Genomic DNA, 57,264 nt, shown 5'->3' with positions numbered 1-57,264 from the left:
GTCCTGAACAACATGGTGCTGAACTCCTGGGAAGCGCTGGATGGTAAGAGCTTCAGCTTCAAGATGCGCGACGAAGTGAATGGCGATGTCGAACAGGAACTGAAGGGCGACGGCAAACTCGGCAGCAGGGGCGGCAGCGTACATTTCACCCAGCCCGAGGATATCGATCTCGACCTGCCGCCGATGGCCATGTTCCCGACCGAACATACCCTACGGCTGCTGGCATTGGCGCGTAGCGGCGGCAACTGGCTGCAGGCCAGCGTCTACGACGGCGCTTCGCCCGATGCCTATAGTGAAGTCGGCGGCTTCGTCGGTGCCGAATTGCCGCCTGAAACCGGTGACAATCCGATCCTGTCTGAGCTGAAGGGGCAGCGGTCCTGGCGGATCCGGCTGGCCTATTTCACATCGGACAAGGGCCAGGACACGCCCGACTACGAGATCGCCTATCGGCTTTATGAAAACGGCATTGCCGACGACATCGTATTCGATTACGGCGATTACGCGATCCGCGCCACGCTGAAGCTGCTCGAACTCAAACCGCGCGAAGCCTGCTGATCCGGTTATTCGGCCGGCCAGAGCCAGGCCGCACCGCGCACGCCGGAACTGTCGCCATGGCGGTTCTTCACCAGCGGCGTGACGACCGTATCCGAGAAGACAAAGGCGCCCCAGAGTTTCGGCACATTGCGGTAGAGCCTGCCCTGGTTCGACATACCGCCGCCCAGCACGACGACATCGGGATCGATGACATTGAGAATCGCCGCCAGGCCGCGAGCGAGGCGGTGTTCGTAACGCTGCAAAGCGGCTTCGGCCTGCATGTCGCCGGCTTCAGCTGCCGCAACTATATCAGCGCCCTTGAGATCGCGGCTGGTCTGTTCGCGGAAATCACGCTCCAGCCCGGTGCCAGCCATATATGTTTCCTGGCAGCCGAATTTGCCACAGTAACATTTCGGGCCGGGCAGTTCGTCGGCCTGTGGCCAGGGCAGCGGATTGTGGCCCCATTCACCGGCAATCGAATTGGGGCCGCTCACGATGCGGCCATCCACCACGATGCCNNCCGTCGCTCGCCTCGGAGAGCGCAAAACAGTTTGCATCATTGGCCAGCCGCACGGATCTTCCGGTGGCCTCGGCAAGGTCGCGATCCAACGGGTGGCCGATCAGCCAGACGGAATTGGCATTCTTGATCAGGCCGGTCGCAGGCGAGATCGTGCCCGGAATGCCGACGCCGATGGGGCCTATTGTCCCGGCTTCGCTTTCCACCGCCTGCGTCAGATCACGCAAGGCGGTCAGTGTTGCACGGTAGTCGCCCCGCGGTGCCGGCACGCGCCGGCGCACCCGGATCGTGCCATCGCCCTCAAGTGCGATAGCCTCGATCTTGGTGCCGCCGAGGTCTATGCCGATCCGGATTCCCGTCATCTTGCTGCCTGCGTGAGCAGGGCCTGGATATGCGTCAGCATGTCGGGCCAGGTATCGGCGCGGTGATGGCAGTCCGGTGCCGGCCCGAGCAGGGCTGCCAGCCGTGTATCGGCGATGTAATGCAGGCGGTGCACCGCAGGCGCGATTTCCGCTACGGATTTGTGATTATGCGGAATGTCGTCGATGAAAACGGCAGACGCCATGGTCTGCTTCAGCATGAACGCGACGGCCGGACCTTTGGGGCCGGTATTGGCAATCAGGGGGAAGGCCATGCCGTGTCGCGCAAGAGCACGGATGCGAGCGCCGCGCGCCGGCATCGGCACATTGCTCAGGACAACCACCTGCGCCGTCCGGCTCAATTCAGCCAGGGCCTGTGCGGCGCCGTCTACCGGCTCCAGATCCTCGGTAGCGTCGGCGAAGAAGCGTTGTAGCAGGGGGTGCAGGATTTCCGCAGCGACAGGGGCATCGTCCCGCCGCTGACGGATGTTTCCGTGCAGTGCGTAGGAGGCCCAGTCGAAATAGAGGTCGCGGCTTTCCAGGAAGCGTTCCAGGCCGCGCATGAAGTAGAACAGGACCTCGTCGGCATCCACGATAATCAGCGGCTTCCCGCGCGTCAGGGCGAGGGTGGCGAGTTGCTCGGCTACCGGGACGGGAAGCTCAGTCGGATCAGGGAATTTTGTGCTCATCAGCTGCTGGAATGTCATGGTAAACGGCTTGGCCCGGCCGGTGGGGGGTGCTACAAAATACTGGATACGCAGGGAAAACGGCGCGTGCGACAGCAGATACTATCCGGGGACCGGGGCTGATGAGCAAGACTGTACTGATCGTCGAGGACAACGAGCTCAATATGAAGTTGTTCCACGACCTGCTGGATGCCCATGGCTACCAGACCCTGCAGACCAAGGACGGCATGGAAGCGCTGGCCATGGTGCGCAAGCACCGGCCCGACCTGATCCTGATGGATATCCAGCTTCCCGAGGTGTCCGGCCTGGAAGTGATCAAGTGGATCAAGGAAGACGACAATCTACGCAGTATCCCGGTGGTCGCCGTGACCGCCTTCGCCATGAAGGGCGACGAGGAGAAGATGCGCGAAGGCGGTTGCGACGCCTATATCGCCAAGCCCATCTCGGTCGGCAAATTCATCGAGACTGTGAAGCAGTTCCTCGAGCCGAAGGCCTGAGATTTAGCGCCCGAGTGATCCGATGACCGCACGCATTCTGGTCGTCGATGACATCCGCACCAACGTCAAGGTGCTGGAAGCTAAGCTGACCAGCGAATACTACGAGGTGATTGCGGCGAGCAATGGCCCGGAAGCGCTCGACGCCGCCGTGAACCAGAAGCCCGATCTGATCCTGCTCGATGTGATGATGCCGGGCATGGACGGATTTGAAGTCTGTCGCCGGCTTAAGGCCAATCCAGATACCGCGCATGTCCCCGTCATCATGGTGACCGCGCTGGGCGATCCCGAAGATCGCGTGCAGGGCCTAAGTGCCGGCGCCGACGATTTCCTCACCAAGCCGGTCGACGACACATCGATGTTTGCGCGCGTCCGGTCACTGCTGCGCGTCAAGCTGATGCTGGACGAGCTGCGTATGCGCGAGCGTACCTCGGCATCGCTGGGCGTGATTTCGCCGCCGGTGCCGAGCCTGAATGAGGATTATGCCGCGGCGCAGATTCTGCTGGTGGAGGACAATCCACGTGATCAGCTGCGCCTGCAGCGCATGATCGAAGGGCAGTTCCGCACCGAGATGACGGCAGACGGCATGGATGCGCTGAGCCGTGCCCGCCAGGTCGAATATGATTCTGTTGTGGTCAGCCTCAGCCTGCAGAATCCCGATGGGTTACGGCTCTGCTCGCAGTTCCGCACCACCGAGGAAACCCGCAACGTACCGATCCTGCTGCTGGTGGGGCCGGACGATCAAAAGCAGTTGGTAAAAGGGCTGGAGATCGGCGTCACCGACTATGTGGTGCGGCCGATCGACCGCAACGAATTCATCGCTCGCCTGCGCGCCCAGGTGCGCCGCAAGCGCTACCAGGACCGCCTGCGCCTGCATTACCAGCAGAGCATGGAAATGGCGGTCACCGACGCGCTGACTGGCCTGTACAACCGCCGCTACATGGCCTCGCACCTTGCCACCCTGCTGGCGCAGAGTGCGAGCCAGCATGGGACATCGGTGGCGATCCTCGACCTGGATCACTTCAAGCAGGTGAACGACACGCATGGTCATCCGGCCGGCGACGACGTGCTGCGCGAAGTAGGCAACCGGATCGTGCGCAACATCCGCGGCATTGACATGGCCTGCCGTTACGGCGGCGAGGAATTCGTCGTGCTGATGCCTGATACCGATCTGGAATCGTCCGAGGTGGTCGCCAACCGTTTGCTGAATGCGATCGGCGGCAAGTCGATCCAGACGCGCAGTGCAGGGGAGTTGACCGTGACCTGCTCGATCGGCTGTACGTCTTCGCTGGAGGGCGATACGGCCGACAGCCTGCTAAAGCGCGCCGACGATGCGCTCTACGAGGCCAAGAATGGCGGCCGCAATCGTATTATCTATCGCCAGTCCTGACGGCGATTTCACCGGCCCAAAATGAAAAGCCCCGCCGATGGCGGGGCTTTTTGTCTTTCGCAGCCAGGTTGAAACAGCCGGCGCGGGAACCTTACTTGATCTTGGTTTCCTTGAATTCGACATGCTTGCGGGCGACCGGGTCGTACTTCTTCAGCGACATCTTCTCGGTCTTCGTACGCGGGTTCTTCTTGGTCACGTAGAAGTAGCCGGTGTCGGCGGTGCTCAGCAGCTTGATCTTGAGGGTAGTCGGCTTGGCCATGACTCGGTTCCAAAAATGCGGTGCGGCTAGGATTGGCGGCGCAGCATAGGGATTCGCGCCCCGATGTCAACGCCTATGGATTATCCCAGCGGATCATGGGTTTACCTCGGCGGTAACGCCAGAAAGCGGCCCGTGGCGGCATCAAGTCAGGCCCAAGCCCGCCGACCATGGTCAGGACGAATTCCGTAATGTCGGCCAAGGGCAGCCGCAGGGCGGTTTCCAGCGGCCGGAAGGCCAGATCGAGCAGTTCACCCGAGCCACCCAGAGTGAGCGGCATCCCGGTCACATCCTGCAGGAAGAAACGGGCATGAAAGCGGATCGGACTCTCGACCGGGGTGATCGCCCGGCAGAGGTAGCGCAGGCCGGACAGGTTGGGCTGCAGCCGGTCGGCAACGACCGAACCAAGCAGGATGCCGGTTTCCTCCCAGGTTTCGCGGACGGCTGCGACGGCCATTGGATGCAATAGGGAGTCAATATTATTCAGAGCTTTAAGTGATATTTCTAACTTATCGCATGAATCAACCCTCCCGCCCGGAAAGGCATAGACATTGGGCAGGAAGCGGTGTCTGCCGGCCCGTCGGCCGAGCAGCACTTCCGGTCCGCTGGGACTCTGCCGGACCAGCACCAGGCTGCCGGCGTCATGCGGGACGACAGGCCGGCTCATTCCCAATCCAGCTGGCGTTGGCCGCGCAGCATGTGGTGGAAGGGTACCGGCAGGGCCGGGTCTGTAGCCGCAGGAGGCGCCAGCCAGTGCTCCAGATTGGCGATCACATACTGGGTGATTCCCGGCAGGGGCAGGCCCTCGGTATCGGCCTGGGTGACCCAGCTCAGCTTATCGAGTTCGGCCGAGGGCGTGAGGTCGCCCATCGCCAGTTCGGCCGGGGCGGCAAAGAATCGGGCATCGAAGCGGCGGGGCCGACCGGGCGGGGTGATGGCCCGGCAGATGTAGAGGAGGGCCGAGGGATCCGGCGCCTGGTTGCCGGCACAGAAGGCTGACCAGTTCGGTGGCATCGTCTTGGCAGCCTTCGCCGGTCCGGCGATGCGCAGGCCGCTTTCCTCGAAGGTTTCCCGGATCGCCGCCAGCGCCAGCGCAATGCCCTTGCGTGGGCCGGTGCCGCGGCACCGTGCCAGCCGTACCGTACTGACGGGGTTGAGCGGTGTGGCCGGGCGGATACGGTAGTCGCCCAGATCGAGGCGACCGCCGGGAAACACATAGCGGTTGGGCATGAAGGCGCTGGCGCCATGCCGTTCGCCCATCAGCACTTCCAGTTTCCCACCGCGCCGGCGCCACAGGATCAGAGTGGCGGCATCGCGAATAGGCTGCGGCCCGATTAATTGCGGCGGCGTCCTGGCCGAGTCGGCGTTTCCCATTGGCTCAGTATAGCGGCTAATGCGGTTCGCTGCCGAACCCGTGCATGCGCCGCGCCCATTGCAGGCCGATCAGCGTGCCTTTGATGCGAGGCAGCAGCCACAGGCAAAGCAACACGGTCAGCGGCGGCCATAGCACCATATGCTGCCATTCCGGTGGCTGCAGGCGCTGCTCGAACATCAGCATCAGCGGCACGACGATATGCGCGACGATCAGGATGGTGAAATAGGGTGGTGCATCGTCGGCGCGATGACCGGCGAGTTCGAGTCCGCAATTGGTGCAGGCCTCATTGACCTTCAGGTAGCGGCCATACATTCGCCCCTGTCCGCACTGCGGGCAATGCTGTTTCCAGCCGCGCCACATGGCTTCGCCGGTCGGCCGCTCGATGAAGTCGTCGAGCGGGTCGCGACTCACAGCCAGCCTTTCCGTCTGAACCACCAGTACGGCAGGATGGCGGACGCGATCATCAGCAAAATGGCGACCGGATAACCGATCGGCCAGCTCAGCTCGGGCATATGCTGGAAGTTCATGCCGTAGATGCTGGCGATCAGCGTCGGCGGCAGGAACACCGTGGCGGCAACCGAGAAGATCTTGATGATCTTGGTTTGCTGGATGTTAATCAGACCGAGCGTGGCGTCGAGCAGGAAGTTGCCCTTATGCGCGAGGAAAGCAGCCTGCTCGTTCAGTGACTGCACGTCGCGTGCCAGAGTCTTGAGCCAAGTGCGGCTTTCCTTGGTGCCGCGTTGCTCGGCCATGGTCAGCGTCAGGAAGGCAATCAGACGGGTCAGCGATAGCAGGCTGTCGCGAATGCGCGAATTCAGATCCTCGATATGACCGAGCTTGCGCACGACTTCTTCCAGATCTGATTCGTCGTCAGGGATTTCATCCGGCTTGCGGTCGTAACGGAAGATATCTCGCGAGATATTGTCGAGATCGCGGCTGCCAACTTCCAGCACGTCGGCGGCGCGATCGATGATGGCATCGAGGATGCCGCACAGCGCGGCATCGGGCGAGGCAAGCAGGGCCGGCTGGCGCTGGGCGCGCGCCACGAACTGACGGAAGCTCTGCGGATCGGCGTAACGCAGCGTCACCGTGGCGCGCGGCGTACGCATGAAGGTGACGGCTGTGGTCTGCGGCCGCGGCGTTTCCGAATGATAGAGGATATTCGCCGTCATGAAGCTGGCATCGCCTTCGCGATACAGACGGCTGGAGATTTCGATCTCCTGCATCTCTTCACGGGTCGGAACTTCGATGCCGAGCAGGGTTTCGATGGCCTTCTCTTCGACCTGGCTGGGTTCGACAAGGTCAATCCACACGACGCCTTCGGGAAGCGTCGAGGTCGGTGTAAGCTCGATACGTTGCAGCTGGCCGCCATGCGGCAGGTAGGCAGTGATCATGCTGGCCGTCCCTGGTGTTCCGGCGCTGCCCCGGCGGTACAGCGCGGCGCCCTTTTAGCCCTGTAAGTCGGGCCTGGGAAGCCCTGAAAAGCGGCCTGCGGCGATTTTGCCACAAGATGCGAGTCCGGGCAGCATGACTGCCGGATGCGACGATTTTATGGCGTGCCGTTTACGGTGAAACCGGGCTGGGGCTTGGAAGGGCCATACCGCGGGCCTGCATCACGGCGCGCAGGCGGTCGGCATAGTCGGTGGTGATGCCGTCGACACCGAGGTCGAGCATCTGCGCCATGGTCGACTGGTCATTGACCGTCCAGACATTGACCTTGAGGCCAAGCTGATGGGCTTCCTTCACCAGCGCAGGCGTGACGTTGCGCCAGAAGGAGACCCAGACATGGGCACCGGAGGCCTTCACCATCTGCGGCACCGACTGGTAGTTGTCGACATCGTAACCGTTCAGCCAGGGACCGGGGCCGGGCTGGCCGCGCAGGATATTGGCTGACGGCGAATTCGCCTCGAAGGTGATCTGGCCGATCCTGAGTTCGGGCGCGATCTTCGCCACGGCAGCGGTCGTTGCCCAATTGAAGGAGATCACCGTAGTGCGGTCGGCGATGCCGGCATCGCGAATGGCCTTCACTGCCATGGCTGCATGCTGTTCCACCGGCGCCGTCAGCGGGGCATCGCGCGGGTCCAGCTTGATCTCGATATTAAACCGGACTTTGTCGTTGCCGGATTTGCGCACCAGCGCGATGAATTCATCGAAAGTCGCGATATGCGTGCCGTCGATGCCGGCCTGTTCGGGGTAGGTCTGCCCATATTTGGTGGTCTTGTTGACGCGGCCGACGTCGAACTGACGCAGCTCGTCCAGGGTCATCTGCCAGATGACGTGCTGGTTGTCGGCCACCCAGCTGCCGTCAGCATTGCGTGCCAGATACGACTTCAGCACCGGATCGTGCCAGATCACCAGCTTGTTATCCTTGGTGATCTGCAGATCGAGTTCGAGATTGTCGACTCCGAGCGAAAGCGCCTTGGCGAAAGCGGGCAGGGTGTTTTCCGGCATCAGGCCGCGCGTGCCGCGATGGCCCTGGATTTCCTGTCCGGACGCAGTGGCGCTCAGTATGAGAGTGGTCGCAGCGGCGAGAATGGCGAGAGTTTTCATCGGCGCTTCTTGCTCCTGTGCTTGGCCCAGCTCGGGCGATTGGTCGGTTTCTTCAGTGCAGGCTTTTCAGCGCCGCCACGACGCGTATTGGTGCTTTGCCCGCCGCTGCCCATGATCTCGAAACGCAGGCCGCCGGTGACCGGCGTGGCCTCGGCCAGCCGTACGGTGACGCCGTCGCCGAGCCGGAAGCGCTTCTTGCTGCGCTTGCCGACCAGCGCGCGAGATGCCTCGTCATGTTCGTAGAAATCGTCGCCCAGCGTGGAGATCGGCACGAAGCCGTCGGCGCCTGTCTCATCCAGTTCAACGAACAGCCCGAAGCGGGTGACGCCGGTGATGCGGCCATCGAACTGCGCGCCGACATGCTCCGACATGAAGGCGGCCACGAAGCGGTCCATCGCATCGCGCTCGGCCTGCATCGAACGGCGTTCGGTCAGCGAGATATGTTCGGCGATATTCTCGAAATCGGCGTCGTCCTCGGGCGGCAGGCCGTCATCGCCCAGATCCAGGCCGCGGATCAGGGCGCGATGCACCAGCACGTCGGCATAACGGCGGATCGGCGAGGTGAAATGCGCGTATTTGTGCAGGTTGAGACCGAAATGCCCCCGGTTGTCCGGTGAATAGGTCGCCTGCATCTGGCTGCGCAGCACAACCGTGTTGATAAGCTGTTCATGCTCGCTGCCGATGGCTGCCTTGAGGATGGCGTTGAAATGCATCGGCCGCAGGCCCTGGCCTTTGGCCAGCTTGTAATCCAGCGTGTTGAGGAATTTGCGTAAGCTGTCGATCTTCTCGTCTGACGGCTGCTCATGCACGCGGTACATGCAGGGCTGCCGGCGCTTTTCCAGTTCCTCTGCCGCCGCCACATTGGCCGCGATCATGAAATCCTCGATCACCTGATGGCTCAGCATATGATCGCGCGGCTTGATGGCAGCGATATGACCATCCTTGCCCATGACCACCCGGCGCTCCGGCGCATGGATCGCCAGCGGCTGCCGCGCCTCGCGCGCCTTGTTCACGGCGGCGTGGCAGGCGTAGAGCGGCTTCAGCACCGGCTCCAGGAAGGGCTGCGCCATCGCGTCGGCCATGCCGTCGATGGCGTTCTGCACCTGGCGATAGTTTAGTCCGGCAGCGCAGCGCATCAGGCCGCGCACGAATTTATGGCGCTTCTTGTTGCCATCGGCATCGAACCACAGATGCACGGCCATGCAGGCGCGGTCCTTGTGTTCGACCAGGGAGCAGAGATCGGCTGACAGCGCCTCAGGCAGCATCGGTACGACGCGGTCCGGGAAATATGTTGAGTTGCCACGGGCGCGTGCATCATGGTCCAGCGCACTGCCCGACCGCACGTAATGCGCCACGTCGGCAATCGCCACGATGGCATGCCAGCCGCCGGGATTATCCGGATCGGTGTCAGGCTCGGCAAACACGGCGTCGTCGTGGTCACGCGCATCTTCCGGGTCGATAGTGATCAGCGGAATGGCCCGCAAATCTTCGCGCTGGCCCAGCGTCACCGGCTTGGCCTTTTCGGCGTCACGGATGGCGGCCTCAGAGAACTTGGTCGGGATGCCCAGAGTGAAGATCGGGATCAGGCTGAGCGCCTTCGGATCCAGGCTGCTGCCGATCACTTCGGTGATCTTCGCTGTCTTGAGGCCGTAACGGCGCCCCTGCTGCGGCTGCGCGACGACGATCTCGCCCGATTTCGCGTTGTTACGATGCTCCGGCGCGATCACATACTCGTGGCGCACCTTCTTGTCGGTGGGCTGCAGGCGGCCTTCGCCGTCTTCGGTGAGCGTGAAGACGCCCAGCACCGGCTGCTCGTCTTTTTCCAGTCGCTTGATGACGCGGGCGGCATAGCGGTTGCGACCGGCGCGGGTGAGGCGGGCCAGCACGCGGTCGCCGACGCCGACATCGGCCATCTCACGCCGGCGTACCTTGCCGCCAACCTCGAAGATGATTCGCGGCGGATCGCCTTCGCCGGACCATTCGACCGGGCGGCCCATCATGTCGCCGTCGCGATCCAGCTTGACGATATCGACCAGCGTCACCTCAGGCAGTTCCCCCTTTGGCGCCATGCGTTTGCCATGGCCCTGGTTGATATCGCCCTCTGTCTTCAGTTCACGCAACAGGCCCTTGAGCTGCACACGCAGCTCGGGGCCAACGCCGAACGCCTTGGCGATCTCGCGCTTGCCGACCATGCCGGGGTTGTCGGCAATGTATTGCAGGATGTCCTGTTTGGACGGAAGCCCGGCTGCGATCTTTTTCTTCGCCACGCGGCTTACGCTGCTGCGGCTTTCTTGGCCGCGGCCTTCTTCTTCGGTGCCGCTTTCTTCGCTGCCTTTTTAGCTGCTGGCTTTTCTGTTTTGGGCTTGTCGGCCTTGGGAGCGGCAGCCTTCTTGGCCTTCGGGGCAGCCTTTTTCTTGCCCTTGCCGCCCTTCTTGGCGCGGGACGCAATCGCCTCGATGGCCTGATCAATGCTTAGCGCGTCCACTTCGGTGCCGCGCGGGATCGGCGCATTGGTGGCGCCGTGCTTGATATACGGACCATAGCGGCCGTCGATCACCTGGATCGGCGCCTCGTCGTCGGGATGCTTGCCTACTTCGCGCAGCACCTTCAGTTCGGCGCGCTGGCGCGGGCCTTTGCGGCGGGCATCGGCTTCGGCGATCTTCTCGACCGCGTGGTTGATGCCGATCTCCAGCGCCTCCATGGCGTCCTTCAGCTTGGTATAGGCGCCATCATGCAGCAGATACGGCCCGAAGCGGCCGAGGCCGGCAAGGATTTCCTTGGCCGTCGTCGGATGCAGGCCGACCACGCGGGGCAGGGCCAGCAGCTTCAGCGCCATTTCCAGCGTTACGTCTTCCAGCGTCACGCCCTTGGGCAGCGAGGCGCGTTTCGGCTTGGTCTTCGCTTTGCCTTCGCCTTCCACCTCGCCAAGTTGGACATAAGGGCCGAACGGGCCCTGGCGCAAAGTAATCATCAGGCCGGTGGCTGGGTCGGCCCCTACTTCCTGCGGACCCGAGATGGCGATGTCGCCATGACCGTTGCCGCCGGCGCTGAGCGGGCGGGTGTAGCTGCATTCAGGATAGTCCGAGCAACCGATGAAGGCGCCGGTGCGGCCGGCCTTGATGCCGAGCGAGCCTTTATTACAAGCAGGGCAGAGACGGGCCGGTTTGCCATCTTCGCGCGGTGGGAAGAAGTGATTCTCCAGCAGCGCGTTGATGGCATCCAGCACTTCACCGCGGCGGCCCATCTTCTCGTCGATGCGGGTGACCGCATCCTTCACCGAGGAGAAAACAGGGTCCTTCGGATCATGCTGGCTGAAATCCTGCCAGAAGTCGGTCAGTACCTTCTTCCAGTCGAGATTATGCTCGGCGATCTCGTCGAGCTTCTCTTCCAGACCGGCGGTAAAGCTGTAGGCGAAATACTGTTCGAAGAAGCAGACCAGGAAGGCATAGGCGAGCCAGCCGGCATCCTCCGGCTGGAAACGCTTGTTCTCCAGCTTCACATATGAACGCGCCTTCAGGACCTCCAGAATGGCCGCATATGTCGAAGGCCGGCCGATGCCGAGCTCTTCCAGCCTGCGCACCAGGCTGGCTTCCGAGAAACGCGGCGGCGGTTCGGTGAAATGCTGCTCCGGCTTGACGCCTTCTTCCTTCATCGCCTCGCCGACACTCATCTTCGGCAGGCGCGCGCCCTCCTCATCGTCGCTCGACTTGTCGTCGATGCCTTCCTCGTAAAGCTTGAGGAAGCCCGGTGAGAGAATGACGGTGCCGGTGATGCGGAAGGTACCGGCCTTGTTGGATGCTGCGATATCGACGGTGGTGCGTTCCAGCTCGGCCGATTCCATCTGGCTGGCGAGGGCGCGCACCCAGATCAGTTCGTAAAGCTTGAGTTGTACCTCATCGAGGTAGCGGGCGACGGATTTCGGGCGCCGGCGGAAATCGGTCGGGCGGATCGCCTCGTGCGCTTCCTGCGCATTCTTCTGCTTGGTCTTGTAAACGCGCCAGTTTTCCGGCACGGCATCGCGGCCGAAATCCTCGGCGATCACGTCGCGGGCGGCACGGATGGCTTCATTCGCCATGCTCACGCCGTCGGTACGCATATAGGAGATGAGGCCGGTGGTCTCGCCGCCGATCGTCACGCCTTCATACAGGCGCTGGGCGATCTGCATGGTCATCTGCGCCGAGAAGCCGAGCTTGCGCGCCGCTTCCTGCTGCAGGGTCGAGGTGGTGAAGGGCGGCGAGGGGTGGCGCTTGGCCGGCTTGATCGAGACGTCACTGACAGCATAGCTCTGCCCGGCCAGCTTTGCCATGGCGGCCTTGGCGGCGGCTTCGTTGTTGATGTCGAACTTGTCGAGCTTCTTGCCGGCCAGTTCGACCAGGCGCGCCGTCACGATCTGGTTCTGCGGTGTGCGGAAATCGGCGCCGATGGTCCAGTATTCGCGGGCTTTGAAGGCTTCGATCTCGGTCTCGCGCTCGCAGATCAGGCGCAAAGCCACCGACTGCACGCGACCGGCCGATTTGGCCGAGGGCAGCTTGCGCCACAGCACCGGCGACAGGGTGAAACCGACCAGATAGTCCAGCGCCCGGCGCGCCTGCTGGGCGTTGACCAGATCCATGTCGATGTCGCGCGGATTGGCCATGGCGTCCAGCACGGCCGACTTGGTGATCTCGTTAAATACCACCCGGCGCACGGTCTTGCTCTTCACGACCTTGCGGTTGTTCAGGGCTTCCAGCACATGCCAGGAAATCGCCTCGCCCTCGCGATCCGGGTCAGTCGCCAGGATCAGGGTGTCGGCATCCTTCAGGGCACCGGCGATGGCGCGGATCGATTCCGAGCCGCGGCCAGACATCTCGTAATGCATCTCAAAGTCTTTGTCGGGCTCGACAGACCCATCCTTGGCGGGCAGGTCGCGGACATGGCCGAACGAGGCCAGTACCGTGTGACCGGGGCCGAGATACTTCTCGATGGTTTTTGCCTTCGCCGGGCTCTCGACGACAACCACTTTCATAATGCGCAGTTTTCCAACAAAAATGAGGCGTACGCTCTTACCAAGTCTGGACGGAGTCCCGACCGGCGCGGCAGCGGGAACATGGGCGATGGAATCCGCCTTGTCAAACCCGACCGTCGGAGCGGTGTTATAAGTATATGATTTATTTGTATTTTAGGACAGACGGTCTTCCGGCGCCGGCTCCAGCGGGAAAGCGGCGACCAGCAGCATCTTCACGTCCGGCCCCCCGGCGGTCAGCGGCAGGGCCAGCCGCTCCCAGCTGCGTTCGACCTGCCAGGTCGAGCGCTTGTCGCGCGAGGTGTAATCGAAGGTGGCGGTGTAGCGGCGCGACATCGGGATGCCGCTATGCACGACGGCGTCGTATTCGCTGCGCAGCAGTTCGGCCTGCTTTTCCGGCAGTCCGTTCACCCGCTTGCCGGTCATGTCGACCTTGAACTGATTGACGAAAGTCGAGCCGTAGAGGCGATAGAGGTAGTCGTTGCCGTCGATGCGCTCGACCAGCATCAGGTTGCCGAGCCAAGCCTTCATCTCGATGGGATCGATATCGGCGCGGTCGGGCAGGGCACGGCCATTACGCTTACCGGCCCAATAGTTATAGAGGGCCCGAAGCGTATCCAGCGTCAGTTGCGGTGCGCCTTCCAGCATCAGGCCCATGCAGTTGTTTCACTACCCCCGGTCGGAAACACCCGGCTGTCGACCCAACATCCGGTATGTTTCGCCTGAGGATACCGCAAATGGATGATTCTGTCAGCCTACCCGAAGGGTAAAGACAGGGATTTTCCACCCTGCTGCCACTGGTCGGTATACCGCTTATCGGGCTAGTTTTTTTGCGCAGCATAAAGATGGGGGAAGTGCAGCATGTCCGTCGTCACCAACAAGGTTGCCTTTGTCACCGGTGCGGCGCGCGGTCTGGGTCTGGCGGCCGCGACGAAATTCCTCGACGAGGGTTGGCGCGTCGTGATGCTCGATATCCTCGGCGATGTGCTGGAGGAGGCGGCAAAGGGCCTCGGCAATCCCGAGATGATCCTGACCATCCGCGCCGATGTGTCCGACCCTTCCGATGTTCAGGAGGCCGTGCAGAAGGCCAGGGACAAGTTCGGTCGCATCGACGCATTGGTGAACAATGCCGGCATCGCCATCTTCAAGCCGATCCTGGAGGTGACCCTGGATGACTGGCAGAAGGTCATGGCCGTCAACCTGACCGGCCCCTTCCTGATGACGCAGGCCACAGCAGGGCTGATGCGCGACCAGGGCGGTGGTGCCATTGTCAACATCACATCGATCTCGGGCCTGCGCGCTTCGACCTTGCGCGTCGCTTACGGCACCAGCAAGGCCGGCCTTGCGCATCTGACCAAGCAGCAGGCGGCCGAACTCGGCGAATACGGCATCCGCGTGAACGCAGTGGCGCCCGGCCCGGTGAACACGGCGATGGCGGTGGCGGTGCACACGCCGGAAATCCGCGCCGACTATCACGACCACATGCCGCTGAATCGCTACGGTCTGGAAAGCGAACTCGCCAATGCGATCTATTTCCTGTGCAGCGACCAGGCCAGCTTCGTCACCGGGCAGGTGCTGTGCGTCGATGGCGGGTTTGACAGCACTGGTATCGGTCTGCCGACGATGCGGGCGCAGAAGAAGAACAGCTGACGATGACGTTGGAATCCGTATTCCGGCCTCTGATCGGGCAATTGGTCTGGTCAGTCCGGAAGGGGCACGGCACTTTTCTGACGATGGAATTCGGTGCACCACATCTCGATGTCGTGGGCCGGCGGAAACCCATGCAGATGCTCCGGAGGAAACCCGGCGTCATCTTGCACGGCGCAAGGTGCATTTATGCGGCGACTGGCATTTCTGGGTACAGCATTGTGACTGGGAGGTCACGACTGTCACTGCAAGGCCATAAGCCGTGATGCCAGTGAGCAAACGCTGGCTGCGACTCTTCTGGAGTTTGATGGTCAGAGGCTCGTACACGCGGGACAGGGGGCAATTTTGCACTCCACTATCCTGAAGTTCGACATGGGCGGAGAACTTCTGATTAGACCCGCAGGTTATGCAGAACCAGATGATGACCCATGGAGCCTGCACGCATGGCAGGGCCAGATCATCTCTTTTACATGCGACGGTGAATTGATCATGGAAAAGCCGGAGACTTTCTAGTTCTCCGCGATCCAGCATATAGCGGCGTATCTACGTCCGCCCGCAGCATTGCTTGAACTTCTTGCCTGAGCCGCAGGGGCAGGGGTCGTTGCGGCCGGGTTTCTTCACCGGCTGCAAAGCCGTCTCACCATCGACATAGACCCAGCTGCCGTCCGTGTCGCGGCGGAAGCGCGAGCGTTCGTGCAGGGCGCGGGTTTGACCTTGCGCCTGAAACCGCGCGACGAATTCAACAATGCCGCTGCTGTCCTCTGCGCCGCCAGCTTCCGTGTCGAGAATCTCCAGCCCGAGCCACTGCGTCTCGCGCATGCCGACACTGACATCGGCCGTGTCGAAGCCGGCGCGATGTTCCGGCGCCAAGGTGCGCGCCAGATGTGCCACATCGCCATGTGCATAGGCAGTGTAGCGCGAGCGCATCAGCGCCAGCGCAGTTGGCGCCGGCGTACCGGCCAGGATCGGACCGCAGCAGGCCTCGAAAGACTGGCCGGACTGACAGGGGCAGGGGTGCAAATTTACGCCGCCGGCTTCTCGTGCGTCTCGGCGGGGCGGGCGAACTGCGGGAAGTTGGGATGCAGCGCCAGCGGGATGACGTCCACCTTGGTGAAGCAGGGATACAGCGGCATGCCGCGCAGCGTCGTCGCCACCGCATCGGCATCGGGCAGGTTCCACAGCACAAAGGTGCCGAGTGCATTGGCACGACGCCAGATGCCGACCAGCTGGTACTTGGCCAGCATCGTCTCGGACTCGCGCCATTCGGCCTGCACCAGTTCCTTGAACCGGTCGCCGGCGCGCGCGTATTCGATCCGCACATCGCAGAGGAACAGGTTGCTATCCGGCTTCGGCTTGCTGTCCGGCTTTTCATGCGCCTGTGGCGCGCGGGCAAACTGCGGGAAGTTCGGATGGCTGATCAGCGGCGTGACCTTCACATCCGTGAAATACGGATAGAGTGGCATGGCGCGCACCTGGTTGCCGACTGCCTCGTTGTTCGGCATGTCGATAATGAACATCGTGCCCATGCCATTCGCCTTGCGCCAGATGCCGACGAACTGGCCTTTCGCGAGTAGACGTTCTTCCTCGTCCCATTCGGCGCGCACAAGCTGCTGCGCCTTGTCGCCCAGCGTGGTGAAATTGAAGGTGACGTCGATGAGCGCGAGCATGGTGGGGTGTTCCTTCTTTCCAAATTGTCATGGCCGGGCTTGGCACTGGAGGGCAGTGGGTGCGCGTCAGTCCACGATCCGCTTTTTCACATAACTGCCCGGCGCGGGCTCGATCACCTTCAGCTTGCCATCGCCCGGTTTGCGCGCCGGCACCTTCTCGCCGGATTTCGGTGCCAGCCATTTGTCCCAGTCATCCCACCAGGAACCGGGATATTCCTTCGCGCCCTTGATCCAGTCCTCGACATTCGGCGGATTGGTTTTCGTGTCGTTGAGCCAGTGCTGGTATTTCTTCGCATCCGGGTGGTTGATCACGCCGGCGATATGCCCCGAACCTGCCATCATGAAACGCACTGGCCCGCCATAGAGCTGCGTCGCCTTGTAAACCGAGCGATAGGGCGCAATGTGATCGTCCTTGCTGGCCTGCAGATAGACCGGAATCCTGATCTGGCGCAGGTCGAGCTTCTCGCCGGCCAGTTCCAGCTGGCCCGGCTGCGACAGCAGATTCTTCTGATACATATTGCGCAGGTAGAAACTGTGCATCTTGGCCGGCATGCGCGTGCAGTCGGAATTCCAGTACAGCAGGTCGAAGGGGAAGGGTTCCTTGCCCAGCAGGTAGTTGTTCACCACGAAAGACCAGATCAGGTCGTTGGCGCGCAGCATGTTGAAGGTGGTCGCCATCTCGCTGCCATCGAGATAGCCCTTTTCCGACATCAGGTTTTCCAGATGCTTCACCGTATCTTCGTCGGTGAAGACGCTAAGTTCGCCGGCTTCGGTGAAATCCACCTGGGCGGCAAAGAAGGTGACCGCCTTGATGCGGTCGATCTTCTTCTGCGCCATCCAGGCCAGCGTGGCGGCCATCAGCGTGCCGCCGATGCAGTAGCCGATGGCGGTGACCTCGTCCTCGCCGGTCGCCTTCTTCACGGCATCCAGCCCTTCGAGGATGCCTTCGCGCATGTAGCTCTCGAAGGTTTTGTCGGCCGTGTTTTCGTCCGGCTGGTTCCAGGAGACGACGAAGACGGTATAGCCCTTGTCGACCATCCAGCGGATGAAGGAATTCTGCGGCTTCAGGTCGAGGATGTAATATTTGTTTATCCAGGGCGGCACGATGAACAGCGGCCGTTTGTAGACCTGTTTGGTGGTCGGCTCGAACTGCAGCAACTGCATCAGGTCGTTCTGGTAGACCACCTGGCCCGGCGCGGTGGCGATGGTCTCGCCGACGGTGAAGGCCTTGGCATCTACCATCTTGACGGCGAGTTTGCCGTGGCCGCGCTCGATATCCTCGACCAGATTCTCCCAGCCCTTCACCAGGTTCTCGCCGCTGCTCTCAATGGTGGCGCGCATCACCTCCGGATTGGTGAGTACGAAGTTCGACGGTGACAGCGCATCGAGGAACTGTTTGGCGTAGAACTCGGCCTTGCGCGCAACCTTGGGGTCGACGCCCTCGGCCTGACTCATGGTGGATTGCACCCAGCGCGAGGTCAGCAGGTAGGATTGTTTCAGGAAGTCGAAGACCGGGCCGTCCTGCCACCCGGCATCCTTGAAGCGCTTGTCGCCCTTGTCGGGCTCCACGACGGGGGCAGCCGGGCGGCCGAGGAAACGGTCGGTGGTGTTGGCCCAGAGCTTGGCGTAGTCCTGCCACAGCTTCATCTGGGCATCCGCCAGCTTGGCCGGGTCGGCCATCAGGTGATGGGCGACCTCCAGGAAGGCGCCGCCGACATTCAGCGGATCGGGGTTGACCGGGCCGGTCAGGGAGCCTGCGGCCGGGGCAGGGCCGGGCTCGGCCTGCTGCCGGACAGCCATATCTGCCATCAGCTTCTGACTTTGCTCAGTAATCCGGGCCCAATTCCGGGCCCAGACGGCCGGATCGGGCAATTTGACGTCGGTGTCCGGTTTGCCACTGTCCGGTTGCTTCGCCATCCGACAGTCCTTATTCTCGGGGCCGTTTCCTCGTCGCGCGATTCCGGTTTTCGGCCGGATTTCTACGCTACGGATTGAGGTTACGGGATAGGGAATCGCCCCGCAAGGCCGAAGGGCCGGCTGCAGGCGAGAGGCTGATTTTTAGTGTTTCAGGGGGGTTCGGATGGTTCTGATCGGCAAGACCTCCGCCAGCGCAGCGGCGCCGGGCGGTTTGATGCTGCGCAGCATGACTGCCGCAGCATTGCTGGTCGCCATGCTCGGCCTGGCGGGCTGCGGCAGCTGGGCGGACCCAACCGAATGGAAGGATCCGACCGGCTGGTTTGGCGGCGATGACGCGGATGCGGCCCCGGTGCCGAGCGGCAATATTGCGAAGGATGCCGGCACCAATGCCGACCGCTTCCCCAATCTGGCCCGTGTCCCGCCGAAACCAGTTGAGATGTCGGCCGGCAGCGAGCGCCGTCAGGCCGTCGACAGCCTGGCCGCCGACCGCGCCAATGCCCGCTATACCGACGAAGAGCTCCGCGCCCGTCCGGCCGACAGCAACACGCCGCCGCCGGCCCCGCGCCAGCCGGTGACCCAGTTGCCGCCTGCCAATCAGCAGCCGCTGCCGCGCGGTGCCGTCGAGCCGGCTCCGCGTACGGCCCAGCAGCAGCCGGGGGTGACCGCGGTGACCCAGGCACCTCTGCCGCCGCAAGGCCAGCAGGCCCCGGTGCAGACGGCCGCGCCGCAGGGCGTCGACACCTTCTCGCAGAGCCTGGCGCAGTCCGGTGCCACCTCGCTGCCGCCTGGTCTGGCGCAGCCACAGGGCGCGAGCTACAGCCCGGTGACGCTGCCGGGGTCGCAGCAGCTGCTGGCGATCGTGCGTTTCGGCAATGGCGCCAGCAATCTGGGCAATGACGACAAGGCGCTGATCAAGCGGGTGGCCGAGTATTACAAGGGGCTGGGTGCCAAGGGGAACCTGAAGGTGGTGACCTATCCCAGCCAGACCGCGACTGGCCTGGCGCAGCGCCGCACCGACAATGTGTCTGCCGAACTGCGTCGCAACGGCGCAGCACAGATCGCGGCCGCTACCACCGCGCCTCCGGCAGGCTATGCCGGGGGCGCCGCCGACGACTACAGCCGCAGGGTTGAAATCTATCTCGTGAACTGAACGGATTTCGACTGAGGCTGAAGCGGGGGCGCGGGGCGAAAAGCTGCCGCGCCTTCGTGCAACTGGACCCTAGTTTTACATTCCCCGTACTGGACAAAGACCATGGATACCGAGTTCTACCGCATCAAGCGCCTGCCGCCCTACGTGTTCGAGGAAGTGAACCGTATGAAGGCCGCCGCACGCGCCCGCGGCGAGGACATCATCGATTTCGGCATGGGCAATCCCGACAACGCCACGCCGCCGCATATCGTCGCCAAGCTGGTGGAAGCTGCCACCAATCCGAAAGCGCATCGTTACTCGTCCAGCCGCGGCGTGCCGGGTCTGCGCAAGGCACTGTCGAACTATTACGGCCGCCGCTTCGGTGTCGAACTCGACCCCGAGAAGGAAGCCATCGTCACGCTCGGCTCGAAGGAAGGTCTGGCCAACCTCGCCATGGCGATCTCCGCGCCGGGCGACACCGTGCTGGTGCCCAATCCCAGCTATCCGATGCATGCCTTCGGCTTCGTGATCGCCGGCGCCAATGTGCGCAGCGTGCAGATCGGTCCGGGCATCGACTTCTTTGCCGGTCTGGAGCGCGCCTACCAGCACAGTGTGCCCAAGCCGATTGCGCTGATCGTCAGCTTCCCGGCCAATCCCACGGCGATGACCGTCGATCTCAGCTTCTACGAGGCGATGGTCGACTACGCCAGGAAGCGCAATATGTGGATCATTTCCGATCTCGCCTATTCGGAGATCTATTTTGACGGCAATCCGCCGCCGTCGATCCTGCAGGTGAAGGGCGCCAAGGATGTCGCCATCGAATTCACCTCGCTGTCGAAGACCTACAACATGCCGGGCTGGCGCATTGGTTTCGGCGCCGGCAATCCGGCGCTGATCGGTGCGCTGGCGCGCATGAAGTCGTATCTGGATTACGGAGCCTTCACACCGATCCAGGTGGCGGCCACCGCGGCGCTGAATGGCCCGCAGGATTGCGTCGAGGAAATCCGCCAGACCTACAAGTCGCGCCGCGACGTGCTGGTGAAAGGGCTGCAGGCCGCGGGCTGGAATATCCCGATGCCGAATGCCTCGATGTTCTGCTGGGCGCCGATCCCCGAGCGCTATGCGCATCTCGGCTCGGTGGAATTCTCCAAGCTGCTGCTGCGCGAAGCGGAAGTCGCGGTCGCACCCGGCATCGGCTTCGGCGAGCATGGCGACAATTTCGTGCGCTTGGCCTTTGTGGAAAACGAGCATCGCACCCGCCAGGCGGTGAAGAACATCAAGAAGCTGCTGGCGACACCTTCGAACCTGCCGGAGTCTTCGGCGAAGGCGGCGGCCAATGACTAAGGCGTATGTGAAGTCGGCGGCACCGCTGAAGGTCGGCATCGCCGGTCTTGGCGTGGTCGGCGCGGGTGTTGTGCGGCTGCTCGACAGGCAGGCCGGCATGCTGGCGGCCCGCGCGGGCCGTCCGATCAAGGTTGTTGCCGTGTCGGCACGCGACAAGCGCAAGAAGCGCGACATGCCGAAGGGTAGCTGGCGCTGGTATGCCGATGCGCTCGACCTGGTCGGCGATCCCGAAGTCGAAGTTGTCGTCGAACTGATCGGTGGCTCCGAAGGCAAGGCACGCGCACTGGTGGAAGCCGCGTTGAAAGCCGGCAAGGGCGTGGTCACCGCCAACAAAGCGCTGCTGGCCATGCATGGCAGCAAGCTGGCCGCGATGGCCGAAACCAAAGACGCCCCGTTGGCTTTCGAGGCCGCGGTCGCTGGCGGTATCCCGATCTTGAAGGCGTTGCGCGAAGGCCTGGTCGGCAACCGCATCGAACGCATCACCGGTATTCTCAACGGCACCTGCAACTACATCCTGACCGAAATGCGCCAGACCGGCCGCGATTTCGGCGTCGTGCTGAAAGAAGCCCAGCAGCTGGGTTATGCCGAAGCCGACCCCAGTTTCGATGTCGACGGCATCGACGCGGCGCACAAGCTGGCGGTGCTGACTTCGCTGGCCTTCAACACGCAGGTCGATTTCAAGGCCGTGCATGTCGAGGGTATCCGCCACGTCTCGGCCACCGATATCGCGTTCGCCAAAGAGTTTGGTTATCGCATCAAATTGCTGGCGATTGCCCATCGCACTGCGCGCGGCATCGAGCAGCGCGTGCATCCCTGCATGGTGCCCTCCGACACGCCGATTGCCCATGTCGATGGCGTTTTCAATGCTGTTGCCGCCGAGGGCGATTATGTCGGCCGTATGATGTTTGAAGGTCGTGGCGCCGGCAGCAACCCGACCGCTTCTGCCGTGGTCGCGGATCTGGCAGATCTCGCGGCCGGGCGTCGCCTGCATGCCTTCGGCGTGCCAGCCGTGAAGCTGCAGCCGCTCAAGGCCGCGCCAATGGCCGATCACGTGGGGCGTTTCTATATCCGCCTGATCGTGCGCGACCAGCCGGGCGTGCTGGCGGACGTGTCTGCGGTATTGCGCGACGAGAAGATCTCCATCGAGAGCCTGGTGCAGCGCGGCCGGTCGGAAGCCGAGAACCAGCCAGTCGCCGTCATGCTGATCAGTCATGAGGCGCGCGAGGCCGACATGGCGCGGGCCATGAAGAAGATTTCCAAACTGCGCTCGGTGCTGCAGGCGCCGGCATTGATCCGCATCGAACCGCTCTGAGGACAGGCCATGGCCGCAGGCAAGACGACGACGGCAAGGAAGAAAGCTGAGAAGCCGGCCGAGGAGGTCGGCAGAATCTCGCCAGATAACATTTCGGTCGAGCGCAATCTCACGCTCGAAGTGGTGCGTGTCACTGAAGCTGCAGCCATCGCCGCCGCCAAACTGACCGGCCTGGGTGACGAGATGGCGGCCGACCAGGCCGCTGTCGATGCCATGCGCACCGCGCTGAATGACCTGTCCATCGACGGCACCATCGTGATCGGTGAGGGCGAGCGCGACGAGGCGCCGATGCTCTATATCGGCGAGAAGGTCGGCACCGGCAAAGGCCCGCGCATCGACATCGCGCTCGATCCACTGGAGGGTACCTCGATCACTGCCAAGGGTGGCAGCAACGCGCTCACCGTGATTGCCTTCGCCAATGCCGGCTGCTTCCTGAATGCGCCGGATGTCTACATGGACAAGATCGCGGTCGGTGGCGGCTTGCGTGAAGGCGTGGTCGATCTCGACCTCACGCCAGCCGACAATCTGAAGCGCCTGGCCGAGGCCAAAGGTATCGCGGTATCCGAACTCACAGCCTGCATCCTGGATCGCCCGCGACATGCCGAACTGATCAACCAGGTGCGCGGCACCGGCGCCCGCATTTCGCTGATTTCCGATGGCGACGTGGCCGGGATTATCGCGACCACAGATCCGGCCACCGGCATAGATATCTACATGGGCTCGGGCGGCGCGCCGGAAGGCGTGTTGGCGGCAGCGGCCCTGCGCTGCATCGGCGGCCAGATGCAGGCCCGGCTGCTGTTCCGCAACGAAGACGAGCGTAACCGTGCGCGTCGGCTCGGCATCGACAAGCTGGACCGCAAATATGCCCTGGCCGATCTCGCCTCGGGCGATGTGATCTTTGCTGCCACCGGCGTGACGGACGGTTCGCTGCTGCATGGCGTGAAGCGCGTGCCCGGCGGCTTCAAGGTCAATTCCATCGTCATGCGGTCGCAGACCGGCACCATCCGCCGCATCGAAGCCGTCATCCGGCCCCCACATCAGAGTTGATTATGCAAGTTGAGTCCGCGCCTGCTTTCCTGGGCGTGACCCGCTCCGTCGGCGGGCGGCGCTGGCGTCTGCGCAACACCGATGACCGTCTCGCACTGGCGCTGGCACAGCAGGCCGGCCTGCCGGAAATCCTCGGCCGCGTGCTGGCCGGCCGCAATGTCGGGCTGGACGGCCTCGACGACCATCTCAATCCCAGCCTGCGCCGCCTGCTGCCCGATCCGTCGCGCTTCCGTGACATGGATGTGGCAGCCGAACGTCTTGCGCATGCCATCGCGAAAGACGAGCGCGTTGCCGTGTTCGGTGACTACGATGTCGATGGTGCAACTTCGACCGCCTTACTCAACCGTTTCTTCCGCAGTATAGGTCGCGATCTGCGCGTCTATATCCCGGATCGCCTGAAGGAAGGTTATGGCCCCAATGCGCCGGCTCTGCGCAAGCTGGCGCAGGATGGCATCAAGGTGGTGATCACGGTCGATTGCGGCACGCTGGCCTTTGCGCCGCTTGGGGACGCCGCCGCCGCGGGCCTCGAAGTGATCGTCGCCGACCATCATCTGGCAGAACCGGAACTGCCCAAAGCGGTGGCGGTGGTCAATCCGAACCGGCTCGATGAAACACCGGGTTTCGGCCAGCTTGCCGCCGTCGGCGTCACTTTCCTGATGGTGGTCGCGATCAATCGTCGCCTGCGGGCCATGGGCTTTTACACCAAAGAGCGTCCGGAGCCCGATCTGCTCGGCTGGCTCGATCTGGTGGCGCTGGGCACCGTCTGCGATGTTGTGCCACTCACCGGGCTGAACCGTGCGCTGGTGAACCAGGGCCTGAAGATCCTGCGCTCGCGCAGCAATGCGGGGCTGGCGGCCCTGGCCGATGTGGCAGGCGTCGCCGAGCCGCCCGGCGCCTATCATCTCGGTTTCCTGCTCGGACCGCGCGTCAATGCCGGCGGCCGTGTCGGCCAGGCCGATCTCGGCACGCGGCTGCTCTCCACCGATGACGCGCGCCTCGCGCAGCAGATGGCCGGCGAACTGGATCGCTACAACCGCGAGCGGCAGGAGATCGAGACCGGCGTGCTGCTGGAGGCGATGCAGGAACTGGAGCATGTGCCGGACAGCGCGGCTCTGGCTTTGGTTGCGCGGCGCGGCTGGCATCCCGGCGTGATCGGGATTGTGGCGGCGCGTGTGCGCGAAGCCTCCGGTCGGCCGAGCTTTGTCATCGCGCTGGATGAGAACGGTATCGGCAAAGGGTCGGGCCGTTCGATCCCCGGCGTCGATCTCGGCGCGGCCGTGGTCGCGGCCAGTCAGGCCGGGTTGCTGGTCAATGGCGGCGGCCATGCCATGGCGGCTGGCCTGACCGTGGAAACCGGTAAGCTGAACGAGCTAAAGGCTTTCCTGAATACGCGGCTGGATGCTGCCGTGCAGGCGGCCGGCGCCTCATCGTCCATGGGTTTCGATGGCGCGCTCGGTATTGGCGGCGCCAATGCCGACCTCTGCGACAAGCTGGAACAGCTTGGTCCTTACGGCTCCGGCAACCCTGAGCCGCGCTTCGCGCTGGCCGGCGCACGCGTCGTCACTGCCGATGTGGTGGGTGAGAAGCATGTGCGCTGCATGATCACGTCAGGCGACGGCAGCGGGCCGCGGTTGGCGGCGATTGCCTTCCGTTCGGTCGAGGCCGATCTCGGTCCGGCCCTGATGCAGGCGCGTCAGACCGGATCGCCGCTGCATATCGGCGGCCATCTGCGCACCAATCACTGGCGCGGCGAAAAGCGCGTGCAGTTCGTGCTGGAAGACGCGGCGCAGCCTGCCTAGTCAGGGCGGCGGTGTCGCCGCCGCCTGCGCGGCGGCTTCCTTGCCGCGCAGGCGTTCGCGGTGCAGTACATAGAGTCCGCTGCCGACGATCAGTACGATGCCGACGCTGGCCAGCGTATTCGGCACATCGCCCCAGATGAAATAGCCCAGCAGCAGCGCCAGCGGCAGGCCGGCATAGCGCATCGGCACGATCACGGTCACCTCGGCATGGCGGAAGGCATCGACGGTGCAGATATAGCCGACTGCAATGCAGAGCGCGGCAATCGCCACGAAGCTGAACTGGCCCAAGGTCATCGTCACCCAGCCCTCGAGCAGGGCGAGTGTCAGCGACACCAGGGTCAGCATACCGACATTGGTCAGGATGATGATGGCAGAGGGGATTTCGGCCGCGATCCTCTTGGTCACCAGATCGCGCAGCACCACAAAAGCCGCGGCACCGACGCCGAGCATCGAATAGGCGCTGAAATTTTCCGCACGCGGCTGCACCACCAGCAGGACGCCGAGGAAGCCGACCGCCACCGCGCTCCAGCGCCGCCAGCCGACCGTCTCACGCAGCACGATGGCCACCACCGCCGTCATCATCAGGGGCGAGGACATATGAATGGCCATCACGTTGCTGATCGGCGTGTGGAACAATGCGATCATGTAGAAGTAGCTGCTGATCAGGTCGATGCTGCTGCGTAGCAGCACCGGGCGGTCGAACATCCGCAGGATGCGCGGCATCGCGCCAGAGGCCTGGATCAGGCCCAGCACGGCGACGGTGGCGATCACGCCGCGCAGCGCAAGGATCTGGTGCGTCGAAACGGCGCCATAGACCAGCTTGCACAGCGCCTCGTTGATGGTGAAGAGGAAGACTGCGAGCAGGAAGGAAATGATGCCGCGCCGGTTGCCGGAACCGTGCAGGCGGGTGAGAAAGTTCATCTCAGGGGCAGGTGACGAATCAGCGCTTTGCGTTCGGATCCGCATGGATGGGATCTACCCAGGGAACATTCTCCGGCTTTTCGACCGGTTCAATGTCGAGATTGACCACCACCGGTTCCTGGCCGGAACGGACCAGCACGCATTCCAGAGTCTCGTCGCTGCTGGCGTTGATTTCCTGATGCGGCACATAAGGCGGCACGAAGATGAAATCGCCTGGACCAGCCTCGGCCACGAATTCGAGATTGTTGCCCCAGCGCATGCGCGCCTTGCCTTTCACGACATAGATCACGCTTTCCAGATCGCCGTGATGATGCGCGCCGGTCTTGGCATTGGCATGGATATGCACGGTGCCGGCCCAGATCTTCTGCGCGCCGTTGCGGGCAAGGTTGATGGCGGTGGCGCGGTTCATGCCGGCGGTCTTGCCGGCTGAGGTCGGGTCGAGTTGGTCGCCCGGGATCACCTGCACGCCGTCGTGTTTCCAGTCGGTATCGTGATGATGATCGTGACCCATGGCATCCTCCACAACGTATACGGAGAATGGTAGTCCCCACCCGTCATCGCGACAAGGGGCGAGGGATCATTCCCGGAAGGACTAATCCCTGTGACGCGGATCGAAGGCGTCGCGCAGGCCGTCGCCCAGAAGGTTGAAGCAGAGCACGACCAGGAAAATCGACAGGCCGGGCCAGACCGCCATCCAGGGTGCTTCGGACATGTAATCCTTGGCGGTGTTCAGCATGCTGCCCCAGCTCGGTTCCGGCGGCTGCTGCCCGAGGCCGAGAAAGGAAAGGCTGGCCTCGGCGATGATGGCGGAGGCAATCGTCAGCGTCGACTGCACCATGAGGGCGGGCCAGATATTGGGCAGGATATGGCGCAGCGCGATGCGCAGCGGCGAGTTCCCTACTGCATGTGCCGCTTCGATATAGTCTTCCACCTTCACGGCCTGCACCTGCGCACGGGTCAGTCGCACGAAGATGGGGGCTGCCGCGATGCCGATGGCGATCATCGCGTTGGTCAGGCTGGGGCCGAGGAAGGCGGCCATGGCGATCGCCAGGATCAGGAAGGGCACCGCCAGCATGGCATCGGTGAAACGCATGATCACACCGTCCACGAGACCACCGGCGTAGCCCGACAGCAACCCCACGGGAATCCCGATCAGCAGTGCCAGCAACACCGAGATGACGCCGGCAAACAGCGAGGCGCTGGCACCATGGATCACCCGGCTCAGCACGTCGCGGCCGAGTTCGTCACTGCCGAACAGATGCTCTGCACTCGGCTCGCCGCGTAACGCACCCCAGTCGGCAGCAATTGGGTCATAGGGCGAGATGACGTCGGCCAGCAAGGCCATGCCGACGAAGACCAGCACGACGACGAGACCGACGACGGCACCCTTGCGGCGGAACAGGCGGCGCAGCGCGCGTCGCGCCGGGCTCTGCTCTGTGGCGGGTTTCGCTGCGGGCGCGGGAATCACAGCCTCGCTCATGAGCGCAGCCTTGGATTGACCAGGAAGTAGGCGATGTCGGCCAGCAGGTTCAACAGGATATAGGCGGTGGCGGTACAGAGCACGACACCCTGGACGACGGCGTAGTCGCGGTTGAACACCGCATCGACGATCAGCTTGCCGAAGCCGGGAATGGAGAAAATCTGTTCGGTCAGCACGGCGCCGGACAGCAGCTGGCCGAATTCCAGCGCGCCCAGCGTGATCACCGGCACGGCGGCATTGCGGAAGGCATGCTTGCCGATCACCACGCGCTCATACAGGCCTTTGGCGCGGGCGGTGCGGATATAATCGCTGGCCAGAACCTGCAGCATGGCGCTGCGGGTATGGCGCATGAAGACGGCGGCAATGCCGGTGCCGAGCACGAAGGCCGGCATGATCATGGCCTGCAGATTGCCCCAGAGGTCTTCCATGGGCGAGACATAGCCCGAGGCTGGCAGCCAGCCGAGATGCACCGAGAACAACAGGATCATCATGATGCCGAGCCAGAAATTTGGCGTCGACAGGCCCCAGAGCCCGATTACATTGGCGACGTAATCGGGCCAACGGCCGTTATGTAAGGCGGAAATAACGCCAGCTGGCAGCCCGACGGCGAGCGCGATCAGCATCGAGACGATGGCCAGTTCGATGGTGACCGGCAGTTTTTCCAGCAGCAGCTGGGAAACCGGCAGCTGAATGCGGATCGACTCACCGAAATCGCCCTGCAGGATGCCGCCGATCCACAGGCCGTACTGAACCCAGATCGGTTTGTCGAGATTGTATTTCGCGCGGATGTCGGCAATCGCCTGCGGATCGCGCTCCTCGCCGGCCATGGCAATGGCGGGATCGCCGGGCAACAGCTGCTGCAGCCCGAAGATGATGATCGACACGAACAGCAGTGTCGGCAGCAGGATGGCAAGGCGCCGGATCAGGAAGCGGGTCATCTTGGACTTTACGAAAGAGAGCCGGAGGGCGCGCTGAAGCGCGCCCTCCGGGGCATTACATCTTCATGCCGACGAAGCGGACCAGGCCGTCCGGATATTCCTTGAACCCGGTCAGCTTGGCTCTATGGGCATAGAGCCACTTGCGGTGCAGCAGGTAGATGATCGGCCGCTCGGCACTGACGATCTTCGCCGCCTTGTCCCAGGCCGCCTGGCGCTGGGTCATGTCGGTGGTCAGGCGACTGTCGTTCAGCACCTCATCCAGCGCCGGGTTGCACATACCGGAATAGTTCAGTGGCTGCTTGCAGGCGTGGAAGCTGTAGAGATTGCCGTCCGGATCGGGGCGACCGCTCCAGGCCAGGATATAGGCCTCGAAGTCGCCCTTGTCGGCCATGTTCAGCGAGGTGGCAAACTCAGTGGCCTGGATGCGGACATCGAAGCCGGCTTCCTTCGCCATCGCCTGCACCACCTGCGCGATCTTGCTGGCATCCGTCGTGGTCGGCGTCACCAGGTTGACCACGGGGTTCGGATTGCCGGCTTCCTTCAGCAGTGCCTTGGCTTTCGCGACATCGCGCTTCGGAACAGGTACCGACTTGGCATAGTAGGGGCTGTTCGGCGCGACCCACTGGTTGCCCGGCGTGGCCAGGCCGTCGAACACCACCTTGTTGATGCCGTTGCGGTCAAGCGACAGCTCGAAGGCTTCACGGATCTTCGGATTGGAGCCCAGCGCCGAGGTCTTCGACTTCTCGCTCTTGCCGATATTGATGGTGATGCCGTAGTAGCCGATTTCCGTGATCGAGGCGAATTTCAGCTTGCTGTCCTTCTGCACCGCCTTGGCATCGGTGGCAGCGAGACGTTCGAGGAAGTCAAGCTGGCCCGAGCGCAGATTGGCGAGACGCACGGTGGCGTCGATGAACGGGCGGAACTCGATGCGCGAGAAATGCACATTGGCCTTGTTCCAGTAGCCGTCATATTTCTCGACCACGATACGGTCCTGCGCCACGCGTTCGACGAACTTGAACGGGCCGGCGCAGACCGGTGCGGTGGCGAACTTGTCGCCCAGCGCCTGACCCGCCTTGGGCGAGATCATCATGCCGGCGCGGTCGGTCAGCGTGGCCAGCAGCGGGGCGAAGGGCGCCGAGGTGTTGAGCTTGACGGTCAGCGGATCGACCACCTCGACCGAGGTGACGGCCGAGAGTTCGCCGCGGCGCTGCGAACCCTGCATGGTCTTGTGGCGCTCGATATTGTACTTCACCGCGGCGGCATCGAATTTCTCGCCGTCATGGAAGGTCACGTTCGGACGCAGCTTGAAGGTCAGGCTCTTGTTGTCGGCCGACCATTTCCATTCGGTGGCCAGCTGCGGCACGACCTTGAGGTCGGGCGAGATGTCGACCAGCTTGTCGCACAAGGCCGAGAAGACCAGGCGGCCAACGAAAGTGCGGGCCAGCGTTGGATCGAGCGCGTCCGGGTCTTCGGCCAGGCCGAATTTCAGCGTCTGGGCCGATGCGCCGCCAGCGCCCAGTACCAGTACTGCGGCAATCGCCGCCAATGCAGTCTTTTTCATCTGTCTGCCTCTCCTGTTTATGATTGCGATGCGGTTTCGGTAAAACGGGCCTGCAGCCGGGCCAGGCGCGCGGCGCCTGCGCTGTCGCCTTCGACCGGCAGCGGAGCGGCGACGGGCAGTTCGCGCCAGTGATGGCAGGCGACGCTGTGGCCCTGTGATGTTGTTTCCATTGCCGGCGCTGTCTGCTTGCACAGATCGGTGGCGAAGGGGCAGCGCGTGTGAAAGCGGCAGCCGCTCGGCGGATTGATCGGGCTCGGCACGTCGCCGGTCAGAATCATGCGCTGGCGCGCAGCCTTGGGCTGCGGCACCGGGATGGCCGAGAGCAGCGCGCGGGTATAGGGATGCTGCGGTCGCGTGAACAGCTCGGCCGTCGGCGCGATCTCGACGATATTGCCGAGATACATCACGGCGATGCGCTGCGAGATATGGCGCACCACGGCGAGGTCATGCGCGATAAACACCATGGCGATGCCAAGCCGCGCCTGCAGGTCCTTCAGCAGGTTCAGTACCTGGGCCTGCACCGAGACATCGAGCGCCGAGACGGCTTCGTCGCAGACGATCAGCCTGGGCTCGACCGCAAGCGCACGGGCGATGCCGACGCGCTGGCGCTGGCCGCCAGAGAATTCATGCGGATAACGGCGCGCGTGAGAGGCACGCAGCCCGACCAGGCCGAGCAGTTCCTCGACGCGGGCCTTGCGCTGGCCGGCCGGCACCATGCCATGCAGCATCAGCGGCTCGGCCAGGATATCGCCCACCGTCATGCGCGGATTGAGCGAGGCATAGGGGTCCTGGAAGACCAGCTGCATCTCGCGGCGCAGGTCCCGGAGCGCCGTGCCGGTCAGCTGCGTGATGTCGCGGCCCTCGAAGCGAATGGAGCCGGCAGTGGGATCGATCAGGCGGAGTAACAGCCGGCCGGTGGTCGACTTGCCGCAGCCGCTTTCGCCCACGAGACTCAGCGTCTCGCCGGCTTTCAGGTCGAAGCTGACATCGTCGACGGCATTGACGAAGCTGACAGGGCGGCCGAACCAGTTGGTGCGCGCGGTGAAATGCTTGGTCAGGTCGCGGACTTCCAGCAGGTTCGTCATAGCGGCGCCTTCCAGCAGGCCACCGCATGACCCGGCAGCACGTCGCGCAGGGCAGGCGGCGCCGCGCGGCATTGCGCTTCGGCAAACGGGCAGCGCGGGCTGAAGCTGCAGCCGGGCGGCGGATCGCTCGGATCCGGCACGCTGCCTTCGATGGAGGCGAGGCGGTCTTTGGTCTGGTCGAGGCGCGGGATCGAGCCGAGAAGCCCGATGGTGTAGGGATGCTGCGGCGCGTCAAACAATTGTTCCACCGAAGCCTGTTCGACGATCCGTCCGGCATACATCACCGCGACATGATCGGCCATCTCGGCAATCACGCCCATATCGTGGCTGATCAGCATGATGGCGGTGCCGAGATCGCGCTGCAGTTCACGAAGCAGGTCCAGTATCTGAGCTTGAACAGTGACATCCAGCGCCGTGGTCGGCTCGTCGGCAATCAGCAGTTCCGGGCCGCAGGCCAAAGCCATGGCGATCATGGCGCGCTGGCGCATGCCGCCCGAAAGCTGGTGCGGATAATCGTCGACGCGCTTCTCCGGTGCGGGAATCTTCACCTTGCGCAGCATGGCGATGGCCTGCTCGCGCGCCTGCGCTGCCGTCAGTCCCTTGTGACGGGTCAGGCCTTCCATGATCTGGTCGCCGATCGTGTAGGCCGGATTGAGCGAGGTCATCGGTTCCTGGAAGATCATCGCCAGGCGGCTACCGCGCAGGTCGCGCAGTTTGCCGGCCGGCAGATCGCGCAGGTCGCGGCCATCGAAACGGATGCTGCCGCCCGCGATACGCGCGCCGCGCGCCGGCAGGAGCCCCATCACAGTGAGCGAGGTGACCGACTTGCCGCAGCCGCTCTCGCCGACGATGCCGAGCGTCTTGCCGGCTTCGACCGCGAAGCTGATGCCATCGACCGCGCGGAACTCGCCGCCGCCCTCGGTGGCGAAATGCGTGCGCAGGTCGTCGACTTCCAGCAGGGCCATCAGCGCTGCTCCGCCTCTAAACGCGCCACTTCAGCTTCGACCAGCGCGCGGTCCCAGATGCCGCTCGGATTGTCGCGCGTGGCATAGAATTTCGTGAAAGCGGCCGGCCGTCCGCGCGACACGCCATAGAGCCGACGCAGTTCCATAAGAGGCTCGGCATGATCGTCGACGCGTAAAGAGAGCGCCGGATAATCCTGGTCGGTATGGATGATCAGTGCCGCCGACTGCTTGCCGCGCTTGTCGCCGCCTTCGGCCTGGCCGGCATCCAGCGCATCGAGGAAACGTTCGGCGAAGGGCTTTGTGCTGGCGGCGAAGCTGGCATAGGTGGCACTCACTACGCTTTCGCCGGCCAGCATGTTGCCGGCGACCGAGAAGCCGTCGCCCGTTTTATGCCCGCACCAGCCGATGCAGTCCTTGCCGGTATGCGCCGCCGTATTGCCATCACGGTCGACCACATGAAGCTGTCGTGCCTCGCGGCCGTCGTCAGACGCCACCAGCCAGCGCATGACTTCGGTGGCCGGCAGTTCATCGCGCAGCATGCGCAAGCCGCGCGGCCCCCAGGTCGGGTTGAGGAAGGCCTGCGTCGCCAGTGCGCCCACGCCGCTCATCGCATGCGGGCACATGGCGCCGACGGCGAAGAATTTTGTGGTAACGGCGACACCGAAGGTGCCGGTGGCAGGATCGCGGGCGACGATCGACCAGGTCATCCGCGGTTCACCGACCCACCGCGTAGCCCTGCATGCCGCGCGGATTGGCGCCGGCGGTCAGCAGCGTGCCTTCGGGCGTCTCGGTGGTGCCACAGGCGGTGAGCCGGCCTTCCGACCAGTCGCCGCCGACCTCGACCTTGTGGCCGCGCGCCTTCAGTGCCTCGATGGTCTCCTTCGGGAAACGGCCTTCAAGGCCGAGATGGCCGGGCTTGGCGGCGCGCGGATAGAAGGACGAGGGGAAATGCTCGCTGTGCCAGGCCGGGCTGTCGATGGCTTCCTGCAGGTTCATGCCATGATGCACCACTTTCAGGAACAACTGCGGCGACCACTGGTCCTGCTGGTCGCCACCCGGCGTGCCGAAGGCGAGCGCCGGCTTGCCGTCGCGCAGCGCCATCGACGGAGAGAGCGTCGTGCGCGGGCGCTTGCCGGGCTTGAGCGAATTCGGCAGGCCCTCTTCGAGCCAGAACATCTGCGCGCGGGTGCCGAGGCAAAAACCGAGCTCCGGGATCAGCGGCGAGGATTGCAGCCAGCCGCCTGACGGCGTGGCCGAAACCATGTTGCCCCATTTGTCGATCACGTCGATATGGCAGGTATCGCCGCTGGCCGCACCGCGCGCCGTCACCTTGCCGTCGCTGCCGGCCAGACGCCCCACCGTGGGTTCGCCGACACCGACACCGCCGGCCTCACCGGCCTTGATCGAGGTCAGTTTCGCCGCCTTGCCCATCGGATCGCCGGGGCGCAGTTCGAGCGAGGCCTTGTCGGTAATGAGTTTCGCACGCGCCGCGTTATAGGTATCCGACAGCAGGGCGGCCATTGGCACCTCGACATGGTCGGGATCGCCATACCAGGCTTCGCGGTCGGCGAAGGCCAGCTTCGACGCCTCGACCAGCGTGTGCACAAACTCAGGCCCGGCCGGGTCCATGGCCGAGAGATCGAAATGCTTCAGGATGGCGAGCTGCTGCAGGAAAGCCGGCCCCTGGCTCCACGGGCCAGCTTTCGCCACCGTCCAGTCCTGGTAGTCGTAGGTCAGCGGCGCTTCGATATGCGCCTGCCATTTCGCCATGTCGTTGCCCGACAGCACGCCGCGATGCCGCTTGCCCGAGGCATCCATGGCTTCCGTATTGGCGACATATTTGTCGATGGCCTCGGCGACAAAACCTTCGCGCCAGGCTTTGCGCGCGGCTTCGATGCGCTGCTCGCGGCTGCCCGCACCGGCGGCGACCAGCTTGCGATAGGTGGCAGCCAGCCCCGGCTGCCTGAACAGCGCATAGGGCTTCGGCAGCGCGCCGGTCTTATCGAGCCACAGTGCGGCAGACGTCTTCCATTCGTCCTGGAACAGCTTCTGCACGGTGGCAATCGTGTCGATCACGCGCGGCACTAGCGGCGCACCGATCTCGGCATAATGAATGGCGGGCGCCAGCGCATCGGCGATATCGATGGTGCCGTAGTCGCGCAGCATCAGCAGCCAGCCATCCACCGCGCCGGGCACGCAGGGGGCGAGAAGCCCGGAGCCGGGGATCAGGTCGAGGCCGAGCGACTTGAAATGCGCGATGCTGGCTTTCTCCGGCGCCGGACCCTGGCCGCACAGCACTTCGATCTTCTGCTTTTTCGCGCTCCACAGCAAAGCCGGCAGGTCGCCGCCGGCGCCATTCAGATGCGGCTCGACCATATGCAGCACGAAGGCGGCGGTGACGGCGGCGTCAAACGCATTGCCGCCGCGCTCCAGCACGCCCATCGCCGTGGACGAGGCGATCCAGTGCGTGGTGGCGACGACACCGAAATTGCCCTTGATCTCGGGACGGGTGGTGAAGGCGAAAGGAACTGTCATGGCACGATCCGGAACAGAAAAAGGAAGAGACAAGCGCTGTGCATTATTCCGCAGCCGTCGCCGGCATGGCGGCTGGCTGGGCGACCGAACCGCCCGGCGCGTGGTTCATCGCCTTCAGCAGGGCTTCCTGATGCGTGGCGATATGCGCGCGCATGATCTGCGCCGCCTGGTTGCCGTCGCGCGCGGCAATCGCTTCGGCAATCGCCAGATGCTGCTGCGCCGAGCGGGTCTTGCCATCGGGCGTGCGGGCACGGGCGCGCATGCTCTGCCACGAGGTGTCGTTGCGGATCTTGTCGATCACCTCGAACAGGTCGAGCAGCAGGCGGTTGCCGGCGGCTTCGGCCAGGCTGCGATGAAACGCGCTGTCCCAGCGTTCCAGTGTCGCCGGCTCGGTGTCGATGCTGGCGGTGGCGATGCGTTCGGCGAGGCGGCGGATCATCGCGATCTGGTCGGCGCTGGCGCGATGTGCCGCCAGCTGCGCCATGCTCGGCTCGATATGCAGGCGCACTTCCATGATCTCGTAGAAATTCGTGCGGCTGGCGAGACGGCTCAAGCTGGGCGCCGAGGCGGCCGGGGCGGGACCGATGAAGGTGCCCTTGCCCTGGCGGCGCCAGATCTTGCCCTCGGCTTCCAGTTCGGCCAGCGCCTGGCGGATCACGCGGCGACTCACGCCCATGCGGGCAGAGAGATCGCGCTCGGTCGGCAGCGGCGTTTCAGGATGCGGGGCGTGTTCGATCAGCAGTTTGCGCAGCACGCCCAGGGCTTCGGCAGCCGTGGAGACACGCGGGGGGGCAGGGGGCGACATATCGTTCATGGCGTCGAACCTAAACCCAATGGTTTAGCTACGACAATACGAATTCTTTGCTTTAATTGCCAAATAAACACGCATTTTGCTGCCTCTTCGGTCATTTTTGGTGCCCGAGCGACGGACCATTTCAGAAATTGGTTCGGGGAGGTTCGCGGCCTCCATGGCCCGGCTCCGCTGGGGGTGGGCTGCGGGCAGAGAATGCGCGGATGAGAAGCCCGGAGCGGCTATTGATTTGTGGAAGGGTTACCGCTACACAGCGCCTCGCATCGGGCAACCGATGCTGCTGCCGGGTCATTTGATTCGGCCAGCCACAGGCCGACCCCATCGTCTAGAGGCCTAGGACGTCACCCTTTCACGGTGAAGACACGGGTTCGACTCCCGTTGGGGTCGCCAGCTAACTTAGCTGGACGGGCCAAGCCTATTAAGGCATTGTAATCGCACCAAACCTGACTCGCTTAGAGCCTTTCCCAGGAAAGTTCAGGGCCTCCCGCCGCTGGAACTGCGGTGCTGGCAGGCACATTCCGCCGCGACCGCGCGATCCCTAAAATTACCGGTTTTGAAAAACAGGGGGCTGTTATGAACGAATACCGCAAGCTTTGGTTGGTATTGATCGCAGTCCTGGTCGTAACTTTCGCCATTCTGGGCATATCGGGCAGAGAGATCTATCGCGAGGTACCGCCGATCCCGGCTCAGGTGGTCACGGCGTCCGGCAACGTGCTGATGACCGGCGATGACATCCTGGCGGGGCAGGCGGCGTGGCAGAGTACGGGCGGCATGCAGCTCGGTTCGGTCTGGGGGCATGGGGCCTATCAGGCACCCGACTGGTCGGCCGACTGGCTGCACCGCGAACTGGTCGCCTGGCTTGGTCTCGCCGCACAGGAGAGCTATGGCAAGGCATTCGACGCTCTCGATATCGAGCAGAAGGCGTCGCTGACCTACCGGCTGAAAGAGGAATACCGGCGGAACAGCGCCGATCCGGTCACCGGCATCGTCACCGTATCGGACCGCCGCGCCCGCGCCATCGCACTGGTCGCCGATCATTACGTCCGGCTCTATGGCAGCGATCCCGCATTGCGCGCGATGCGCGACAATTATGCGATGAAGGAAGACACACTCCCAAGCGCCGAGAAGAGACAGAAGCTGACCGATTTCTTCTTCTGGACCGCCTGGGCAGCCTCGACCCAACGGCCGGGAACCACTGCGACCTATACGAATAACTGGCCTCCCGAACCGCTCATCGGCAACCAGCCGACGCCGGAGAATATCCTCTGGTCGCTCGCATGCGTCGTCATCCTGATCGCAGGGATCGGGACACTGATCTGGGGCTGGGCATTTCTGCGTCGCCACGACGACACGCCGCTGGTTGCGGCGGAACGCGATCCGCTGACCGTAACCGCGCTGACGCCGTCGCAACGCGGTCTCGGGAAATATCTGTTCGTCGTGCTGGCTCTGTTTATTTTCCAGGTCTTCCTCGGAGGCTTTACCGCGCATTACACAATCGAGGGGCAGGGCTTCTACGGCGTCGACGTGTCGCAGTGGTTTCCCTATGCACTCACCCGGACCTGGCATATTCAAAGCGCCGTGATGTGGATTGCGACGGCGTTTCTTGCTGCGGGGCTGTTCCTCGCGCCGGTCATTCATGGCGGCGACCCGAAATTTCAAAAGCTGGGGGTCGATATCCTCTTCTGGGCGCTGATCCTGGTCGTGGCCGGGTCGTTCATCGGCAATTACTTGGCCATCGCGCAGGTCATGCCGGATGGACTTCGCTTCTGGCTGGGCCATCAGGGATATGAGTATCTCGACCTTGGCCGCCTGTGGCAGATCGCGCTCTTCGGCGGGCTGCTCTTCTGGCTGGTGCTGATGCTTCGCTGCATGCTGCCCGCGCTGCGCAACGGAACGGGCGACAAAAATCTGCTCGCCTTGCTCACGGTCTCCACCATCGCGATCGGCCTCTTTTACGGCACCGGCCTTTTCTATGGCGAACGCACGCATATCACGATCATGGAATATTGGCGCTGGTGGGTCGTTCACCTGTGGGTCGAGGGTATTTTTGAAGTGTTCGCCACTGCGGCGATAGCCTTCGTTTTTGCGTCGATGGGGCTGGTGTCGAAGCGGGTGGCAACCGCGGCGAGCCTCGCTTCCGCGTCGCTATTCATGATCGGTGGCGTGCCGGGAACCTTCCACCACCTCTACTTCTCGGGAACGACGACCCCGGTCATGGCGGTCGGCGCGGCATTCAGCGCACTTGAGGTCGTGCCCCTCGTCGTCCTTGGCTACGAGGCGTGGGAACATTGGAGCCTGCGAAACCGGGCGCCATGGATGCGCGCGCTCCGCTGGCCATTGTTCTGCTTCGTCGCGGTCGCCTTCTGGAACATGCTCGGCGCCGGCGTTTTCGGCTTCATGATCAACACGCCGGTTGCGCTCTTCTATCTCCAGGGACTCAATACCACCGCGGTTCATGCTCATGCGGCGTTGTTCGGGGTCTATGGCTTCCTGGCTTTGGGCTTCGTGCTGCTGGTCATGCGCTACATCCGGCCCGAAATCATGCTCAACGAGCGGCTGATGCGGGTCGGCTTCTGGGGCCTCAATGCGGGGCTGGTGCTGATGATTTTCACCAGCCTGCTGCCGGTCGGAATGTTCCAGTTCGAGGCGAGTGTCACGACCGGAATGTGGTATGCGCGCAGCGACACATTCCTGCAGCAGGATTTCCTGGAAACCCTGCGCTGGGTTCGCACCTTCGGCGACGTGGTGTTCATCGTCGGCGCGATTGCTCTGGCGTGGCAGGTCGTTGTCCTCGGCCTGTGGCGCCGGGGCGCGCGCAGCGGCGTGACAGTCACCGCCTGAGCAGACGCGGGTCGCGACGTCCCGGCCGCAGCAGAGCCGGTATTTGTAGCGGTGTTCCGATCCGGAAACCGGGGAGGGAACCACCACGCTCATTTCGATGATCGTGGCGTACAGGCATGCCGGTACGGGGCTGTAGGTTGTACTCTCCCACCGGCCATCACACTTCGTCAGATTTTCGCAGCGTTTAGCGAAGATTTTGTCCGATTCGGTTTCAATTCTTAATCCATTCCAGATTGCCGTCCGGCGAGGCTCTGCCATATAATCCCTATAGAGATTACAGCCGATGCCTGCGTCGACCAAAATCGCCCAGCTTAACGACCTGCTTAACAAGGCGGAGCTGCATGGAGTGGCCATCATTCGCAAGATGGCTGAACCGGATCGCTTTGCCGCCAGCTTCGACAGCTTCCGCGGCTATATCGACGAGATCGACAAGTTCTATGTGCTGGTCGACCTGGTGGAAGACCAGCTGCCGCTGTTCGAAGCCGCACGGCGCGACAAGCTTGCCCATAATCTGGTGAACCTGCGCTGGCAGGTCTGCATCGTCGAAGTCAACGCCACGCGCATTTTCATCCTGCAGGTCGGCGAGAAGGGCCGCAGCATGCCGTTCGGCAGCCGCGATTTCCTGCAGCGCCGGCGCGACCGGCTGACCGACATCGCCGTGTTCCACGACCGCTTCGGCGAGCAGCACAGCCTGCCGAAACTGCAGACCGAACTGGTCGATACCGTGCGCCGCCTGCTGGATAACGTGATCGGCAAGAGCAGTTCGCTGCCCGATCTGCTGGCTGAGGCGATGCAGCAGAGCCGCGACGAACCGGCGGCCCCCACGACGATGCAGCCGCGCCTGCGTGCGCCGGGCGAGATCGCCAGTAGTATCTCTGGCGCCGTCACGCAGAAGCGCAGGCCGACCGAACTGAAGGTGAAAGTGGTCTACGGCCGCTATTACGCCGACGGCATGTCGGTACAGGCGGTGGCCGAGGCCTGTGCCGAATCGAAGATGACGATGGACGAACTGGCGCAGCAGCTTGGCCTCAACCGTACCCAGCTCGGCCTGATGCTCAATGGCGCCGACGCGATGAGCAAGCGGATCTACGAGGAACTGCGCGACTTCCTCCGCAAAGCCTGACTTGCCTGCGGGCCGCCGGGTTGCTATAATGTTCCGAGCGATAGGTCGCTGATTCTCAAGGAAAATTTGTGCTTCACGCCGTATAGGCCCGCTACAAGGCCAGACAGGCGCGGTAACAAGGCAAAACAAGCTCGTATAAGACAAAATAAGCCTGCTATAAGCTCAAATAAGCAGGTTCTCGACATGAAATAAACCCGGAAAAGTGCGGAAAAAGGCGAAAATGGCGGGGGTTTTCAGTTCAGCAGGGTTTCGTTGCCGCCGCGCCCCGGCGGAGGCGGCGCCATGATCCGCGTCACCGGCCGCATCAGCCTCGATCCGCGCGAAATCGAGATCAGTTTCATCCGCGCTTCGGGCCCGGGCGGCCAGCATGTGAACAAGGTGTCGAGTGCCGTGCAGCTGCGGTTCGACGTGCGGCAGTCGCAGGCCTACAGCGACGACGTGCGGGCCCGGCTGGAAAAGCTGGCCGGCAACCGGCTGACCCTGGATGGCGTGCTGGTGATGACCGCGCAGGAGCATCGCAGCCAGGAGCGCAACCGCGAGGATGCGATCGAGCGGCTGCTGACCCTGATCCGTGCCGCGGCCGTGGTGCCCAAGGTGCGCCGGGCGACGCGGCCGACGCTGGGGTCGAAGAAGCGCCGGCTGGAGTCGAAAACCAAGCGGTCGGGGGTCAAGAACATGCGCTCGCGCCCGGCCATGGACTGACGGGGAAAACCATGTCTGCCGCGCTGATGACACATTCACCGGGCAAGACGGGCAGCGCGTATCCCCTGACGAGTCTGTTCCGCCCGATGTCTTCCCGCATTTCCGCTGTCTCTTTCGCCGCGACGCTGCTGGCTGCGCCCTGCGTGTTCGCCGCCGATCCGCCGGATCTGGCCAAGCAGGCCGAGCCGCAGGTCGGCATTTTCAGCTTCGTGCTGGAGAACGATCTTTTCTACCACACCGACCGGCGCTACACGAGCGGCGCGCGCTTCAGCTACCTGACGCCGAAGAACGGCGAACCGGAATGGCTGCGCGATCTCGCCTATGAAGTGCCGATGCTGGCCTGGCACAGCGACATCCGCGTCGAATATGCCATCGGCCAGAATATGTACACCGCATCGAACAAGCTGCTGCGCGATCCGCCGGCCGACGACCGGCCCTATGCCGGCTGGCTCTATGGTTCGGTCGGCGTGGTGGCGCGCACGGGGCAGGTGCTCGACCAGTTCCTCGTCAGTGCCGGCGTGGTCGGCCCGGCCTCGCTGGCGCATGAGACGCAGGACTTCATCCACTCCATCGTCGATTCACCCGAGGCGCAGGGCTGGAGCAAGCAGCTGAAGAACGAGCCGACCCTGCAGCTGACCTATCAGCGCAGCTGGCAGTCGCCGGAATTCAAGCTGCCCGGCGGCTTCGGCCTCGATGCCACACCGCATGCCGGCGCCGCGCTCGGCAATGTCTACGACTACGCCAATATGGGCATGATGTTCCGCTTCGGGCAGAATCTGCCGATCGATTACGGCCCGCCGCGCGTGCAGCCCAGCCTGCCGGGCTCAGGCTATTTCGAGAAGGCGCCGGGCGGTTTCGGCTGGTATCTCTTCGCTGGCGTCGATGGCCGCGCTGTGGCGCATAACATCTTTCTCGACGGCAATACCTTCCGCGACAGCCGCAGCGTGAAGAAGGAAAACTTCGTCGGCGATGCACAGCTCGGTCTCGCCGTGGTGATTGATGGTGTGCGGCTGGCCTATACGCATGTGCTGCGCACGCGCGAATATGTCGGCCAGGATGCCAGCGACCAGTTTGGCGCCTTCAGCGTGTCATTCGCGTTCTAGCCCAGCGGGACCGTTCCGGCTCGCAGTCTTGTGACCCGATAGCGCTTGCCCGGGCCGGCGATTTACGGGAATTTTATGGCATGCGCCGCTTCGGTTTTTTCCGCCGCCTGCACCAGGTTGTCCTGGTGGCTGTCCTCACTCTCGGCCTGCTGCCGAATGTGCAGGCGCAAATGTCTGGCAATGACCTCGTTGATGCGGCGCTGATCGCCGAACCGCAGAGCATCCGCGCCGGGCAGCCCTTCTGGGTCGGTGTCCGCCTGCGCATGGCCGAACACTGGCATACCTACTGGCGCAATCCGGGTGATTCAGGCCTCGCCACCGAGATCAGCTGGGCGCTGCCCGAAGGCTTTACGGCTGGCCCGATCGTCTGGCCGGTGCCGGAGCGCATTCCGGTCGCGCATCTGGTCAATTATGGCTACGAGGGCGAGATCCTGCTGCTGACGCAGATCATGCCGCCGGCTGTGTTGCCGGCCGGCGAGATGCCGCTGCGCGCCGATGTGAACTGGCTGGTCTGCCAGAAGGAATGTATCCCCGGCGAGGCCACCGTCGATCTCGCGCTGCCCGGCGGGAGTGGCGAGGGCGATCCTGCTAACAAGGCTGCTTTCGACACTGCACGCCAGCAGGTCGCGCAGCCTTCGCCCTGGCCGGCAGACATGCAGATGGCCGACGCCAGTTTTGTGCTGACGGTGGCAGCGCCGGGACCGAATGGCGGTCGTATCAGGGAAGCCGTGTTCCTGCCGCATCAGGAAGCGATGATCGAGCATGCGGCGCCACAGCCACTGCAGATCACCGCCGAAGGTCTGACGTTACAGATGCCGCGCGGCAGCTTTGCCGCGGCCGGCCTGCCACAGCAGACTGGCGGGTTGCTGCTGATCAAGGAGGATATCGGCGGCCGGCTGCAGCAGCAGGCGTTTGAATACCCCCAGATCGCTTACGGCACGGCGCCGGTGGCGCAACCTGCCGATTGGGCCGCCGTGCTGCAGGCCGCATTGCTCGCGCTGGTGGGCGGCATGCTGCTCAACCTGATGCCCTGCGTCTTCCCGGTGCTGTCGATCAAGATTCTCGCGCTGGTTTCGCACAGCGGGCAGGGCCGGGCGCAGATGCGCCGCCATGGTCTGGCCTATACCTTCGGCATTCTCGTCAGCTTCGCCGCACTCGCCGGCCTGCTGCTGGTGTTGCGTGCGACGGGGGCGCAGATCGGCTGGGGTTTCCAGTTGCAGATGCCGCTGGTGATCGCGCTGCTCGCTTATCTGCTGTTCGCCATGGGACTCAGCCTCTCGGGCGTGTTCCATCTCGGCGGCAGCTTCGCCGGCATCGGCGACGCGCTGACCCGGCGCAGCGGGACTCAGGGCTCCTTCTTCACCGGTGTGCTGGCCGCTGTGGTCGCCACGCCCTGTACAGCGCCGTTCATGGCGACGGCAGTGGGATTTGCACTGACCCAGCCGGCTGCCATTGGCATTGCCATCTTCCTCGCGCTCGGCTTTGGTCTGGCATTGCCGTTCCTCGTGCTGACATGCGTGCCGCAACTGGCGGATCGCCTGCCGCGGCCGGGCCTGTGGATGGAACGTGTGAAGCAGGCGCTGGCATTCCCGCTCTATGCCACGGTGGCCTGGCTGATCTGGGTGCTGAGCCAGCAGGTCGGGCAGCAGGGGTTGCTGGCCGCGATGCTGGGTCTCGTACTGGTGGCGGCGGCCGCCTGGAGCTTTGGCTTGCGCGGCCGTGTGGCCATGGCCAGCGCCGTTGTGCTGCTGGTTGCCGCGGCCGGGGCGCTATACGGAACCGCGCGCGATCCGGCCGCGCCGGCCGTCGCAGTCGCACAGCCGGGCGGCGGGAGCGCCGAAAGCTTCAGCCGCCAGAAGCTGGATACGCTGGTGGCGCAGCAGAAACCGGTCTTCGTCAACATGACGGCGGCCTGGTGCATCACCTGCATGGTCAACGAGCGCACGGCTTTGTCGAGCGATGCCGTGCGGGCTGCCTTCCGCGCGCGCAGCATCACCTACATGAAGGGCGACTGGACCAACCAGGATCCCGAGATCACCCGCCTGCTGGAGCAGAACGGCCGCAGCGGCGTGCCGCTCTATCTCTATTACGCCGGCGGTCGCAGCATCGTGTTGCCGCAGATTCTCACCCCGGCCATCGTTCTGGAACATCTCGCCCAACTCGACCGGCCGCAGAATAGTGCGTCGCTTCCCAACCCCACCATCAACACGCAACGATAGGAGTAGCCGTCATGATCTCTCGTCGTATCCTGTTATCCGCCGCCGCCATCGGCACCATTGGCCTGCTGACCGCACCGCAACTCGTGAGTGCCAATTCCGGCGTCCAGATCGGCCAGGCCGCGCCGGCCTTCACCGCCAAGGACACCAACGGCAAGACCGTCTCGCTCGCCGACCTCAAGGGCAAGACCGTGGTGCTGGAATGGTCGAATCACGACTGCCCCTTCGTGAAGAAGCACTACACCGGCAACAACATGCAGGCGCTGCAGAAAAAGTGGACCGGGCAGAATGTCGTCTGGCTTACCATCGTCTCCTCGCCGGTGGGTGAGCAGGGCCATGTCGATGCCGCGCAGGCCAACAAGCTGACCACCGATCGCGGTGCTGCACCCTCGGCCGTGCTGCTCGATCCGAAGAGCCAGATCGCGCGTGCCTATGGTGCCACCGTGACGCCGCATATGTATGTGATCGACAAGACCGGCAAGCTGGCCTATGCCGGCGGCATCGACGACAAGCCGTCGACCCGTGTCGATGACCTGAAAGGCGCAAGGAACTTCGTCGACAGCGCGCTGACTGAACTGGCGCAAGGCAAGGCCGTCAGCACCACCACGGCGCGGCCCTATGGCTGCACGGTGAAATACGCGCCGCCCTCGGCCTGATTCTGAAATATCTCTGAGATGGAAACGCCCGGGCTCCGCCCCGGGCGTTTTTTTATTCCGCCGCCTGCGGGATTGCCGGGCGCAGGCTGGCTTCGAAATCGGCCAGCATATTGCCGAGCGACTGGCCTTCCGGATCGGCCAGCGCCGCGGTACGCGCCTGTACCAGCGCATTCACAGCTACGGTGGGCGCGAGGCGTTGTTCCAGTGCCGGCAGGATCACGTGGTCGCGGATGCGGTCGAAATTGCCGGCGCCGCGTTTGAAGGTATCGCCGTACCCCTTGATCAGCCGGGCGCAGTCGACGATCTCGCGTGCCAGGTTGAGATCCAGTGCAGCAGCACGGCGGATCAGGTCAAGCCAGTCCTCGATGCGGGCCTGTTCCTCGGCATAGCGTGCACTGCGCGGCCGCCAGAAACGCAGGCCGGCCAGCATCCGCAGCTTCAGATAGCCGCCGATGCGGTTGGACTGCACGGTCATGGCCAGATGCAGCTTATCGGTCCAGCCCTTGCGCTTGCTGAACCCGATCACGCGGCGCGCCAGCGAAGGCGGCAGCAGCGAGGCAATCTCTTCCACGCCGGGCTTCAGGAACTCGGCCACGGTATAGGGCTGGCCGGGCTTCACGCGCTGTTCGCGCTCGATGGCGGCAAACCGCTCGGGCTTCAGCTTGAGCTGCGCGACGCGAATCACATCCTCGAAACTCATCCGCAGCGCCAGATGCCGCGCGGTCTCGTTGGCCAGCATCTCGTCGCCCAGCTTGGCGATCATATCCAGCCGATCGAGATAGAGCCGGGCATACGTCACGCCCTGATAGTCGACCAGGCGCTTGATGCCTTCGGCAGCAAACTTCTGCACAGCAAGAGGCAGCCGGGCGATGCGGTCGGCCAGTGCCGGCACGGCGGCGGCCGGCGGCAGCGACGACAGCACGGCGGCACGCGCTTCGATCTCGTCCTGGCCATGGCTCAGACCGAAGCGGAAACCGGCAAGGTTGCTCTCCACCGCCTTGCCTTCAATGCGGATGCCGTCCTCGAAGGCGGAGGCGGGCAGCGGCAGCACACCGGAGCCGGACAATGCGCCAAGCAGCACGGCATTCAGGATACTGCCGGAGTCTTTGGCAGCCTGGTCCATGTCGAACAGGATGGTGCGGCGGGCATGGTCTTTCGCGGCGCGAAACAGCTTGCCGGTATCATAGCGGCCATCGCCCATGGCGCTCTTCTCGGCGACCGCAAAGATACGATGCGTGGAAGCGATCAACAGCGTACGGTCGGGCGAGACGAAACCGTTGGCAATCGCGCGGCCGGCTTCGACGAATTCGCTGGCGATCATCACATCGACCTGGCCCGGCATCGGGTTCAGGCACATCACCGGGCGCTGCGTCGTCTTTTCGGGCCAGATCTCGATGTAATAGGTGGTGGCGCCGGTGCGTTGCGCCACGCCGGGGATCGATGTGCTCTGCACCGGATAGCCGGCGCGTTCGGCGGCATCGACGATCCAGCCGGTCAGCACGCCGCCGCCTTCACCGCCCATGGCGGCGATCAGGATGCAGAGGGGGCGAGTGGCGGTCATCGTTATTCCCCCGCCGCCGGCATCGGCGCAGGTGCAGCCTTGTTGCCACCGAGCCAGCCGATCACCGCGCGGTGCAGGCGATCACTGAAACGGTCCCACCAGCCAGGGTTATGCACGATCTCGGTCTTGTAGAAGGAGGGACACAGTACGGCGGCATGCGCCACCTCGCCGCAATGGCCGCAACCGACGCAGCCGCTGTTCACGCTCGCCACCGGGTCGGTGCGCAGCGGATCCGGGTTAGGCTTGATGGTCAGCGACGGGCAGCCCGAAAGGCGGATGCAGGAATGGTCGCCGGTGCAGACGGCATCATCGATGCCAAAGCGCGTACGCAGCACACGTTCGCCGGCTTTCAGCGCCTTGGCTTCTTCCGTGCGCAACCGGCGCTGGCGCGCCAGCATGCATTCGCCTTCGGCCAGGATGATCTTGAGCCCTTTGGTTGTGGTGGTCAGTGCGTCACGCAAAGCCTCGCGCATGGTCCCGAGGCTGTAGGTGCGGATGCGCTTCACCCATTTGACGCCAAGCGCCTTCACGGTGGTTTCGATATCCGCGCCGCTGTCCAGCCCGTCGACGCGGTTGCCGGCTGAAGAGGGGATATACTGCACGCCGGTCGCCGAAGTGTAGCCGTTCTTCATGATGACTAGTACGCCATCGCCGCGGTTGAACATGGAGGACGCCACGCCCGACAGCACGCCGTTATGCCAGAATCCGCCATCGCCCATGATGGATAGTGAGCGCGTGTTCATGAGAGGCCCGACGCCAGCCGCCGAGGCCAGTGACATGCCGTAGCCGAGAATGGAATGGCCGAGCGAAAACGGCGCGAAGGTGGCCAGCGCGTGACAGCCGATATCGGCGGCGACATGGACCTTACCGATCTCGCGCTCAACCAGCTTGATCGCGGTGAAAACCGGCCGCTCGGGGCAGCCAGTGCAGAAGGTCGGCGGGCGCGGTGGCAGATCGGTGCCAATCACGGCCTGCGCGGTCTTGCGATTATCCAATGCTGAACTGAACGCTGTATCAGCAGCCGAAACATTGATCTGCGGTTGCTCGGCCTTGACGAATTCGAGCAGGCCGCGGGTCAGTGCCTCGATGGAGTATTCGCCGGCGGCAGGCAGCATGCCCTTGCCATGCACGCGGGTATTCACGTCGGCGCGGCGTAAAGCGGTATGCAAAGCCTGCTCGATATATTCGGGTGAGCCTTCCTCCACCATCAACACGGCGCGCTTGCCGGCACAGAACTGCACCAGTTGCTCCGGCACCAGCGGATAGGTCACGTTGAGCACCAGTGTCGGTACGCGGCTGTTGCCGAAGGCATCGGCCAGATCGAGATTCATCAGCGCGCGGTTCAGGGCATTGTACAAGCCGCCCTGAACAACGATGCCGATCTCCGACAGGTCGCCCGGCATGGTTTCGTTCAGGCCGCGTTCGAGAATGAATTTGCGCGCTGCCGGCAGGCGCTGCTCCAGCTTGAGCTTTTCCTGCATGAAGGTGGCAGGCGGATGGGCGAGGCGGTCGTAATTGAATGCGGAAGGCCCGGGCAGTCGGCTGTTGCGCGAGACTTTCGCCGGCTTGTTGTTCTTGGCCGGGAATTCGCCAGTGACATGGCAGGCGCGGATGCGCAGTTCCAGCATGACCGGCGTGTTGGTGGCTTCGGACAGTTCGAAGCCTTCCTCGACGCAGCGCGTGATGGTCGGCAGGTCAGGGCGCGGATCGAGCAGCCAGATGGATGACTTCATCGCATAGGCGTGGCTGCGTTCCTGGATCACGCTGGCGCCTTCGCCGTAATCCTCGCCGACCACGATCAGTGCGCCGCCGGTCACGCCAGGCGAAGCGAGATTGCTGAGCGCATCAGATGCCACATTGGTACCGACGATGGCTTTCCAGGTGACGCAGCCGCGTGCGGGATAATGGATCGAGGCGCCGAGCAGCGCGGCAGCCGAGGCTTCGTTGGTGCAGGTTTCAAGATGGATGCCGAGATCGTCCAGCATGTCCTGCGCCTGCACCAGCACATCGACCAGATGCGACACGGGCGCGCCCTGATAGCCGCCGACGTAAGACACGCCGGATTGCAGGATGGCCTTCGTGACAGCCAATATGCCTTCGCCGCGGAAGATGTCGCCATCACCCAGACGCAGCGATTCAATCTCTTTGGCGAAAGAGCGTTCCATCGAATCCTCCCACAGCCGCGGAATCTTGCACCGCACCCTCGCAGGGTCAAGAAATTAGTTTGGTATCCAACAAAACAATCTGGACAGGCCCGGTCAGGCCGCGCTAGGCTGCCGCCGCAAAAACAAAAAAGGGCTGTCAGGTTTCGCTGACGGCTCGCCAGCGGAGGAAACACATGACAAGCATACGCTACAGTTACGTCTGCGCTGCCGTCCTTGGACTCGGTGTCGCACTCGGCCTTGCCGCTGCGCAGCCGGCGATCGCTCAGGACAAAACTGTCACACTGCGGCTGGGGCACTGGCTGCCGCCGGCCCATCCGTTGCATCCGGCCTGGCAGGAATGGGGCAAGTCGCTGGAGACGGCGACCAACGGCACCGTGAAAGTGCAGATCTTCCCGGCCCAGCAACTCGGTGCCGCGAAGGATCATTACGATATGGCGCGCGACGGCGTTGCCGATCTCACCTACGTCAATCCTGGCTATACACCGGGACGGTTTCCGGTGATCGCCGGCGCCGAATTGCCGTTCCTGTTCTCGAACGGCAAGAGCGGCTCGGCGGCAATCGACACCTGGTACAAGAAGTATGCGGCCAAGGAGATGGCGGATGTGAAGGTCTGCATGGCCTTCGTGCATGAACCCGGAAGCTTCCATTCGAGGAAGAAGATTGCCAATCCTGCCGATGTGAAGGACATGAAGATCCGTCCCGGCAATGCATCGGTCGCCCGGCTGGTGACGCTGGCCGGCGGCACAAATGTGCAGGTTTCCGCACCTGAGGCACGCGATGCTCTGGAACGTGGCGTGGCCGATGCCATCACCTTCCCGTGGGGCAGCCTGTTCCTCTTCGGCGTCGACAAGGTGGTCAAGTACCACATGGAGGCACCGCTTTACATTTCCAACTTCGTGCTGGCGATGAACAAGGGCTCCTACGACAAGCTGTCGGCCAATCAGAAAAAGGCGATGGACGCGCATTGCACGGCGGAATGGTCGCAGAAGATCAATACTCCCTGGTCCGATTTCGAGCATGCCGGCGTTGCCAAGATGCTGGCATTGCCGGGGCATGAAGGCGTGAAGCCGAGCGCCAGCGACCTTGCCGCCTGGCGCAAGCTGTCGGATGAAATGACCAAGGCCTGGTATGCGGACGTCCAGAAGGTTGGCGTCAATGGCGAACAGGCGCTGAATGAACTGAAGGCGGAGCTGAAGAAGCGCAACGCCGCCTTCTGATCGCGTAAACTCTGTGTAAAAGGGCGGCTGTGGCCTGACGGATGGCCGCAGCCGCCCGATTTATTCTGGCCGGATCTATTCTAGACTGGCCTGATTCGAGTACCGGCAGGGGGGACTGCCCATGAAGATGTTCATCGACAAGGTTGAACTGGTGGCGGGGCTGCTGCTTGGCGCCATCGCCGTTCTGACCTTCGTGGCCGTGATGCTGCGCTGGCTGTTCAATTACGGTCTGCCGGATACCTTCGATTTCTCGCGCCTGCTGCTCGGCACCGCGATGTTCTGGGGTATCGCGCTGGCCGGCTTTCATAACCGTCATATCCAGGTCGATGGATTCTGGGAAATGGCGCCGCCATGGGGCCGGCGCATGATCGACATTTTTGCCACCAGCGTGACGCTGGCGTTCATGGCGCTGTTCGCCTGGATGCTGGAAAGCAAGGTGACCAGCGTCTTTGCCAGTAACGAGCAGACCTTCGACCTGCGCCTGCCGGTCTGGCCTTTTCATGCACTGGCGGCACTGGGCATTGCGCTGGCCAGCGTGCTGCTGCTGCTGCGTTTGGTCCGCCTGATCACCCGACGGGAAGGGGTCTGACGATGGATCAGGATTTTGTCACCGTCGCCGGTTTTGTCACCCTCTTCGTGCTGATGGTCCTGCGCGTGCCGGTCGGCATTGCCATGGGTATCGTTGGCGTCGGTGGTTTCGGGATTCTCGCCGCCACCAAGCCGGCGCTTAACCTGCTGGCGCAATCGCCGATCCGCGTCGCGACCGACTACGATCTTGCCGTGATTCCGATGTTCATTCTGATGGGCAGCTTCGCCACGGCTGCCGGCATGAGTCGCGAACTGTTTCGCGCCGCCGAGGCCTGGCTTGGCCATCGTCGCGGCGGTCTTGCCATGGCCACCGTGATGGCCTGCGCCGGCTTTGCCGCGATCAATGGCTCTTCGGTGGCGACGGCAGCGACCATGACCAAGGTGGCATTGCCCGAGATGCGGCGCTTTGGCTATCACCCAGGCTTTTCCACCGGCGTGATCGCCGCCGGCGGCACACTCGGCATCATGATTCCGCCGTCAGTCGTGTTTGCGCTTTATGGCATCCTGACCGAACAGGATATCGGCAAGCTGTTCATATCCGGCGTGCTGCCGGGTCTGCTGGCTGTCATGCTGTATCTTGTCACCATCCAGATCGTCGGCTGGTGGAAACCGGATATGGTGCCGCGCGGGCCGAAGACGAGCTGGGCGGAGAAGTTCACTTCGCTGCGAGATATCTGGGCCACCGTACTGCTGTTCGCCGGTATCGTCGGTGGGCTGTACGGCGGCGTCTTCACCGCCACGGAGGCCGCCGGCTGCGGCGCCTGCGGCGCGCTGATCATCGGCATCCTGCGTGGCCGGCTCGGCTGGACCGAGATCAAGGACAGCCTGGTCGATGCTGTGCGCACCGGCGGTTCGATCTTCACCATTGTGGTCGGCGCCTTCCTGTTCGGCTATTTCCTGGTGATCACCCAGACGCCGCAGAGGGTGAGCGATTTCCTCACCGGACTGCCGGTCGGACCCTACGGCGTACTGACGCTGATCCTGATCATGTACCTGATCCTCGGTGCGCTGATGGATGAACTGGCGATCATCCTGGTCACCGTTCCGATCATCTTTCCGGTGATGATGCAGCTCGGTTTCGATCCGATCTGGTTCGGCGTGATCATCGTCATGGTCACCACACTGGGCATGGTGATGCCGCCGGTCGGCATCAATGTCTTCGTCATCAACTCGATCGCCCGCGACATCAGCCTGTGGCAGATCTACAAGGGCGTGATGCCCTTCATCGTCGTCGACCTGATCCGGCTGACACTGCTGGTCGTCTTCCCGATCATCGCGCTCTGGCTGCCGGGACATATGAACTGACATGCCGATGAAGAAGGCACAGGTTGCGGAACCCCCGCGCAAGGAGGCGAAGATCCGCAAGCTCGATCGCGGACCGCTGCCGGATCTGTATGGCTACAACCTGCGCATTGCCCAGGTCGCCGTCTTCGGCAATTTTATCAAGGTGGTGGGCAGCGGTCTGGCCGGCCGCATGGGGGGACTGACGCCGGGCCGCTTCAGCCTGCTGGTGCTGCTGCGCGCCAATCCGGGCATCAACCAGACCGATCTCAGCCGCGGGGTGGGGGTGGACAAGTCGACCCTGACGCCGGCGCTCGACCAGCTGGAGAAAAAAGGCCTGATCCTGCGTCAGCGCACAGCCGCCGACCGACGGACCTATTCGTTGTCGCTCAGCCCGGCCGGCGAGCAGCTGCTGAGCGAGTTGATGAACAAGGTCGAGCAGCACGAGAGGAATATCATTGCCGGGCTGACACCGTCCGAGCGGGTTACGCTCACCCGGCTGCTGAAGAAAATGGCGCGCAGCCTGGGTAGCGAAGCGCTCGGCTGATCGCGCCGGCCGTGGGATATTCTACCGGAGGGTCGGTGGATTTAACGGTCGGGACGGGAATGGCCGCGGAAAACCAGCCCTGAAAATCAAGCTTGGCCGCAGGGCGGACAACCAGCAAGCGACTGCATGCACATGTCGGCCCGAACAAAACCCGACCAAATCAATTGACAAGCCTTTGCTATGTATGCCGAAATTGGCGCAGGCCGGTTGGCGAAAGCAGCCGGATATATTTTCTGATTTGTCCCGGTAAACCGCGGGCGCTTGCCGCGAAACGCTCCGGGAGGATGACTGTATGCGTTGATTGATATGTTCCGCCGCGACGGGGTGCAGAATCGGTTTGTGAGAGCCTACGCTTCGCCTTCGAGAGGGGCTGCGCACGGTGAGCCGTGGGGCCGCTGCCATCCAGGCAGGTCCGCTGGTTCCGGCGCGCTCTGACAGCCGGTAAATTGAGTGATATCGGGACATAGATCATGAGCGACGAAAAAGCAGTGACAATCGTGATGGTCGAGGATGACGAAGGTCATGCACGCCTGATCGAAAAGAATATTCGCCGCGCCGGCGTCAACAACGAGATCGTGTCCTTCTCCTCCGGCACGCCGGCTGTCGAATATCTGCTGAAGGCAGGCGACAGCGATACAGGCTCCCATGGCGGCGCCTATCTGGTTCTGCTCGATCTCAACCTGCCCGACATGCAGGGCACTGAAATCCTGCGTCGCGTGAAAGAGCATCCCGGCCTGCGCCGCATGCCTGTGGTGGTTCTGACCACCACGGACGACAAGCAGGAAATTCAGCGCTGCTACGATCTCGGCTGCAACGTCTACATCACCAAGCCGGTGAATTACGAAAACTTCGCCCAGGCGATCCGCCAGCTGGGCCTGTTCTTCATGGTCATGCAGGTGCCCGAGACGACGTGATGACCAGCGCGCGACCTCGACTGCTCTATATCGACGACGATCCGGGCCTCAGCCGCCTGGTGCAGAAGGAATTCGAGCGCGGCGGATACACCGTCGAGCTGCTGAGCAGCGGTGCCGCCGGCGTGGAGCGGCTGCGGAAAGCCAATGATGTCGATGTGGTGGCGCTGGATCACCACATGCCTGACCAGCTCGGGCTCGACACGCTCCGCATGATCCACGCGCTGCCCAATCCGCCGCCGGTCGTCTATGTCACCGGCGAGTCCGAGGGGCGTGTCGCGGTGGCGGCGCTCAAGGCCGGCGCGGCCGACTATGTGATCAAGGATGCCAGCCCGGAATTCCTCACCCTGCTGCGCGCCGCCATCGATGCCGCGCTGGAAGGGCGACGGCAGAAATTCCTGCGCGAACAGGCCGAAGCGGAGATGCGCGCCGCACGCGACCGCTTCGAGGCGCTTGCCAACGAACGCGCCGTGCTGATCCGCGAGGTCAATCACCGCGTTTCCAACAGCCTGCAGCTGATCGCCAGCCTGCTGCAGGTGCAGTCGGCGGCGCAGAGCGACATGAAGTCGGCGCAGACCCTGCTGAATGCCTACAAGCGCGTGTCCGCCGTCGCCAGGGTTCACAAGCGCCTCTATACCTCGGCCGATGTGCGTTATGTCGATCTGGCGGACTATCTCTGCGGCCTGGTGGAAGACCTGCGGCAGTCGGCCGACCAGGGCGGCCGCATGCTGCAGTTCCTGGCCAGCCAGACCCGCATCGGCACCGATTTCGCCATTCCCATCGGTCTGATCGTGACCGAACTGGTGATCAACGCCTACAAATATGCCTATCCCGACAGCGATGGTCCCATCCGCGTGAAGGCCGAGCGCAACGGCGATCTGATTACCGTGCAGGTCAAGGACGACGGCATTGGCGTGACGGAATACGACTGGCGCAGGGGCGGCGGCATCGGCAGCAAGATCGTGCTGGCGATGGTGGAAAAGATCGGCGGCGCGCTGAATATCGAGACGGAGCCGAGCGGTACCTGCATTACGGTCACCTTCACAGCCGCGGATCCGGCACCTGAACTCGACGCGGCCGGAGATAGCCTGACATCGGTGCTGGTGATTGCCGACAGCCTCGGCCGCACGATCGCGGCAGGCGCCGATACCGATGAGAACGAGCCGCCGGTGCTGTTGCTGGTGGAAGACGATCCGCTGATGCGCATGGTCGTGGCCGGCAATCTGGAGGCCGCAGGGTATCGCGTCGAGGAAGCCGGCAGCGGTGAGGAAGCCCGCGCGATCTGGCACAGAACCGGCGGCGTCGATGCGGCCATCATCGATATCGGTCTGCCTGACTGTCGCGGCGATCAGCTCGCCGGCGAATTACGCAGTTCCAGGCCGAACCTGCCGATCGTGCTGGCCACGGGATATGACGAAAAGGTGGTTGCACCGGGCTTTGTCGGCAGCCGTTACAGCCGCGTCCTCGCCAAGCCCTACGACGACACGGCCATGCTGGGGATTCTGGTGTCGCTGGGGGTCACCGGCGGCACGATGCCGGCAACCGAGGTCGAGCCTGTTGGCGCGCCGCGCGCGGTCTGACCGCGCCGCCTAAGCCGCGGTCAGCCGCGGAACACAACCGTCTTGTTGCCGTTCGGGAAGATGCGATGCTCGACGTGGTATTTCACCGCGCGGGCCAGCACCAGGCTCTCGATGTCGCGTCCCGTCGCGGCCAGTTGCTCCGGCGAGGAGCCATGGTCGACGCGCGCGACCTCCTGCTCGATGATCGGGCCTTCGTCCAGATCGGCGGTCACATAATGCGCGGTCGCCCCGATCAGCTTCACGCCGCGGGCATGGGCCTGCTTATACGGATTTGCGCCCTTGAAGCTGGGCAGGAAGGAATGATGGATGTTGATGATCCGGCCGGAATAGTCGCGGCACAGATCGGGTGACAGCACCTGCATGTAGCGGGCGAGCACGATCAGGTCGATCTTCTCCTGATCGATGAGATCGCGCAGCATCTTTTCCTGCCGCGCCTTGCTCTCTGCCGTCACCGGCCAGTGATGGAAGGGGATGTCGTGATTGGCGGCGCGCTGGTACCAGTCGCGATGATTGGAGACGACAGCGGGAATTTCGACCGGCAGGGCACCGATCGAATAGCGGTAGAGCAGGTCGTTCAGGCAGTGTCCGAATTTCGAGACCAGGATCAGCACACGAGGCTTTTCACGCTCGTCGTGGATTTCCCAGGTCATGTCGAAGGGAGCGACAACCGACGCAAAGGCAGCGCGGATCTGCTCCAGAGGCCGGCCGCTGCCATCAGGTCCGCTATCGAGGTCCTCGACGCTGACGCGCATGAAGAACAGGCCGGTTTCGCCATCGCCGAACTGGGCGGAATCGCGAATGTTAAAGCGATGGGTCGCGAGGAAACCGGAGACCGCAGCAACGATACCGGGGCGGTCTTGGCAGGACAGTGTGAGGATCAGGCTCATGGGAAGGCAATGCGATCAGAAAACCAACAATCACGCCGGAAGGCGGCGCGACAGTACCCTTGCAGGCGCAGAGTCGCAACCGCAGGGTTAAAAAAGGATGGGCAATGCGGCGGTTTCCTCCCAAACAAGATGCTCGCTTCGGCTGTGGCGCTTGATTAAGCTGCACCCAAACGGAACGGATTCGGCTCCAGAGACATGATCACCCGCGGCCCCGACTTTCTGCGCCAGATGGCCAACAAGCTGCTCGATGCACTGGTGCAGGGAGCGGAGGCCGAGGCACGCAAGGCGCCATTCAGCACCGACATGCTGCGCCAGCTGGTCGAGGCGATGAAGACGGCCTCGGATTACGACCATTACTACCGGGCGTCCTACGACAGCCTGATGAAGGTGGTCGAGGAAGACGCCCGCCGCGGCGCCCGCGTGAATGCTTTCGGCCGCCTGCTGGTGCATCCGCTCGATCCGCTGTTCAGCGAGGAGAAGCTGGATCGCCGACTGATCGGCAACTACTTCTTCTTTGTCCGCTCGCTGTTCGGCGACGAGGTCGATGTCATGGCGGATGAGGCCGCTACCGTAGCCGAGGAAATCCGCAGCACCGCCGGCGGCAACCTGGACTGGGCCAGCTTCTACGCCGACCCGCGCGCCAAGCAACTCTATTTCAAGGTCGTTGCCCGCGTGATCCGCGCCTTCCGCGTTTTTGAAACGCGGCGCGACTGGGTGATGAAGGTGATGCAGCACGATCCCACCGCCGTGGGGCTGTCGTCGAATGTCTATATCGAGCGGCCCTTCGAGGGGCAGGCGCTGCCGTTCGGCAATCGCGAATTCTATCTGTTCTTCGACGGGCTGATCCGCCCGCTGGTACATCTGTCATCCGAAGATGCTGCGCTGTTCCAGAGTGCGACCGGCGAGGATCCCGCCCGCATCGTCGGGAACTTCCTGTCCGAACTGGAACAGCACCGCCCACTTAACTGAGCGGCGCGTCAGTCAATAGACACTCAGTTGGAGTTGGCCGGCTCGCGATGATCGAGCTTGGCAGCGAACTGCTCGAACAGTTCTGACACGCAGCGGGCGACGGTGCGCTGGTGGTTGTCGTTGAGTTGGTCGGCGGCCCGCATGCACATATCGGCAAATTTGCGGGCGAGGATCACGGCGTCGCGATTGCTTTCCAGGCGGATCTCGTCGAACACCGCGACGATGAAATCGCGCGTCTGGTTGCTTTCGTGGTGGGTGACCGGGCGCTCGCCCATAAGCGAATCCAGCATCGCATTGAAAGTCTGCGAGGTGTCGATGGCGATGCTCGCCAGGATCTTCTCGACCCGCTCGTTATCCTTGGGCGTCAGTTGCTTGCGTGCGCCGCTGCCGTTACCGCCAGCGCGGACTTCCGTCGGCTGGTTCTCGGTCTGGTTGGGTCGCTGGCTGGAACGGTTCCACATGATACTCAATCCTGCTGTTACGGTCAGGTTATTGCCAGATCAGGGTGTGGCCGAACGCGCCAGCGCCGGCGTTAGTTCACGACTTCGCGCGAGGCGCGGATCATGTTGTCGATATGCCAGCCCTGGAACAGACGGATGCCGCCGGCCAAGCCAGCCTTCAGCGCCTCTTCAGTCTCGCAGCGTGCCATGATCACGCGATTGGCGTCGGCCTCGGCGATCCTGCTTGCCAGTTCCTTGTCGATCCAGTCTTCGTGGCGATCCTTGAAGTAGAACAGCTTCACGAAGTCGGCCTTCAGTTCCTTGCGGCCGAACAGCTGCAGCAGATCGGGCGTGATGCCGTCGATCAGGATGCGATAGCCGGAGTTATGCAGGAATTCGCAGGCCAGCAGGTATTCGTTGTAATCCCAGAATACGTCGTAGCGCTGCAATTCAATGATGACCTGCTCCTTCTTCACGATATTGCCGATGCGGCTGTCGAAATCGCGGAAGGTGTCGCTCAGGATCGTGCTGACGTTCAGGTTGATGCTGAACGGGCCGCTGTTGCGGGTGACGAAGCCGTCGAGAAGTGCGCGGAACACGCGGGTATCCAGCGTGCGGGTGAGATGGTGGAACAGCGAACGGGCACCGCGAAGATTCACGGTCGGCGCAATCGCCTGGCGCAGTTCGTTCACGCCGACGAAGATCTCCTGGAAGATCGGCTTCGGCGGCTGGTTGCCGAAGCACAGCGTCACCGGCTGACGCTTCATGAAGGTCGAGACGTCAGCCTTCTTCAGGATGTCGTCGATCTGCTGCAGCGCGCCAGGCGTCAGCGGCGTGCCGTCGCCGGTGGCGGCGGCGGTGCCGGCCTTGGCGAGCAGGCGCTTGCGGCGCTCGGAGAAGACGCGGAAGCGCTGCTGGAACCCGTCCATCAGTTCCTGCAGGTCTTCGAACTGGCTGTCGAAGCGGTACCAGCGAACGGCGTTCTCGGCCTCTTCGGGAGTCAGGCCGATAGCGACGTTGTTGCGGGTGAGGATGTCGTCGATCTCGAGTACCAGCTTTTCGAAGGTCTGGTCGAAGAAGCGCTCGGAGAGCCGGATGAACATCACAATCGAATAGTCGTGCAGCGTGTAGAACGTGCCTTCGTATTTCGACATCA

General features: G+C 63.3%; 50 protein-coding genes, 1 tRNA gene and 1 pseudogene (2 of these 52 cut by a window edge). 23 read left to right on the top strand and 29 right to left on the bottom strand.

Translation table 11 applies throughout. The annotated features are described in order from the left end of the window. Positions 1-555, top strand: partial view of a DUF1849 family protein gene (locus CTR53_RS01485; protein WP_290808818.1) — the 3' portion only. It extends 246 nt beyond the left edge of the window; the window shows 555 of its 801 coding nt (coding positions 247-801); the start codon falls outside the window, past its left edge; it ends in the stop codon at positions 553-555. 5 nt (positions 556-560) lie between these two features. Here the strand turns inward: CTR53_RS01485 and CTR53_RS01480 are convergent. After that, positions 561-1,413 (bottom strand): annotated as a pseudogene (locus CTR53_RS01480) (ROK family protein). After that, a complete protein-coding gene (locus CTR53_RS01475) occupies positions 1,410-2,117 on the bottom strand; it encodes a hypothetical protein (protein WP_290808767.1) in 708 nt (235 codons plus the stop codon). The pseudogene CTR53_RS01480 and the gene CTR53_RS01475 overlap by 4 nt, the downstream one beginning before the upstream one ends. A 101-nt stretch (positions 2,118-2,218) precedes the next feature. Between CTR53_RS01475 and CTR53_RS01470 the strand changes: the two genes are divergently transcribed. Together CTR53_RS01470 and CTR53_RS01465 are read left to right on the top strand one after the other, a co-directional pair. Beyond that, positions 2,219-2,593 carry a response regulator gene (locus CTR53_RS01470; protein WP_290808765.1) on the top strand — a complete coding sequence of 125 codons (375 nt, stop codon included), beginning with the start codon at positions 2,219-2,221 and terminating at the stop codon, positions 2,591-2,593. 22 nt (positions 2,594-2,615) lie between these two features. Further along, a complete protein-coding gene (locus CTR53_RS01465) occupies positions 2,616-3,980 on the top strand; it encodes a PleD family two-component system response regulator (RefSeq protein WP_290808762.1) in 1,365 nt (454 codons plus the stop codon). 91 nt (positions 3,981-4,071) lie between these two features. On the opposite strand, the gene rpmG is transcribed toward CTR53_RS01465, so the two are convergent. The 9 genes from rpmG to CTR53_RS01420 all read right to left on the bottom strand — a co-directional run bounded on the left by rpmG (position 4,072) and on the right by CTR53_RS01420 (position 13,820). Further along, a complete protein-coding gene (gene rpmG / locus CTR53_RS01460) occupies positions 4,072-4,239 on the bottom strand; it encodes a 50S ribosomal protein L33 (protein ID WP_144069618.1) in 168 nt (55 codons plus the stop codon). A gap of 73 nt (positions 4,240-4,312) precedes the next feature. Beyond that, positions 4,313-4,903, bottom strand: coding sequence for an NUDIX domain-containing protein (locus CTR53_RS01455; protein ID WP_290808759.1), 591 nt, complete (start codon positions 4,901-4,903; stop codon positions 4,313-4,315). Then, positions 4,900-5,610: an NUDIX hydrolase gene (locus tag CTR53_RS01450; protein ID WP_290808757.1), complete on the bottom strand. Its 711-nt coding sequence runs from the start codon at positions 5,608-5,610 to the stop codon at positions 4,900-4,902. The genes CTR53_RS01455 and CTR53_RS01450 overlap by 4 nt, the downstream gene beginning before the upstream one ends. A 16-nt stretch (positions 5,611-5,626) precedes the next feature. Then, positions 5,627-6,022: a DUF983 domain-containing protein gene (locus CTR53_RS01445; protein WP_290808755.1), complete on the bottom strand. Its 396-nt coding sequence runs from the start codon at positions 6,020-6,022 to the stop codon at positions 5,627-5,629. Further along, positions 6,019-7,005, bottom strand: coding sequence for a magnesium transporter CorA family protein (locus CTR53_RS01440; protein WP_290808753.1), 987 nt, complete (start codon positions 7,003-7,005; stop codon positions 6,019-6,021). Before CTR53_RS01440 ends, CTR53_RS01445 begins: the two co-directional genes overlap by 4 nt. Positions 7,006-7,174: 169 nt before the next feature. Next, positions 7,175-8,161: a glycerophosphodiester phosphodiesterase gene (locus CTR53_RS01435; RefSeq protein WP_290808751.1), complete on the bottom strand. Its 987-nt coding sequence runs from the start codon at positions 8,159-8,161 to the stop codon at positions 7,175-7,177. Next, complete coding sequence (rnr, locus tag CTR53_RS01430; protein ID WP_290808749.1) at positions 8,158-10,428, bottom strand: ribonuclease R; 2,271 nt, start codon at positions 10,426-10,428, stop codon at positions 8,158-8,160. The genes CTR53_RS01435 and rnr overlap by 4 nt, the downstream gene beginning before the upstream one ends. Before the next feature lie 5 nt (positions 10,429-10,433). Next, positions 10,434-13,166 (bottom strand): type I DNA topoisomerase, encoded by a 2,733-nt coding sequence (gene topA / locus CTR53_RS01425; RefSeq protein WP_290808747.1) that lies wholly within the window; start codon positions 13,164-13,166, stop codon positions 10,434-10,436. Between the two features lie 153 nt (positions 13,167-13,319). Continuing rightward, a complete protein-coding gene (locus CTR53_RS01420; RefSeq protein WP_290808744.1) occupies positions 13,320-13,820 on the bottom strand; it encodes a PAS domain-containing protein in 501 nt (166 codons plus the stop codon). Positions 13,821-14,024: 204 nt separating this feature from the next. Here CTR53_RS01420 and CTR53_RS01415 point away from each other — a divergent pair, with 204 nt between their 5' ends. Then, positions 14,025-14,813: an SDR family NAD(P)-dependent oxidoreductase gene (locus CTR53_RS01415; protein WP_290808741.1), complete on the top strand. Its 789-nt coding sequence runs from the start codon at positions 14,025-14,027 to the stop codon at positions 14,811-14,813. A 540-nt stretch (positions 14,814-15,353) separates the two neighbouring features. Here the strand turns inward: CTR53_RS01415 and CTR53_RS01410 are convergent. The 3 genes from CTR53_RS01410 to CTR53_RS01400 all read right to left on the bottom strand — a co-directional run bounded on the left by CTR53_RS01410 (position 15,354) and on the right by CTR53_RS01400 (position 18,286). After that, positions 15,354-15,830, bottom strand: a complete 477-nt coding sequence (locus CTR53_RS01410) for a YchJ family protein (protein WP_290808738.1) — start codon at positions 15,828-15,830, stop codon at positions 15,354-15,356. Positions 15,831-15,832: 2 nt separating this feature from the next. Next, positions 15,833-16,477: a muconolactone Delta-isomerase family protein gene (locus CTR53_RS01405; RefSeq protein ID WP_290808736.1), complete on the bottom strand. Its 645-nt coding sequence runs from the start codon at positions 16,475-16,477 to the stop codon at positions 15,833-15,835. Between the two features lie 66 nt (positions 16,478-16,543). Then, the gene (locus tag CTR53_RS01400) at positions 16,544-18,286 is read right to left on the bottom strand and encodes a PHA/PHB synthase family protein (RefSeq protein ID WP_367158928.1); all 1,743 of its coding nucleotides are present in this window, start codon (positions 18,284-18,286) and stop codon (positions 16,544-16,546) included. A gap of 271 nt (positions 18,287-18,557) precedes the next feature. Between CTR53_RS01400 and CTR53_RS01395 the strand changes: the two genes are divergently transcribed. The 5 genes from CTR53_RS01395 (at position 18,558) to recJ (ending at position 25,025) form a co-directional block, all read left to right on the top strand. Further along, complete coding sequence (locus CTR53_RS01395) at positions 18,558-19,544, top strand: hypothetical protein (RefSeq protein ID WP_290808730.1); 987 nt, start codon at positions 18,558-18,560, stop codon at positions 19,542-19,544. Between the two features lie 102 nt (positions 19,545-19,646). Next, on the top strand, positions 19,647-20,867 hold the full coding sequence (locus tag CTR53_RS01390) for an LL-diaminopimelate aminotransferase (RefSeq protein ID WP_290808727.1): 1,221 nt from the start codon (positions 19,647-19,649) through the stop codon (positions 20,865-20,867). Beyond that, complete coding sequence (locus CTR53_RS01385) at positions 20,860-22,179, top strand: homoserine dehydrogenase (protein ID WP_290808724.1); 1,320 nt, start codon at positions 20,860-20,862, stop codon at positions 22,177-22,179. The genes CTR53_RS01390 and CTR53_RS01385 overlap by 8 nt, the downstream gene beginning before the upstream one ends. Before the next feature lie 9 nt (positions 22,180-22,188). Then, positions 22,189-23,226 (top strand): class II fructose-bisphosphatase, encoded by a 1,038-nt coding sequence (gene glpX, locus CTR53_RS01380; protein WP_290808721.1) that lies wholly within the window; start codon positions 22,189-22,191, stop codon positions 23,224-23,226. A 2-nt stretch (positions 23,227-23,228) separates the two neighbouring features. After that, positions 23,229-25,025: a single-stranded-DNA-specific exonuclease RecJ gene (gene recJ / locus CTR53_RS01375; protein ID WP_290808718.1), complete on the top strand. Its 1,797-nt coding sequence runs from the start codon at positions 23,229-23,231 to the stop codon at positions 25,023-25,025. On the opposite strand, the gene CTR53_RS01370 is transcribed toward recJ, so the two are convergent. From CTR53_RS01370 to CTR53_RS01325, 10 genes are all read right to left on the bottom strand, one after another. Next, positions 25,026-25,946: a DMT family transporter gene (locus CTR53_RS01370; protein ID WP_290808715.1), complete on the bottom strand. Its 921-nt coding sequence runs from the start codon at positions 25,944-25,946 to the stop codon at positions 25,026-25,028. A 19-nt stretch (positions 25,947-25,965) separates the two neighbouring features. Then, a complete protein-coding gene (locus CTR53_RS01365; RefSeq protein ID WP_290808712.1) occupies positions 25,966-26,457 on the bottom strand; it encodes a cupin domain-containing protein in 492 nt (163 codons plus the stop codon). An 81-nt stretch (positions 26,458-26,538) separates the two neighbouring features. Then, entirely contained in the window at positions 26,539-27,426 is an 888-nt protein-coding gene (locus tag CTR53_RS01360) for an ABC transporter permease (protein WP_290808709.1), read from the bottom strand. Further along, complete coding sequence (locus tag CTR53_RS01355; protein WP_290808706.1) at positions 27,423-28,364, bottom strand: ABC transporter permease; 942 nt, start codon at positions 28,362-28,364, stop codon at positions 27,423-27,425. Before CTR53_RS01355 ends, CTR53_RS01360 begins: the two co-directional genes overlap by 4 nt. 55 nt (positions 28,365-28,419) lie before the next feature. Further along, positions 28,420-29,925, bottom strand: coding sequence for an ABC transporter substrate-binding protein (locus tag CTR53_RS01350; protein WP_290808703.1), 1,506 nt, complete (start codon positions 29,923-29,925; stop codon positions 28,420-28,422). Between the two features lie 17 nt (positions 29,926-29,942). Continuing rightward, positions 29,943-31,010: an ABC transporter ATP-binding protein gene (locus CTR53_RS01345; RefSeq protein ID WP_290808700.1), complete on the bottom strand. Its 1,068-nt coding sequence runs from the start codon at positions 31,008-31,010 to the stop codon at positions 29,943-29,945. Next, on the bottom strand, positions 31,007-31,975 hold the full coding sequence (locus tag CTR53_RS01340; protein WP_290808697.1) for an ABC transporter ATP-binding protein: 969 nt from the start codon (positions 31,973-31,975) through the stop codon (positions 31,007-31,009). Before CTR53_RS01340 ends, CTR53_RS01345 begins: the two co-directional genes overlap by 4 nt. Further along, positions 31,975-32,682, bottom strand: a complete 708-nt coding sequence (locus CTR53_RS01335; protein ID WP_290808694.1) for a DUF1028 domain-containing protein — start codon at positions 32,680-32,682, stop codon at positions 31,975-31,977. The genes CTR53_RS01340 and CTR53_RS01335 overlap by 1 nt, the downstream gene beginning before the upstream one ends. A gap of 7 nt (positions 32,683-32,689) precedes the next feature. Continuing rightward, positions 32,690-34,510 carry a gamma-glutamyltransferase family protein gene (locus CTR53_RS01330; RefSeq protein WP_290808692.1) on the bottom strand — a complete coding sequence of 607 codons (1,821 nt, stop codon included), beginning with the start codon at positions 34,508-34,510 and terminating at the stop codon, positions 32,690-32,692. A 43-nt stretch (positions 34,511-34,553) separates the two neighbouring features. Further along, positions 34,554-35,324: a FadR/GntR family transcriptional regulator gene (locus CTR53_RS01325; protein WP_290808688.1), complete on the bottom strand. Its 771-nt coding sequence runs from the start codon at positions 35,322-35,324 to the stop codon at positions 34,554-34,556. A 311-nt stretch (positions 35,325-35,635) separates the two neighbouring features. Here CTR53_RS01325 and CTR53_RS01320 point away from each other — a divergent pair. The 7 genes from CTR53_RS01320 (at position 35,636) to CTR53_RS01290 (ending at position 43,962) form a co-directional block, all read left to right on the top strand. Then, a tRNA-Glu gene (locus tag CTR53_RS01320) sits at positions 35,636-35,711 on the top strand. A 111-nt stretch (positions 35,712-35,822) separates the two neighbouring features. Beyond that, positions 35,823-38,162, top strand: a complete 2,340-nt coding sequence (locus CTR53_RS01315; protein ID WP_290808685.1) for a nitric-oxide reductase large subunit — start codon at positions 35,823-35,825, stop codon at positions 38,160-38,162. Positions 38,163-38,445: 283 nt separating this feature from the next. Beyond that, positions 38,446-39,285 carry a hypothetical protein gene (locus CTR53_RS01310; protein ID WP_290808682.1) on the top strand — a complete coding sequence of 280 codons (840 nt, stop codon included), beginning with the start codon at positions 38,446-38,448 and terminating at the stop codon, positions 39,283-39,285. 282 nt (positions 39,286-39,567) lie between these two features. Beyond that, positions 39,568-39,987 carry an alternative ribosome rescue aminoacyl-tRNA hydrolase ArfB gene (gene arfB / locus CTR53_RS01305; RefSeq protein WP_290808679.1) on the top strand — a complete coding sequence of 140 codons (420 nt, stop codon included), beginning with the start codon at positions 39,568-39,570 and terminating at the stop codon, positions 39,985-39,987. Positions 39,988-39,998: 11 nt separating this feature from the next. Then, the gene (locus CTR53_RS01300; protein WP_290808675.1) at positions 39,999-41,090 is read left to right on the top strand and encodes a lipid A deacylase LpxR family protein; all 1,092 of its coding nucleotides are present in this window, start codon (positions 39,999-40,001) and stop codon (positions 41,088-41,090) included. A gap of 80 nt (positions 41,091-41,170) precedes the next feature. Next, positions 41,171-43,309, top strand: coding sequence for a protein-disulfide reductase DsbD (locus CTR53_RS01295; protein WP_290808672.1), 2,139 nt, complete (start codon positions 41,171-41,173; stop codon positions 43,307-43,309). Positions 43,310-43,320: 11 nt separating this feature from the next. Continuing rightward, the gene (locus CTR53_RS01290; protein WP_290808669.1) at positions 43,321-43,962 is read left to right on the top strand and encodes a thioredoxin family protein; all 642 of its coding nucleotides are present in this window, start codon (positions 43,321-43,323) and stop codon (positions 43,960-43,962) included. 52 nt (positions 43,963-44,014) lie between these two features. On the opposite strand, the gene CTR53_RS01285 is transcribed toward CTR53_RS01290, so the two are convergent. Together CTR53_RS01285 and CTR53_RS01280 are read right to left on the bottom strand one after the other, a co-directional pair. Then, positions 44,015-45,523: an indolepyruvate oxidoreductase subunit beta family protein gene (locus CTR53_RS01285; RefSeq protein ID WP_290808666.1), complete on the bottom strand. Its 1,509-nt coding sequence runs from the start codon at positions 45,521-45,523 to the stop codon at positions 44,015-44,017. A gap of 2 nt (positions 45,524-45,525) precedes the next feature. Further along, positions 45,526-47,688 (bottom strand): indolepyruvate ferredoxin oxidoreductase subunit alpha, encoded by a 2,163-nt coding sequence (locus CTR53_RS01280; RefSeq protein WP_290808663.1) that lies wholly within the window; start codon positions 47,686-47,688, stop codon positions 45,526-45,528. A 173-nt stretch (positions 47,689-47,861) separates the two neighbouring features. Between CTR53_RS01280 and CTR53_RS01275 the strand changes: the two genes are divergently transcribed. The 6 genes from CTR53_RS01275 to CTR53_RS01250 all read left to right on the top strand — a co-directional run bounded on the left by CTR53_RS01275 (position 47,862) and on the right by CTR53_RS01250 (position 53,812). Beyond that, on the top strand, positions 47,862-48,905 hold the full coding sequence (locus CTR53_RS01275) for a TRAP transporter substrate-binding protein (protein ID WP_290808660.1): 1,044 nt from the start codon (positions 47,862-47,864) through the stop codon (positions 48,903-48,905). 121 nt (positions 48,906-49,026) lie between these two features. After that, positions 49,027-49,494 carry a TRAP transporter small permease gene (locus CTR53_RS01270; protein ID WP_290808657.1) on the top strand — a complete coding sequence of 156 codons (468 nt, stop codon included), beginning with the start codon at positions 49,027-49,029 and terminating at the stop codon, positions 49,492-49,494. Positions 49,495-49,496: 2 nt separating this feature from the next. After that, on the top strand, positions 49,497-50,798 hold the full coding sequence (locus tag CTR53_RS01265; RefSeq protein WP_290808654.1) for a TRAP transporter large permease: 1,302 nt from the start codon (positions 49,497-49,499) through the stop codon (positions 50,796-50,798). A gap of 1 nt (position 50,799) precedes the next feature. Further along, positions 50,800-51,321, top strand: coding sequence for a MarR family winged helix-turn-helix transcriptional regulator (locus CTR53_RS01260; protein ID WP_290808651.1), 522 nt, complete (start codon positions 50,800-50,802; stop codon positions 51,319-51,321). Positions 51,322-51,791: 470 nt separating this feature from the next. Beyond that, positions 51,792-52,235 (top strand): response regulator, encoded by a 444-nt coding sequence (locus tag CTR53_RS01255; protein ID WP_290808648.1) that lies wholly within the window; start codon positions 51,792-51,794, stop codon positions 52,233-52,235. After that, entirely contained in the window at positions 52,235-53,812 is a 1,578-nt protein-coding gene (locus CTR53_RS01250) for a response regulator (protein WP_290808646.1), read from the top strand. The genes CTR53_RS01255 and CTR53_RS01250 overlap by 1 nt, the downstream gene beginning before the upstream one ends. Positions 53,813-53,832: 20 nt before the next feature. Here CTR53_RS01250 and purU read toward each other — a convergent pair whose 3' ends face one another. Beyond that, complete coding sequence (gene purU, locus CTR53_RS01245; RefSeq protein WP_290808642.1) at positions 53,833-54,699, bottom strand: formyltetrahydrofolate deformylase; 867 nt, start codon at positions 54,697-54,699, stop codon at positions 53,833-53,835. Between the two features lie 195 nt (positions 54,700-54,894). Between purU and CTR53_RS01240 the strand changes: the two genes are divergently transcribed. Beyond that, positions 54,895-55,668: a hypothetical protein gene (locus CTR53_RS01240; RefSeq protein WP_290808639.1), complete on the top strand. Its 774-nt coding sequence runs from the start codon at positions 54,895-54,897 to the stop codon at positions 55,666-55,668. A 23-nt stretch (positions 55,669-55,691) separates the two neighbouring features. On the opposite strand, the gene CTR53_RS01235 is transcribed toward CTR53_RS01240, so the two are convergent. Together CTR53_RS01235 and CTR53_RS01230 are read right to left on the bottom strand one after the other, a co-directional pair. Next, a complete protein-coding gene (locus CTR53_RS01235) occupies positions 55,692-56,129 on the bottom strand; it encodes a hypothetical protein (protein ID WP_290808637.1) in 438 nt (145 codons plus the stop codon). A gap of 71 nt (positions 56,130-56,200) precedes the next feature. After that, positions 56,201-57,264: the 3' portion of a hypothetical protein gene (locus CTR53_RS01230; protein ID WP_290808635.1), read on the bottom strand. Its footprint extends 181 nt past the window's final position; only the last 1,064 of its 1,245 coding nucleotides appear in the window; its start codon lies off the right edge, out of view; the stop codon is at positions 56,201-56,203.

It is taken from the genome of Ferrovibrio sp., assembly GCF_002796975.1.
GTDB lineage: Bacteria > Pseudomonadota > Alphaproteobacteria > Ferrovibrionales > Ferrovibrionaceae > Ferrovibrio.
The sequence above is the reverse complement of the archived record's forward strand: the minus strand, read 5'-3'. Positions and strand labels throughout refer to the sequence as shown.

Excerpts from the sequence above, each read along its gene's own strand:
- CTR53_RS01435 (WP_290808751.1), bottom strand. The coding sequence starts at position 8,161 with ATGAAAACTCTCGCCATTCTCGCCGCTGCGACCACTCTCATACTGAGC.
- CTR53_RS01440 (WP_290808753.1), bottom strand. The coding sequence starts at position 7,005 with ATGATCACTGCCTACCTGCCGCATGGCGGCCAGCTGCAACGTATCGAG.
- CTR53_RS01285 (WP_290808666.1), bottom strand. The coding sequence starts at position 45,523 with ATGACCGCCACTCGCCCCCTCTGCATCCTGATCGCCGCCATGGGCGGT.
- CTR53_RS01475 (WP_290808767.1), bottom strand. The coding sequence starts at position 2,117 with ATGACATTCCAGCAGCTGATGAGCACAAAATTCCCTGATCCGACTGAG.
- CTR53_RS01450 (WP_290808757.1), bottom strand. The coding sequence starts at position 5,610 with ATGGGAAACGCCGACTCGGCCAGGACGCCGCCGCAATTAATCGGGCCG.
- CTR53_RS01420 (WP_290808744.1), bottom strand. The coding sequence starts at position 13,820 with ATGGGCCTGATGCTGGAAGGCGCACCGCAACTGACGCTGGATACGCTT.
- CTR53_RS01355 (WP_290808706.1), bottom strand. The coding sequence starts at position 28,364 with ATGACCCGCTTCCTGATCCGGCGCCTTGCCATCCTGCTGCCGACACTG.
- CTR53_RS01385 (WP_290808724.1), top strand. The coding sequence starts at position 20,860 with ATGACTAAGGCGTATGTGAAGTCGGCGGCACCGCTGAAGGTCGGCATC.
- CTR53_RS01465 (WP_290808762.1), top strand. The coding sequence starts at position 2,616 with ATGACCGCACGCATTCTGGTCGTCGATGACATCCGCACCAACGTCAAG.
- CTR53_RS01240 (WP_290808639.1), top strand. The coding sequence starts at position 54,895 with ATGATCACCCGCGGCCCCGACTTTCTGCGCCAGATGGCCAACAAGCTG.
- CTR53_RS01275 (WP_290808660.1), top strand. The coding sequence starts at position 47,862 with ATGACAAGCATACGCTACAGTTACGTCTGCGCTGCCGTCCTTGGACTC.
- arfB (WP_290808679.1), top strand. The coding sequence starts at position 39,568 with ATGATCCGCGTCACCGGCCGCATCAGCCTCGATCCGCGCGAAATCGAG.
- CTR53_RS01280 (WP_290808663.1), bottom strand. The coding sequence starts at position 47,688 with ATGGAACGCTCTTTCGCCAAAGAGATTGAATCGCTGCGTCTGGGTGAT.
- CTR53_RS01330 (WP_290808692.1), bottom strand. The coding sequence starts at position 34,510 with ATGACAGTTCCTTTCGCCTTCACCACCCGTCCCGAGATCAAGGGCAAT.
- rpmG (WP_144069618.1), bottom strand. The coding sequence starts at position 4,239 with ATGGCCAAGCCGACTACCCTCAAGATCAAGCTGCTGAGCACCGCCGAC.
- CTR53_RS01395 (WP_290808730.1), top strand. The coding sequence starts at position 18,558 with ATGGTTCTGATCGGCAAGACCTCCGCCAGCGCAGCGGCGCCGGGCGGT.
- glpX (WP_290808721.1), top strand. The coding sequence starts at position 22,189 with ATGGCCGCAGGCAAGACGACGACGGCAAGGAAGAAAGCTGAGAAGCCG.
- CTR53_RS01250 (WP_290808646.1), top strand. The coding sequence starts at position 52,235 with ATGACCAGCGCGCGACCTCGACTGCTCTATATCGACGACGATCCGGGC.
- CTR53_RS01325 (WP_290808688.1), bottom strand. The coding sequence starts at position 35,324 with ATGAACGATATGTCGCCCCCTGCCCCCCCGCGTGTCTCCACGGCTGCC.
- CTR53_RS01350 (WP_290808703.1), bottom strand. The coding sequence starts at position 29,925 with ATGAAAAAGACTGCATTGGCGGCGATTGCCGCAGTACTGGTACTGGGC.
- CTR53_RS01455 (WP_290808759.1), bottom strand. The coding sequence starts at position 4,903 with ATGAGCCGGCCTGTCGTCCCGCATGACGCCGGCAGCCTGGTGCTGGTC.
- topA (WP_290808747.1), bottom strand. The coding sequence starts at position 13,166 with ATGAAAGTGGTTGTCGTCGAGAGCCCGGCGAAGGCAAAAACCATCGAG.
- CTR53_RS01340 (WP_290808697.1), bottom strand. The coding sequence starts at position 31,975 with ATGGCCCTGCTGGAAGTCGACGACCTGCGCACGCATTTCGCCACCGAG.
- purU (WP_290808642.1), bottom strand. The coding sequence starts at position 54,699 with ATGAGCCTGATCCTCACACTGTCCTGCCAAGACCGCCCCGGTATCGTT.
- CTR53_RS01390 (WP_290808727.1), top strand. The coding sequence starts at position 19,647 with ATGGATACCGAGTTCTACCGCATCAAGCGCCTGCCGCCCTACGTGTTC.
- CTR53_RS01360 (WP_290808709.1), bottom strand. The coding sequence starts at position 27,426 with ATGAGCGAGGCTGTGATTCCCGCGCCCGCAGCGAAACCCGCCACAGAG.
- CTR53_RS01290 (WP_290808669.1), top strand. The coding sequence starts at position 43,321 with ATGATCTCTCGTCGTATCCTGTTATCCGCCGCCGCCATCGGCACCATT.
- CTR53_RS01365 (WP_290808712.1), bottom strand. The coding sequence starts at position 26,457 with ATGGGTCACGATCATCATCACGATACCGACTGGAAACACGACGGCGTG.
- CTR53_RS01300 (WP_290808675.1), top strand. The coding sequence starts at position 39,999 with ATGTCTGCCGCGCTGATGACACATTCACCGGGCAAGACGGGCAGCGCG.
- CTR53_RS01265 (WP_290808654.1), top strand. The coding sequence starts at position 49,497 with ATGGATCAGGATTTTGTCACCGTCGCCGGTTTTGTCACCCTCTTCGTG.
- CTR53_RS01470 (WP_290808765.1), top strand. The coding sequence starts at position 2,219 with ATGAGCAAGACTGTACTGATCGTCGAGGACAACGAGCTCAATATGAAG.
- CTR53_RS01370 (WP_290808715.1), bottom strand. The coding sequence starts at position 25,946 with ATGAACTTTCTCACCCGCCTGCACGGTTCCGGCAACCGGCGCGGCATC.
- CTR53_RS01235 (WP_290808637.1), bottom strand. The coding sequence starts at position 56,129 with ATGTGGAACCGTTCCAGCCAGCGACCCAACCAGACCGAGAACCAGCCG.
- CTR53_RS01400 (WP_367158928.1), bottom strand. The coding sequence starts at position 18,286 with ATGGCAGATATGGCTGTCCGGCAGCAGGCCGAGCCCGGCCCTGCCCCG.
- CTR53_RS01295 (WP_290808672.1), top strand. The coding sequence starts at position 41,171 with ATGCGCCGCTTCGGTTTTTTCCGCCGCCTGCACCAGGTTGTCCTGGTG.
- CTR53_RS01345 (WP_290808700.1), bottom strand. The coding sequence starts at position 31,010 with ATGACGAACCTGCTGGAAGTCCGCGACCTGACCAAGCATTTCACCGCG.
- CTR53_RS01310 (WP_290808682.1), top strand. The coding sequence starts at position 38,446 with ATGCCTGCGTCGACCAAAATCGCCCAGCTTAACGACCTGCTTAACAAG.
- CTR53_RS01260 (WP_290808651.1), top strand. The coding sequence starts at position 50,800 with ATGCCGATGAAGAAGGCACAGGTTGCGGAACCCCCGCGCAAGGAGGCG.
- recJ (WP_290808718.1), top strand. The coding sequence starts at position 23,229 with ATGCAAGTTGAGTCCGCGCCTGCTTTCCTGGGCGTGACCCGCTCCGTC.
- CTR53_RS01335 (WP_290808694.1), bottom strand. The coding sequence starts at position 32,682 with ATGACCTGGTCGATCGTCGCCCGCGATCCTGCCACCGGCACCTTCGGT.
- CTR53_RS01415 (WP_290808741.1), top strand. The coding sequence starts at position 14,025 with ATGTCCGTCGTCACCAACAAGGTTGCCTTTGTCACCGGTGCGGCGCGC.
- CTR53_RS01270 (WP_290808657.1), top strand. The coding sequence starts at position 49,027 with ATGAAGATGTTCATCGACAAGGTTGAACTGGTGGCGGGGCTGCTGCTT.
- CTR53_RS01405 (WP_290808736.1), bottom strand. The coding sequence starts at position 16,477 with ATGCTCGCGCTCATCGACGTCACCTTCAATTTCACCACGCTGGGCGAC.
- CTR53_RS01255 (WP_290808648.1), top strand. The coding sequence starts at position 51,792 with ATGAGCGACGAAAAAGCAGTGACAATCGTGATGGTCGAGGATGACGAA.